This window comes from Runella sp. CRIBMP, assembly GCF_009905605.1.
Taxonomy (GTDB): domain Bacteria; phylum Bacteroidota; class Bacteroidia; order Cytophagales; family Spirosomataceae; genus Runella.
The window spans coordinates 288,358-346,028 of record NZ_JAAAKZ010000003.1 but is presented as its reverse complement, the minus strand read 5'-3'; the positions used below and the strand labels follow the sequence as shown (position 1 = coordinate 346,028).

Genomic DNA, 57,671 nt, shown 5'->3' with positions numbered 1-57,671 from the left:
CTCAATGTATACGCGCTGATTCATGTCGGAATAGGCACGTATCGTCAACAACGCATTGGCATGTCCCTGCAAAGCTTCGATGGCGTTTTTGATGAGATTAATCAACACCTGTTCGATTTGGTCCGCGTCGGCCGTGATGACAAGGCTCTCAGGCACAATCGTTAAGGTCGTTTTGATAAATGCTTCCTGCAAACTTTTTTGAAACAATTGCAGCACCCCGCTGAGTAGCTCGCGGGCGGGGATTTCCACAAAGGTAGGTTTTGGTAAGGTAGTAAAATCACGGTAGGCATTCACAAACTGGATGATTCCCGCGCTGCGTTTTTCCAGCGTTTGCAGCGCCTCCGTCAAGTCCTGCACCCCTTCATTGTCGGGCGCAACGGGCGCGATGTCGAGTTGCACAATTTCCTTCATTGTTCCTACCAACGACAATATGGGAGTGAGCGAATTCATGATTTCGTGACGCAACACCCGTGTCAGATTTTGCCAAGCTTCAATCTCCTTCTGTTGCAATTCTGACTGAATATTTTGCAAAACCAAAATCCGTAATACCTTACCTCTCAGCTGAATCTGCGTAGCCTGCACCGACAACGACTCATCGTCGGAGGTCTGATAAAGTTGGCGTACACCCGTACGAAGCGTGGCTATCAACGTAAAAAGCTGCGGGTGGGGCTCCTGTAAATCTTCCAACTGACGCAGCCGATAAATTCCCAACATCTTGAGTGCGGCGCTGTTGACCAGCTCTACGCGCCCATCGCTGCCAAAGCTAATCAGGCCCGTACTGATATGCTGAACGATGGTATTCAGATACTGAAGATTGGCTTCTTTTTCGGCCCGGGCCACACGAAATGCCTCCAAAACTTCATTGAACTGCTGATTGATTTCTCGAAAACTTTCACCCATTTTATCATCTGAGCGAAACTTTACGGCAAAATCTGAATAGCGAACGGACTCAAAAAAACGCGCCAGTTTTCGGTTTGTACTTGTGGCATAATAATACAACTGAAATACCGCAATGGCACTCATAAACGCCATCAATGCCGACAATATCCACTGCTCATCAGGAACAAAGTAAAACAACCCTCCCAAACTAAGCGTCAGCCAAAACACCCGCCACAAAATGCCGATTGAGAAGTGTTTCATAGCCCGTATTTTTCCATTCTACGGTACAATGCCTGCCGCGAAAGACCCAACTCCTTGGCCACTTCGGTGATGTTGCCGTTGTATTTTTTCATTGCTTTTACAATCAACTGTTTTTCCATTTCTTCCAGCTGGTAGGTTTCGGTAAACTGTGAGGTTTCGGTAAACGCATTCTGGAAAAAATCTTCGGGTTGCAATGTGTTTTGTTGGGTCAAAATAACGGCTCGCTCCACCGCACTGCGGAGTTCGCGCACGTTGCCAGGCCAATGATAACGTTGCAATTGCTTGATCAGAGCCGCACTCAGGGCTGTCACCACGCGTTTGTATTGATGACGGTACTGTTTCAGGAAAAGCTCCGTCAGCGGCACAATGTCTTCAGGACGCTCCCGCAAGGGCGGAATACGCAACTCAATGGTATTGATTCGGTAAAGCAAATCCTGACGGAAGGTCCGCTCAGCCACCATTTGGCCGATGGGTTGATTGGTAGCGCAAATGATCCGGACGTCTATTTGTTTGGTTTTGTTAGAACCCACCCTCGTCACCGTTCGGTTTTGCAGCACGGTCAGGAGCTTGGCCTGCATGGGCAAGGATAAATTGCCGATTTCATCTAAGAACAGCGTTCCTCCGTGGGCCTCTTCAAACCGCCCTGCGCGGTCTTCTTTGGCATCGGTAAAAGCCCCTTTGACGTGACCAAATAGCTCGCTTTCAAACAAACTTTCAGGAATTGCCCCTAAATCTACGATAACGAAAGGTTTATCGGCGCGATTGGATTTTTGGTGGATAAGTTGGGCCAAGTCGCTTTTTCCAGTTCCGTTTTCTCCCAACACCAGTACCGTCGCGTCCGTCACCGCGACGCGCTCGGCGGTGGCGTACAGCTGCTGCATAACCGCGCTGGAAGCCACAAAATTTGGTTGGGACAACGGCTTTCCAGGCGTTGGTTTATTGGCCAACGCCACTGAGCTACCACCCACTTTTGCTTTATTTTCCTCCCTTTTGTACACGGCCGCCTGCATAGTAGCCAGCAGCTTATCGTTTTCCCAGGGTTTCAGTACAAAGTCCATGGCTCCCGCTTTCATGGCCCGAACGGCCATTTCTACATCACCAAACGCAGTAAATAGGACCACAACCGCCAAAGGGTCAATGTCTAAAATACGGTCCAACCAATCAAAACCTTCTTTGCCGCTGATGACGTCACGGGTGAAGTTCATATCCAACAAAATAGCGTCGTAATTGCCGTTGGTGACTAAGAAGGGAATACGTTGGGGATTTTTTTCAATATCCACTTGACTGAAATGCCGTTTGAGGAGCAATTTAGCAGCACTCAAAACGTCGACATCATCGTCAACAATTAATACTTTGGCGGTGAGCATTTGAAATATTTGTAAATGAGCTAATTAGTAATTTTGGTAAAATACAACTCTTTTGACGGTATGTATAAATTTACCCAATAAGAGTGCCAAAATACAAAATACCTCATTATCAACCATTAAGATAAAGTACACTTTTTATTCTTGTCCAATGGCGTACAACCCATGTCCGTTTTCGGACAATTTTAAAATTCGCAGGCAATACCAATTCATTCATAACCAATAACTTATGTTTCCGGCACGGGTATTGGCAGAATACTAAACAGACACATACAGCCATTAAAATATGAAGCAGTAAGGAGTCGAAAAGCAATCAACTCCTTGCTGCATTTTAAGAAAGTACTCATTCATCAATCAGCATAGTAACAATGGAAGTTAAGAATCCGATCATCGGCCAAAACAACAACCCTCAGGGCACCATGGACCGCGTACGTAAAAAGAAATTTTGGAATACCCAGCGCATTGCCATTTTTGCAGGGAGCAGTGCTTTGATTGCCTTTATTGTGTATCAATTATTTTTCTCCGATAAACGCTCCAAACTCAATGTAGAAGCTGAAAAACTCACCGTATCCAGTGTTTCGACGGGCTCTTTTGATGAGTTTATTGTAGTGACTGGCGTAGTGCAACCCCTCAAAATCATTCGTTTGGACGCCATCGTGGGCGGGTATGTTCGTGAAAAAATCGTGGAAGGCGGCAGCATGGTGACCCAAGGCCAAGTGCTATTGAAACTAGAAAACCAAAACCTCAAACTCAACTTCCTACAATCAGAAACCGAGGCCAGCCGATTGGTGAATGACCTCCAAAATACCCGTCAACAATTGAAAGTAGCGCGTTTTAATATCCGTCGGACGTTAAACGAACTGGAATTTAAAATTGACCAAGCCAAAGATATTTACGAACGTAATCAGAAATTATTCAAAGACAAAGTGATTCCTGAATCTGATTTTCTGCGTTCAAAACGTGATTACGAACTGTTGGTAAAACAAAAAGAAATCGAAACTGAATCACAAATCTATCAGGAAGAAAACGCCAAAATGCAGATTGGCCAATTGGAAGGAACGCTTTTGCGGACCCAACGCAACGTAGACCTGTGGCGCCAAACCCTCGATAACCTCGTGGTGAAAGCGCCCGTTGGTGGTTTGCTTTCTTCAATAGACGTAGAAGTAGGTTCAAACATCAGTCAAGGCCAAAACATCGGGCAGATTGACGACCTCAACGGTTTCAAAATGCGCGTTGCAATTGATGAACACTATGTATCGCGGATTTTTGTCGGATTGGGCGGAAGTTTTGAATTTAATGGAAAAGAAAACCCGCTGACCATTACGCGCATTTATCCTGAAGTAAAAAACGGACGTTTTGAAGTAGATATGAGTTTTCCGAAAGGTACACCCGAAGGCATCAAACGCGGACAATCCACACCGATTCGCCTAGAATTAGGCAAGGCCGAAAAAGCGGTACTCTTGCCAGTAGGCGGGTTTTTCTCCGATACGGGCGGCAACTGGGTGTATGTGCTAGACAACAGCGGCAAACGCGCCATCAAGCGCAACATCACGCTGGGACGCAAAAACCCTGAATATTATGAAGTACTAGAAGGGCTACAAACGGGTGAAAAAGTAATCACCAGCAGCTACGCAAACTTTGGCGACAAAGAAGTGCTTGAATTGAAATAACAGAATATTAAAAATTCACGCTGAGAACGCAAAAACGTTGAGAAATTGAATCATACAGCATACACTCCAGAATCCATAATTTTGACTTAACAATGATAAAAACAGCTAACCTCCAGAAAATCTTCACCACCGAAGAAGTGGAAACAACAGCCTTGAACGGAATTGATTTGGAAGTAAAAGACGGCGAATTTGTCGCCATCATGGGTCCATCTGGTTGCGGCAAATCTACGTTGCTCAACATCCTGGGCCTCTTAGACAACCCCAGCGAAGGCAGCTATGACTTCCACGGGACCGAGGTGGCAAAACTGTCGGAACGTCAACGGGCACAATTGCGTAAAGGAAACATCGGGTTTGTGTTCCAGAGCTTTAACCTCATCGACGAGCTGACCGTGTATGAAAACGTGGAGCTTCCGCTGCTTTACCTCAAAGTACCCGCCGACCAACGCAAAGAAATGGTTGAAACGGTATTGACCCGCATGAACATCATGCACCGCCGCAATCACTTTCCGCAACAACTATCGGGGGGACAGCAACAACGTACCGCCATTGCCCGCGCGGTGGTAGCCAAGCCCAAATTAATCCTTGCGGATGAGCCCACGGGAAACTTAGACTCCGCCAACGGCGAAGAAGTAATGAAGCTGCTCTCCCAACTCAACGACGAAGGCACGAGTATCATCATGGTAACTCACTCGCCGTATGACGCAGGTTTTGCCCACCGAATCGTCAATCTTTTTGACGGCAAAGTGGTAACTGAGAAAATGCGCGTATAAACACATATTCACCCATATAAGTAGTGCGTGAAGGCATTGGGCAATGGTCCTCTGCCTTTTCCGCTATGCCCAAACCCATACAGCCATGTTAAGCAATTACCTCACCATCGCCTTCCGCAATTTGTGGAAAAACAAAGTTTACAGTTTTATCAACATTATGGGGCTAGCGCTAGGCATGGCCTGCAGTCTGATGATTATGTTGTGGGTACAAGACGAAACGGCTATGGACGCCTTTCATGAAAACGGCACGCGTCTTTATCGGGTAATGGAAAACCAGTATTATTCGGGCAAAATCGAGACCTACCCTTCAACGCCAGGGCTTCTGGCCGAAAACATTGTAAAAGACATTCCCGAAATCGAAAAGGCCAGCCAAATGCTGTGGGAAGAGCAGCCGCTTTTTACCGTAGGCACTACTTTCGACAAAGAAAAGGGCCGCTATGTACAAGGGGATTTTCTGACGATGTTCAGTTTCAAACTGGAGCAAGGCGATGCCCGAACCGCCCTAAAACGCCCCGATGGAGTAGTTATATCCAAAAAACTCGCCCAAAAGTATTTTCCTAATCAAAACCCTCTGGGCAAATCTATCCGTATTGACGGTAAAGAAGACGTGATGGTTACGGGGATTTTGAAAGATATCCCTAAAAACTCATCGCTGAAATTTGACTTTTTGATGAGCTTCGACCGCTGGCTCAAAAACAATCCATGGGCCAAAGAATGGGGCAATAACGGGCCGCGCTGTTACGTGATGTTGGCCAAAAACGCATCATTAGACAAAGTAAATGCCAAAATCAAGGGCTACATCAAGACCAAAAACAAAGACAGCAACGTCGAAATATTCTTGCAATCGTATCAGGAATCGTACCTTTATTCCAACTGGGATTCGGGCAAACAAAACGGCGGACGGATTGATTATGTGCGTATTTTTTCCATCGTTGCCATCGTAATTTTATTGATTGCGTGCATCAATTTCATGAATTTGGCCACGGCTCGCTCCGTCAAACGCGCCAAAGAAGTGGGCGTTCGCAAGGTGATTGGCGCGGTCAAGGGCATTCTGATTGGGCAATTTATGGGCGAAGCCATACTGATTGCATTTTGTGCGCTACTCTTTTCTATTTTGTTGGTTTTTTTGCTCCTGCCCACTTTTAACCTTCTGACCGAAAAAGAGCTGTCGCTCAACTTTACCGACCCAAGTTTTCTAGTGGTTTTGGTGAGTCTAACGTTGATAACGGGCTTAGTGGCGGGCAGCTACCCTGCGTTGTTTATGTCATCGCTCAATCCCGTTGTGGTGTTGAAAGGCTCCCTGAAATTTAAGCCGAGCGCCACTTATTTTCGAAAAGGACTGGTGGTTTTTCAGTTTGCCTTGTCGATTACGCTCATTTTGGGCATGATTATCGTTCACGAACAAATTAATTATTTACGAACCAAAAACGCTGGTTATGACCGCGAAAACCTTCTTTATATGCCATTGGAAGGAAATTTGCAGAAAAACTTCGCCTCGTTCAAACAAGAACTTCAACATCAGCCTGGCATCAAATCAGTCACCTGCTCCCAATCAGACCCGCTGGAAGTAGGCTCATCGACACAAGGCGTAAAATGGCCCGGAAAAGACACAACCCAGTTATTGCTTTTTGCCAACAACGCCATCTCGTACGACTACATCAAAACGATGGGTATTCAACTGATTGGCGGGCGGGATTTCAGCGACCAATACGGAACCGACACCACCAACTACATCATCAACGAAGCCAGCGCCAAAAAAATGGGCTACAAAGACCCCGTCGGCAAAGAAATGACCATGTGGGACCGTAAGGGAACCATTGTCGGACTGATGAAAGATTTTCATTACAACACGCTTCACTCAGCCATCGAGCCGTTGATTTTGCGCTTACAGCCCAAAACCGAGAATTGGGGGGTCGTCATCATCCGCGCCGAAGGCGGCAAAACCCCTGATGCCATTGCCAATACCGAAAAAGTGTTCAAGAAATTTAACCCTAATTTTCCATTCAAATACTTTTTTGCCGACCAAGAATACGCCAATCAGTACAAAAGTGAAAATGTGGTCAATAAGCTATCCAATTACTTTGCGTTTTTGGCCATTTTTATTTCGTGTCTTGGGCTATTTGGACTGGCGTCGTTTACGGCGGAGCAACGCACCAAAGAAATAGGCGTGCGTAAAGTGCTGGGCGCAAGTGTATCCAATCTGGTAGGAATGTTGTCGCAGGATTTTATCAAATTGGTGCTGCTTGCTACGCTCATCGCGTTTCCAGTGGCGTGGTATTTCCTCAAAAATTGGCTCGAAAAATACGCTTATCGTATCGACATAGAATGGTGGTATTTTGCCATTGCGGCGCTTTCGGCAATAGCGATTGCCCTGCTGACCGTCAGTTACCAAGCCATCCGGGCGTCATTGATGAACCCCGTAAAATCGCTAAAAACGGAATAAAAACTACAATCAACTGTTCAGTTCCGTAAAATAGGCGTACGATTTCGGACAGACCAACTTACAGAAAACAGCTTTTTGAACTTTATTGGAACTGGCGAACAATTTGTCGAACTAAAGCTTAATACGCCTTTGCAACCCCCAATACAGCCCGATTATGATACGCAATTATCTAAAAATCGCTTTCAGAAATCTACAACGAAATAAGATTTATTCGGCCATCAACATCGGTGGACTCGCTATTGGTATGGCTACTTGTTTGTTGATTACGCTTTATGTCTTAGACGAAATCAGCTACGACCGCTATCATCAAAAAGCCGACAGAATTTATCGGATTGATTTTGATGTCAAGTTTGGTGGGCAAGATAGGGAATTTGCCACTGTTTCGGATGGAATGGGGGATGCTTTAAAAAACGACTATCCCTTCATCGAAACCTTTACCCGATTCAGGCCCATTGATATTTTAGTCAAAAAAGGGAATCAGAGTATCCGTGAGTCTATGTCTATGTTTGTTGACAATTCAGTTTTTGAAGTTTTTGATATTCCATTGATTGAAGGTGACGCCAAAACGGCGTTGCAAGAACCATTTACGATAGTTTTGGATGAACAGACTGCTCAAAAATATTTTGGAAAAACACAGGTTTTGGGCATTACAATGACCATTGATGAAAAAGCCTACAAAGTAACTGGTGTAATGAAAAAAATCCCCGAAAACTCGCATTTCAGGGGCAGAAATATGTTTCTTTCGATGGCAAGCTCGGCAGATAGCAGGGCAAATAACTGGTTGAACAATAATTTTTTTACCTATTTAGTATTCAAAGAAGGTACAAAACCTGAGCAGTTAAAATCGCAGTTCGATAAGGTCATCCACAAATACATGATGCCCCAATTCAAGAGTGTAATGGGTATCAAGAGCATAGAAGAATTAGAAAAAGCGGGCAATCGCGTAGCTTTGGGATTGACGTCATTGACAGATATTCATCTCCATTCTAACAAATTCTATGAACTTTCGCCTAATAGTAGTATTCAGTATGTTTACATTTTTTCGGCGATTGCTCTTTTTATTTTGTTGATAGCGTGTGTCAATTTTATGAATCTCAGCACGGCCCGTTCGGTCAATCGGGCAAAAGAGGTGGGTGTACGTAAAGTCATGGGGTCGGTACGTACGATGCTCATGAATCAGTTTTTGTCAGAATCCATCCTGATGAGCTTAATAGCATTCATATTGGCGCTTGGAATTGCTACTTTGGTTTTACCATTTTTCAATGATATATCAGCCAAAAATCTAAACCTATCATTCGTCAAAAAACCACTTTTACTATCCATATTGTTTAGTTTTGCTGTTTTTGTAGGCTTGTTAGCTGGTATTTATCCCGCTCTATTTTTGTCTTCATTCAAACCAATTAGCATACTAAAAGGCAAACTAAGTGCCACTACCAAAGGTGGTTATTTCCGAAGTAGCTTGGTTGTTTTTCAGTTTTTTGCCTCAATATTTCTTATCATTTCTACCATAGTTATTTATTGTCAGTTAGATTTTATTCAGAAACAAAACATTGGCTTCAATCGTGAACAAGTCATCGTTATCAACGATACAAATCTATTAGAAAAAGGCTTAGAATCGTTTAAAAACGAATTGTTACAAATTTCAGGCATAAAATCGGCTACCATAAGTGCTTTTTTACCGACACCTTCTTACCGAAATAATACTGTTTTTTGGACAGAAGGCCAGCTCAGTGCCGATAATGGTATTACGATGCAATTCTGGGAAGTAGGCTATGACTACACCGAAACACTCAAAATGCAATTTGTTGCTGGGCGTGACTTTGATAAAACAATGTCAACAGATTCGTTGGCTATCATCATCAACGAAACCACGGCGAAACAAACAGGCTATAAAAATCCAATCGGACAGAAATTATACGCTTATGGCGGCAATTTAAAAGATTTGATTCCTTATACGATTATCGGAGTGGTCAAAAACTTCAATTACGCATCTCTACGAGAAAATGTAGCAAGCCTCTCAATGTGCCTTGCTAAAAAACCTTATGGAATGATTTCGGTGCGGGTGCAATCCGATGATTTTAAGCAGAGCATCGCCCAAATCGAAGAAAAATGGAAGGCAAGAGCGGGCGGAACTCCCCTCAATTATCAATTCTTAGACGAAGCATTCGACAATATGTATCGTACCGAACAACGCATTGGAAAAGTCTTTATCAGTTTTGCAGTTTTAGCGATTCTTATAGCTTGTTTGGGCTTATTTGGTTTAGCCACTTTCACAGCCGAGCAACGTACCAAAGAAATTGGCGTGAGAAAAGTGCTTGGGGCAAGTATTTGGAGCATTGTTCAGTTGCTTTCAAAAGACTTTCTAAAATTGGTTTGCCTAGCCTTTGTGATAGCTTCGCCCTTGGCGTACTATGCCATGAGTACGTGGCTGAAAAACTTTGCATTTAGAACCGATATTCCGTTGTGGGTTTTTATCGGATCAGGCACTTCCGCCTTGGCAATAACCTTACTAACAGTGAGTTATCAATCCATAAAAACAGCATTAATGAATCCAGTAAAGAGTTTGAAAACGGAGTAAATTCAAGGATTTAGGGGTTAGGCTTTAGAAAAAAAACAAGAATAGCCCAATTCCTAAAACCTTAAAATTATGAAAAAGCTATGTTACGTAACTACCTAAAAATCGCTATCCGAAATCTTGTCAAAAACAAGGTGTATTCTTTCATCAACATTGTGGGATTATCGGCTGGGATGGCCGTGGCAATACTTATCGGGCTTTGGATGTGGGATGAATTATCGTACAACAAATATCACCAAAACTACGAAAAAATTGTGCGGGTCATGCAACACGTGACCAACAACGGTGAAGTGCAAACGTGGCCTAATACACCGCTTCCTTTGGCCGAAGAACTCCGTAAAAGTTACGGGAGCGATTTTAAGCACGTGACCGTGGCGAAAGATGCATACAGTATTTTGTCTTACGGCGAGAAAAAATTCAGTAAGAAAGGTGCTTATTTCGAACCTCAAGTTACCGAAATGTTAACGTTGAAAATGCTGAAAGGGACGAGAAACGGCCTCAAAAACCCCAACGCTATTCTACTGTCTGAATCTGTAGCCAAGGCATTTTTTGGGGAAGCCGACCCTTTGGATAAAATCATGAAAATGGATAACCAAACGGATGTGAAAGTAACGGGTGTTTATGAAGATTTGCCTCATAATTCTGAATTTCATGACATAACATTTATAGCTCCGTGGCAATTATATTATAACAACAATGAGTGGGTTAGAACAATGGCCGACCCATGGCGGCCCAATGCGTTTCATATTTATGCTCAACTCATTCCAAACGCAGATATAACCACCGTTTCTCACAAAATTAAAGACGCCAAACTCAACAAAGTCAGCAAAGAATTGGCCAAGAAGAAACCAGAGGTTTTTCTGCATCCCATGAGCAAATGGCATTTGTATTCTGACTTTAAGAATGGCATAAATGTTGGCGGGAAAATCCAATATGTGTGGTTGTTTGGCATCAGTGGGCTATTCGTGCTGTTGTTAGCCTGCATCAACTTCATGAATTTGAGTACGGCACGCTCCGAAAAACGAGCCAAAGAAGTAGGCATTCGAAAAGCAGTAGGCTCGGTTCGTGCCCAAATTGTCTACCAGTTCTTTTTTGAATCCCTCTTAATGGTGTTCTTTTCCTTTGGGTTTGCCTTGCTTTTCGCGCAGCTCATGCTACCTTTTTTCAACAATGTGGCCGACAAAACCATGGCGCTCCCATGGAATAATCTGTCATTCTGGATGGTAGGCTTAGGTTTCAGTTTGCTCTGCGGACTGGTGTCGGGTAGCTATCCCGCTTTTTATCTGTCTTCGTTTCAGCCCCTAAAAATCTTAAAGGGTACCTTCCGCGCAGGCCGTTGGGCAGCTTTACCACGTCAGGTGCTAGTAACGATACAATTTACGGTTTCGGTGACGTTGATTATCGGTACCATCATTGTTTTTCGTCAGGTAAAATTTGCCCAAAATCGTCCGATGGGTTATAACAGCAATGGTTTAGTGACTTTGCCCATGTACACTTCCGAAATTCATACCCATTTTGACGCCGTAAAAAAAGAATTGACAAAATCAGGGGCAATTATCGACATGGCCGAAGCGGGAAGCCCCCCCACGGAGAATTATTCAAGCACCAGTACGATTGAATGGAAAGACAAAGACCCGAATCTATCTGTTGATTTTCAGACAATAGCCATTTCGTTTGACTATGGCAAAACCATCGGCTGGTCGTTTAAAGAAGGGCGTGATTTCTCCAAAGAATTTTCTACCGACTCCTCGGGGTTGATTTTGAACGAAGCGGCCGTAAAATTTATGGGTTTGAAGAATCCAGTAGGCGAGACCATTAAGTGGTACGGAACTCCCAACAAAGTAATCGGCGTGGTGAAAGACATGATTGTACAATCTCCTTTTCAACAAGTAAAACCCTCAATTTATCATTTGACCACGGAGCCTGGCGGGGTTATGATTGCCAAAATCAACCCTTTGACAAATGCTGGCAAAGCCTTGAGCGAGGTAGAAACGGTTTTCAAAAAGTTTAATCCTTCCCAACCTTTTGAATATCAGTTTGTGGATGAAGAATATGCCAAAAAATTCGACAATGAAGAACGTATTGGCCAATTAGTCACTTTTTTTGCCATTCTTGCCATTTTTATCAGTTGCTTGGGAATCTTTGGACTGGCCTCGTTTATCGCCGAACAACGTACCAAAGAAATCGGCATTCGCAAAGTATTGGGTGCATCGGTGACCAATCTGTGGCAAATGCTCTCCAAAGATTTTGTCATTTTGGTCATCATTTCTTGCGTTATTTCCGCACCCATTGCCTATTATTTTTTACAAGAATGGTTACAAAAATACACCTATCGCACTGAGATTTCAGGATGGATTTTTGCAGTGGCAGGTTTTGGGGCGTTAGTCATTACACTCCTAACCGTCAGTTTTCAAGCCATTAAGGCGGCGTTGATGAATCCAGTAAAGAGTTTAAAAACGGAGTAAAAAAGAGTGTAGAGGAGATAGTTAGACGGGGTCTGACTATCTATCGTCAGACCTTTTGCTCTTTGTCCACTGCGGGACAATGTTTGTCCGTAAACGGACAGATTAGACTTGATAAAATTTACAAAAAACGCCTTCAGAACCGATTGAAGGCGTTTTTTATGTCTTGGCAAACTATTTGTACGATAAAATAGAAACTAATCATTGTAGGTATGCGCCGCACTTATTTAGGTGAATTTGAAGAAGTGGTTTTGCTCATGGTAGCCATCCTTGACGGCGAAGCCTACGGCGTTACGGTCAGTCAGGCGTTGGAGGAGCATACAGGTCGGGTTGTAACTTTTGGCACGGTACACAATACGCTTATTCGACTGGAAGAAAAAGGGTTTGTGAGTTCTCAACTCGGCGGGGCCACCAACGAGCGCGGCGGAAGGCGCAAACGTATATTCCAGGCAACCGCTTTAGGAAATCGTGCTTTGCAAGAAATTCAACAACTCCGCCACGAACTCTGGCAAATGATGCCTCCCACCAAACTTAGGCTTACTGGAATATGAAAGCAAATAAACTCCATCCTCCACAGTGGCCCCGACGCGTTTTGCGGTGGTTTCATCCCGCCGAAACCCTCGAAGAAGTCGAAGGTGATTTGGATGAACTATACGCCTATTGGTATCGGCGAGCAGGAAAACGACAGGCAACTTGGCGCTATGTGCTCAATGTCGTCTCGGTGCTTCCCCCTTTTGTAAAACAACGTCAACCCAAAAATGAATACCATCAGCCATCCCTAATTCAGCCCTCTATGTTTCGTAATTATCTAACCATCACCCTGCGCACCTTGGCCCACAACAAGGTGTATTCAGCCATCAATGTTATTGGTTTGAGTATAGGCTTGGCCGCCGCCATGCTGATCATGCTATACACCAAAGATGAGGTCAGTTTTGACCAATTTCACGCCAATAACCCTCACATTTATCGGGTAACGAGCAAATCCATTACGCCCGAGGGCGTAGAAAGTCTTACTGGAAATACTGGGCACTTTCAAGGCCCTAAGTTCGGCGCTGGTGTTCCCGAAATACGCGCTTTTGTACGTTATAAAGGCGAACGCAGCGATATTAAGAAAGGAACGGAAATCAAAAGCTATGAATCTTTTGTGGCTGACAGCAGTTTCTTCTCCATTTTCTCGTTCCCTCTGCTAAGTGGCAATCCCACCACAGCACTCAAAGCGCCTAAATCAGTGGTGATTTCGGAAAAAATGGCCGAACAACATTTCGGAACAACGGATGCTTTAGGAAAAACCCTCCTCGTAAAGAATTCTTATGGCGACGGAAGTGAATTTATACCTTATACCGTGACCGGTGTTTCTAAAAATTGCCCCCAAAACTCTTCTATCAAGTTTGATATGCTTTTCCCTAACGTGGTGAGTAAGGAAGAAATAGAGAGTAACGAAAACTGGTTCAATATTTTCCAGAACACCTTTGTTGTGCTTCAACCCAATGCCGACCTAAAAAAGGTTGAAGCAACCATGAACCGGATTTATCAGGCCGACGCCAAGGAAGCCATTAAGATGATTGCCGAGAAGTACGGGGATAAAAACAAAGTTGTTTATGCCCTTCAGCCTTTTACAGATATGCACTTGAGCAAAGACTTACCAGCTCAAAACGGTTTGCAAGACAGCAGCAATCCCATGTTTTCGTACATCCTGAGCGGCATTGCGCTTTTCATTTTATTGATTGCCTGCATTAATTTCGTGAATTTGACCGTGGCACGTTCGCTGAAACGTGCCAAAGAAATTGGCGTCCGTAAAGTAGTGGGCGGCGGCCGAGGGCAGTTGATTATGCAATTTTTAGGTGAGTCGTTCATTCTGTGTTTTGCCGCTTTTGCCTTTGCCCTGGCCTTGCTGCAACTGGTACTACCAATCTTCAACGAGCTTTCCAACAAAGCACTTTCGTTTTCGTATCTGTTTGATTTCGAATTGGTATTGGGTTATATCGGCCTATTTATCGCCACGGGTTTATTGGCTGGTTTTTATCCCGCGTTGGTTTTATCCAATTATAGTCCCGTGCAAACCCTCTACAGCCGCTTTAATCTTTCAGGCAAAAACTACCTTCAAAAGGGGTTGGTCGTTTTGCAATTTTCACTGGCTTCGTTTCTGATTATTGCCACTTTGACGATTTATTCCCAATTTAACTATCTGACCAACAAAGACTTGGGCTATAACGACAAAAACGTAATCACCATTGAGAAATCCCAAATGAGCCGCAACGAGGCAAAACTATTAAAAGAAGAATTATTAAAAAGCCCGCATATTGTGGATGTAGCGCCAAAAAACGGCGGTAGTTGGGGAACCGTGGCAAAAGTAAACGGAGAAACTCAGCAGAGTTTTGCCTATGAAACTGTCGATGCTACCTATTTTCCACTGTTACAAATTCCCATCATCAAAGGGCGCAATTTCTCGGCTAATTTTCCTTCAGACTCTACCCAATCCATTTTGATTAATGAAACGTTTGCCAAAAAAGTCGGTTGGAAAAATCCGTTGGGACAAGTTGTCAATTTTTGGTACAACGATGACGAAAAATATACCGTTATCGGGGTCGTAAAAGACCATCATTTTGAACCATTGAACTATGAAATCAAACCGCAATTGTTTACTATGAAACCCGGCAATCTATATGGCAAGGTATTCATCAAGATTAAACCTGGTACCGAGACCGCCAGTTTGGGACACGTAGAAAAAACCTATAAAAAGCTGTTCCCCATCAACCCTTATGAATATAAATTCATGGATGAAGAAAACATCAAACGGTACGAAGCGGAAGCCAAATGGAAGCAAATCATGCTTTTCGGGGCGATTCTGACCATTTTTATTTCCTGCATCGGTCTGTTTGGACTGGCTACGCTTTCGGCCGAGCGGCGCACCAAAGAAATCGGAATTCGTAAAGTACTGGGCGCTTCGGTGGCGAGCATCACAACATTGCTTTCGGCCGACTTTCTGAAACTCGTTAGTTTCTCCTTTATTTTCGCTTTTCCTGCGGCTTATTATGCCATCAAAGAATGGTTGCAAAATTATCCTTACCGCATTGACATCAGCGCGTGGACGTTTGCGATAGCTGCCGCCTTATCCATTCTGATTGCTTTTTTCACCGTTAGTTTTCAATCCATTAGAGCCGCATTGGGTAATCCGGTGAAATCGTTGAAGACGGAGTAAAATTAGAGAAAGGGGTAAAAGGAGAATGGAATACGGATTTCTTTCTCCTTTTTCATTTATCGGGAATGGGTAAGGTAGCTTTTAGAAGTGTTCATCTCCGAACAGTCAATGTCCGAAAATGGACATTGACTCCCTCAAAAAAACCGTAATCCACTCAAAATCAAGCCTATTTTTGCGTGGCATGAAGTGTGAGGTAAAGAAAGTACGTATTATCAACCTTTCGATTTATGCTACGTAATTACCTAAAAATCGCGCTACGCACGCTTTGGAAAAATCTCCTCTTTACGGGCATCAACATCGTGGGAATGTCGGTGGGCATGGCTTGTGTGGTGGTTTTGGTGCTTTTTGCCCAAAAATGCCTCACGTTTGATACATTTCACGAAAAAAGTGATCGTATTTATTACGTTCAAACCGAATCTTCCAACGGCCAAAAATACGGGCAAACCGTCTACCCGATTTTGGAGCAATTGCTGAAGGATTATCCCGAAATCGAAACAGGCACGCACGTTCAGACGTGGTACCGGCCGTGGATTCATTACGGCACCAAAGATGTACAAGAGAGCACTGTTTTTGTAGACTCGACTTTCTTTCAGGTGTTTAGCTTTCCGCTCAAATACGGCAACGCCGCCACCGCGCTCAAAGACCCAAACGCCCTGATAGTAAGCGAAAAGATAGCCCAAAATCTATTTGGAGATAGCGACCCCGTAGGCAAAACAGTTACCCTCGACGATACCGTTCAATTCAAGATTTCGGGTGTACTGGCCAAACTCCCCGCCAATTCTTCGCAGCAGTTTGATGTATTGATGCCCGCAAGCACGCTTACTTCTCTCCCCGGATTTAAGAGCAATGCCGACTGGTACAATACTTTTGCGCCCGTGTTTGTGCTGCTCAGAAAAGGAGCCAACAAAGACGCGCTAGAGGCTAAGTTGCCCCAATTGGTAAAAACCCATTTTGCACCCGAATCCCGAAACCAAGTCTTACGACTAAGCGCGTTCAAAAATTTTATTCATGATCAAAACCCTACGTTCAAAGGGCTGATTTATGGAGCCATTGCTATTGCAATTTTTCTGTTGTTAATCATCAGCATTAACCTCATCAACCTCACGATGGCATCAGCATTGCCCCGTATCAAAGAGGTGGCCGTAAAGCAGGTGGCAGGAGCGAGCAAACGCATCATTTTCAATCAATTCTGGACCGAATCGGGCATTGTGATGTTGATTTCCTCGTTTTTGGCCATGCTTTTTGCCATTTATTTTCTGATCCCGTCTTTCAATCAGCTCCGCGACGGGCGTATGCAATTGGATATTTCGTTCGGCAATGATTACCCCACCATTTTAACCGTTTTCGGCATTTCAATGTTGATTGCCTTCATTGCTGGCACGTATCCGGCTTATTACCTCATGGCCCTGAAAACGGCCGAGGCCGTAAAAGGAAAAATTTCCGCTGACCCGCGCCGGGGCCGCCTGCGCCAAAACAGCCTCATTGTCTTGCAATTTGCCCTAGCCGTCGTGCTCATTGTGGCAACCATTGGGCTGCGGCAGCAAATCAATTTCATGAAAACCGCCGATGTTGGTTACGACAAAAACAACGTGCTGGTTTTTAACACCGATTTGGCCTATCGCAACGAAAATGCCGCGCTTTCGGAAGGAAGGGCGTTATTGGACGCACTGCGCCAAAACCCTCACGTGGTGTCGTTTACGGCTTCCGAACTTACGCCCGTGCAGTATTGGCAAAACTTCAATAACTATTTCCCCGAAGGCAACGAGGCAAAAAAGGTCATCTTACGTCACGTAAGCGGTACCGCTGGCTACTTCGAAACGTTTAAGATTCCGTTTATTGAAGGTCGTGGATTTTTGGACAATTCGGCCGACTCCGTCAATCACTCCGTTGTCATCAACGAAGCGGCCATGAAAGCATTCGGTTGGACGAGCGCCGTAGGCAAACGCTTGCGTCAAAACAACAACGACCAAATTTATACGGTGATTGGTGTGACCAAAAATTTTCATTACCAAAGTCTCAAAGATGACGTTGAGCCGCTCCTACATTGGTACGCGGGCAAACAGCAACTCAGTAGCTTTTTAAGTGTACGCCTCACCGACGAATCCAAAGGCAAAGACCTAATAAGCCATCTTGAAGCGCGTTTTAAAAAGATTCCAGCCAGACGAACATTGAATCATTTTTACCTCAGCGATGAAGTGGCCAAATCTTACCAAGCCATCGACAACATCTGGCGCATGACCAGTTTTGTAACGATTCTTGCCATTTTGATTGCGTGTGCGGGGATTTTTGGGTTGATTTCGCTCGTGGCCAAACAGCGCACCAAAGAAATTGGGGTCCGGAAAGTACTGGGCGCGAGCATCAGTAGCATTGCCACCATGCTTTCGGGAGATTTCTTAAAACTCGTTGGTCTTGCGCTACTTATCGGGCTACCCATTTCCTACTGGCTAGGACATAAATTACTCCAGACCTTTGCTTATCGTACCGAAATCAAGTGGTGGTATCTGGCATTGGCGGCCATTGTCGCGTTGGGGATTGCGCTATTTTCGGTCAGTTTTCAAGCCATCAAAGCCGCCTTGAACAATCCTGTGGAAAGTTTAAAAACCGAATAAAATTTAGTTAAGAAATGTACGCTACGTTTTTCTTTCCCATTTCAGTTATAATGTATTTCAACAAAACACACAGCCATGATACGTAACTATTTTAAAATTGCCTGGCGAAACATCGCCCACAACCGCACTTTTTCGGCCATCAACATTCTCGGTCTTGCGCTTGGGATGGCCTGTAGTCTACTCATACTGCTTTGGGTGCAGGACGAACTGAAAATGGATGCCTTCCATGCCAATGGACTGCAGTTGTACCACGTAATGGAACGCCAATACTACGACGGCAAAGTTGATGCCGCCCCTAGTACTCCTGCCTTACTGGCCGACGAACTCAAGAAACAGTTTCCCGAAATCGTCTATGCAGCGGGTTTATCATGGGAAAGTATCCATACTTTTTCGGTCGGTGAAAAACTCAACAAAGAAAAGGGTCGTTTTGCAGGGGCAGATTGGTTTAAAATGTTTAGTATACCACTGCTTGAAGGTTCGGTCCAAACCGCCCTCACTGGACCCGCAAACATTGCTATTTCGCAAAAAATGGCGCAGAATTATTTCGGAAGCCCGCAAGCAGCCGTCGGCAAGAGTATTCGTATTGATAACAAAGCCGATTATTTGGTCACGGCCGTATTTGAAGATTTGCCCCAACATAGCTCCGAAAAATATGATTTCCTGCTCACATGGGATGATTTTATCAGGCGAAACGAATGGATGAAAGACTGGGGCAACAATGCCACCGCCACCCGAATCCAGCTACGCCCCGATGCCAAAGCCGAAGTAGTAGAGGCCAAAATGAAGTCATTTCTGAAGAAATACAACCCCCATTTAGGCAAACAAAACGTTGATATTCAATTGTTTCTTCAGCCTTACCAAGACGCCTATCTCTATTCAAACTTCAAAGATGGATATCAGGATGGAGGGCGTATTGAGTACGTTCGGTTGTTTGGCATTGTGGCCGTTTTTATCCTGTTGATTGCCTGTATCAATTTTATGAACCTTGCCACGGCCCGGTCACTCAAACGCGCCCGCGAAGTAGGCGTACGCAAAGTAGTGGGAGCCGTACGGGGGATATTGATTGGTCAGTTTGTGGGCGAAGCATTACTCCTGACGGCCATGGCGCTGATTGTCGGGGTCACTTTATCGGGCCTCCTATTACCTACTTTTAATACATTGACCGAAAAAAATATTCAGTTGCCTTTTCACCAACTCTCATTTTGGGGAACACTGCTGGGCATGATTTTCCTGACTGGAATCGTGGCAGGAAGCTATCCAGCGCTGTTTTTATCATCGCTGAATCCCATCCGAGTACTCAAAGGCTCCGTCACCTTCGGGGCGGGGGCCCGGTTATTCCGTCAAGGGTTGGTGGTGTTTCAGTTTGTGCTATCAATGTTGCTCATCATCGGAACCATTGTTGTGTATCGGCAACTCGACTTCATTCAAACCAAAAATTTAGGCTACAACCGGGAGAATTTGATTTATTTATCGTCGGAGGGAGACTTACCTAAAAAGTATGACACATTTAAACAGCAACTCCTACAAAGCCAAGGTATTCAGAGCATTACCTTCATGGATGGTACCCCTACTAATACCTTTGGCAGTACTAGTAATGTAAAATGGCCCACCAAAGACCCCAATTCCAGCGTCAGTTTTCAGTTTTCTACCGTTGATTATGATTTTTCCAAAACCTTGAATGTAAAGTTGAAAGGGCGCGATTTTGGGAAAGACTTTGGTATGGATTCCGTGAGTTATTTGATTAACGAGGCTGCTGCCCGCCGGATTGGCTATAAAGACCCCATCGGGAAGCCACTGACGTTGTGGAACAAACCAGGAATCATCGTGGGTGTCTTGGAAGATTTTCATCAAAATTCAATGCACGTAGCCATCGAACCAATGATTGTGAAACTCAGCCGTGATGCATCCAACAAAAATATCATTATCCGAACTCAGCCAGGCCAGACCAAACAAGCGCTGGCAAGCATTGAAAAAACGTGGCGTGAACTGAATCCAAAATTTCCGTTTACGTATCAGTTTGCCGATCAGCAGTTTCAGAATCTATACCGCAGCGAAATGACCATCGGCTCATTGACAAATTACTTTGCCTTTTTGGCCATTTTTATTTCTTGCCTCGGGCTGTTTGGCCTCGCTACCTTTACGGCCGAACAACGCACCAAAGAAATCGGGGTTCGTAAAGTATTGGGGGCATCGGTGTTGAGTGTTACGGCGCTATTGTCAAGAGATTTTCTCAAATTAGTACTCATTTCCATCGTCATTGCTTCGCCGTTGGCTTCATGGCTCATGGATAAGTGGCTGCAAAATTTTGCGTATAAAACCACGGTAGAATGGTGGGTTTACGCACTCTCTGGCGCCTTAGCCATCTTAATTGCCCTCCTGACGGTGAGTTTTCAAAGCATCAAAGCCGCCTTGATGAATCCCGTGAAGAGTTTGAAAGTAGAATAAACTCGCTGGTCGTCCACTAAATAAATCTTAACATTTTTTAACCGTCAATTCTTTTCTTTCTTCTGTACCTTGTAGCCGCAATTCATTACAAATCAGAGGAATGCTAAAGAACTACCTTGAAACAACCCTGCGAAATCTCCGCGCCAAGCGGGTATATACAACGCTGAACATCCTTGGTCTGTCGGTTGGTATGGCAAGTGGTTTACTTATTTTTTTGTTTATAAGTCACCATCTGAGTACCGACCGACACCATCAAAAATTTAACCGTATCTATCGAATCGTCACCGACTTGCATCTGGAAGATGGTTCGGTAGAATACTATCCCGAGGCACCATTGCCTATGGCCAGGGCCTTTCGGGCTGATTTTCCACAAATAGAGCAGGCCGCCTACTTAAAAATGAACCGTGAACTGACGGTCAGCGTACTACTCCCCAATCAATCGGCCCCAAAACGCTTTTTGGAACTCAATACCACCGCCCTTGTTGAAAGCGAATTGTTTGATATTTTGGATTATCAATGGCTCAAAGGCAACCAAAAAACCGCGCTTCGCAAACCCAACACGGTGGTGATTACGCAATCGTTGGCAAAAAAATATTTCGGCACCTTAGACCCTCTAGGTCGGACCATCAATTTAGACAATTTGACCGAAGCCAAAATAACCGGCGTTTTGGCTGACCCTCCCAAAACAACCAACACCGATATTCAACTGTTTATTTCCGCAGCTACGTTGCCGCGCCTTATTCCCGATTTTGACGTCAATGATTGGTGGTCGTTGAATTCAACTGACCGAGTTTATCTTACCCTCAAAAATCCGCTTTCTGCCGCAAGACTGGAAGCCGCACTTCCTGCACTTTCCAAAAAACATTTTGCCGAAAATGCCTCCGTTTTTCAATTCCATATACAACCATTGGCCGATGTTCATTTTGATGTACAACGCATCGGAGGGAGCCCAACCGTCAGGCCTTCTTTGCTTTGGTCATTGGGCGCTGTTGGCTTGTTTTTGGTTTTGATTGCCTGTATCAATTTTATCAATCTGGCCACGGCTCAAGCGCTTAGCCGTGGCAAAGAAATCGGAATTCGTAAAACGCTGGGTAGTACCAAACGTCAGATTAGAGGACAATTTTTACTCGAAACAGCCCTCATTGTGCTAATCTCGGCTGTATTTGCGGTCATTTTTGCCTTGATTTGTATTCCAATATTCAATCAATGGCTACCCAATGGCCCGATGTTTCAATTTACTCCCCAAGCCATTGGTTTTTTGCTGTTGCTGGTGGTGCTTGTTACGGTATTGGCGGGCGGCTATCCTGCTTTTGTTTTGTCGGGTTTTAGTCCGTGGGCAGCGCTAAAAGGCCCGTTGGTTAAGTCGCGCAAAAATTTATCGTTGCGAAAACTCCTAATTATGTTTCAGTTCGGAATTTGTCAGGCACTTTTGGTGGGAACCCTCGTCGTCACCCACCAAGTTCGTTATTTGCAGGACTCTGATTTAGGTTTTAGTAAAAATAATATTGTAATTATCAATTTGCCCAACCCGTCCAAAACAGCCTTGTCAGCATTCAAAAATGACCTGCGCCAATCGCCTTATGTACAATCTATAAGCGCCTGTTACCGACCACCCGCGGCGGCCGTCATGAACGGCGGTTCGTTCAAATTTGGGGGAAAGAGCACTTGGGAGACATTCCCAATTCGGGAACGATTGGCTGATTCTGACTATCTGAGCACTTTTGATTTGCACTTGGCTGCGGGTCGAAATATCACCGAGAGCGATACCATTCGGGAATATTTGGTCAATGAAGCACTACTCAAAAAGCTGAATATCAAAGACTCGAAGCAGATTCTGGGACGCAAACTCGAAACTTATCTCTCGCCAGTGGCTTTACCCATCGTTGGCGTAGTCAAAGATTTTCACCTGCGCTCGCTCCACGAAACAATTCAGCCCTGTTTTATTGCCACTCAAACGGCCCGGTACAAAAAAGTTGGTGTTCAGATTGTGGGGCAGCATCCCGAACAAACACTGCGGTTTATTGAGCAATCGTGGCAAAAACGCTATCCGAATGAGGTATTTACCTACGAATACTTAGACGAGCAATTGGCTAAATTCTACCAAACCGAAACGTTGATTTTTCGGGTTTCCGTCGTTTTTGCGGGCATCGCCATTTTGATCAGTTGCCTTGGCCTGTACGGATTAGTGTTGTTTACCATGACACAACGCACTCAAGAAATAGGTATTCGTAAAGTTCTCGGTGCTTCGGTGGCGGGTATTATTTCACTGCTTTCCAAGGACTTTCTCAAATTGGTAGCCGCTGCCATCGTAGTTGCGTCGCCCTTGGCTTGGTATGCTATGAACCAATGGTTGCAGGATTTTGCGTATCATATTCAAATGGAGTGGTGGATGATTGGGCTAGCAGGCACCTTATCTATCTTTATCACCCTCCTAACGGTGAGTTTCCACAGCATCAAAGCCGCGCTAATGAATCCCGTGAAGAGTTTGAAGGTGAAGTAAAAAAGTAATGGGCAAATAAGGATAAATTAGCTATTTCCTTTCGCCCATTTTCAATATTATTTTCTCTTCTGTCGGCTCATTTCTTTTTCAAGGTCTCCACATCTTTCATCAATTGTGCATAGGATTGTACCAATTCTTCATTTTGTTTTTGGAGTTTTTGGATGAGCTCTTGTTGCTCTTGAATGGCCTTAATGGCTACAACCGACAAGTGAGAATAATCTACCCCGTGTAAGTCAGCAATTTCACCCGCAGCCCCATTTTTTATCGGTACTGTCATTATGTCTACCATTTCGGGAAATACCTCCTTTAGTTCTTGGGCAATAAATCCAATGGATTCTGTAGCATTTGGGCTGCTGTCTATCATCTGGTACCGTGCAGGCCGAAGTCGCATTATTTGACCCAACACGCTTTCTAAATTTTGAATATTCTTTTTCAATCTGCGGTCGCTTGTATCCGACCACCCACCGTCAGTAGGCCGCATCCATCCTTTAGTTGAACCATTGTATTTTGCCATCAGACAGTCAGTTCCGTTATCTGTACTATACACATCTGACTTTAGCTCCCAATTGTTAAAATTCGTATTGTTGATAAGCACCAATCCTGTATTATTAGCGGCCTGTTTTATTTCTAGCGTATATTGGGGGTTACCTGAATTTATACCGAATTTTCCGTTTCCAGCCCCCATAACAACATTGCCCCCGGGGATGTCATTCAGCACGACCCGTCCGTTGTTTTTACCCGCCCGTATGTACGTCTCCTCTCCTACATCGTAATGAAAATGTGAATTGTGGGTAGTCCCAGATACTACTAATGAGCCGTTTGCGTTGGTAGCGCCGCGTGTTATCCACATACCAGTAGTGGAACTGCCCCCGTTTCTCACTCCTATATTGCCATTGCTGAGTAATGTAAAAACCCCCGTAGGAATACTGAAAGAAGAAGTGGAGTTGGATGAACCATAATTAAATGTATTGATAAACATCGCTCCCGTGTTGGGGTCAAAAAACTGCGTAGCGGCATAGCCTTCTCCAATACGTCGTTGTACATTGCTGCCATCGCGGTATTGATTGAAGCCAATTGTAGGCCAATTGCGTTGCAAAGAGAGCCCTGTCCCGTCGGAGCCAAATACCGCCGACGTAGGGCCGTTGCCCAATGCACCAAACACCTCAAATTTCCCACGCGTAGGTACTGAAATACCCACGCCCACGTTACCAGTGTTGGTGGTACTCAAATCATTTCCTATCAATTGCCAGCCCGTTCCCGAAGCAGCGGTACTGCCAAAGTTAGCCCAAAGCGTACCCGTCCAATAGCTGAATTGCTTCAAGTCAGAATCATACACCATCATGCCTTCCGTTTTGTTGGGCAAAGCATTTTTTGTTACGGTGCTCATTTTGGGTATCGTCACTCGGTCTGGAAAAATACCCTGAGCAAAAGTGGAGGAATATACCATAACCCCCAACCACACAGCTGCGATTTTTTTCATAGTGAGAAATGAGTTTTTATCAAATTTAGTGTAAACCCATCAATAAAAATCACACTACTTCCTAAACTTAGTATTCGGCAACGCCAGAGCCCGTAAGGCACTGACTATCTGAATCCTAAATCACTTTCCTCTCCAATAAAACTCGAAAATATAAATGATAAGGGCTGAAAATATCTATCGGAAGAAGTAAGTCACTACACTATAAAAAAGGCAGGCGAAGGCAGGGGGCAGACGCAAGGCCTGCCCTACGGAGTTTATTTCGTTCGGCTATAGATTGCCCGGAAATTCTTCACACTTTCGGCGATTTCGGGGCCGTTGTTTTCCCAGTGATATTCGTATTCAACCGAAATAGGGCCTTTAAAGTTTTGGCGTTTCATTTCAGCAATCACCGCTTCTACTTTACAGTCGCCTGTGCCCCAAACTACGTCGTGATAGCGACCTTCGGGCGTGTCTTTTTTCACGTCTTTAAAGTGCATTCCCAATACATGCCCGTTCAGTTTCTTAAGACATTCGACGGGGTCAAGACCAGAGCGTACCCAGTGGCCAATGTCGGAACAGGAGCCTACATATTTGCTGCCGCCAATCGCGGCCAAGACGGTATCAGGATGCCAATAACGTGAAGGCTTGGGGTGGTTGTGCAAGGCCACATTTATCTTGTATTGGTCAGCCAATTTCCGCACCAACGGCATTTGGGCGGGCGAAGGCTCGGTGTTGATGTTCAAAACACCCATGTCTTTGGCAAATTCAAACAAAGTAGTCCATTCGGCATCGGTTTTGGGGTTGACCACCCCGTATGCTACAATCGTCAATCCTTTGTCTTTTACCAGTTTCTTCACCGCCGTACGCGTAGCAGCATCCATGCTGAAATCCATTTTTCCTTCCAACCCGCCGCCGATGGTTTGCCCTGGGAATGCTTCTACGTATTTGAGACCGCAGCTGTCTATTTTGCGAATGGCTTCGGCAAACGTAAACAACCGAAACGAGTAGGCCTGAGAGCCGAGTTTCCAGCCTGCCTTGTCTTCGGGAGTTTTTTGAGCCTGTACAGATAAAGCCCCCATAGAAAGCAGCAATCCGCATAGGAGGTATTGTGTGATTTGTTTCATAGAATCAATGATTTGTTTTTTTAAAAAGTGTTTGGTTATCTACCTTTACCTATACGTCGATTTTTTTAACCACAAAGAACACTAAGAATTCACAAAGAGCACAAAGTCTCTTTGTCCTAAAGCGTACAAAGTTGTCCGATTATGGACAATCAGCACAATTGCTTCTTTTCAATAAATCCCTAACAATCAATTATTTAACAACAAAACTTTTCAATGGCAAACTATTTGCTCAGCAAAAATAGAAATAATACAAACCGATGAAACGGACGTATCTAGGAGAATTTGAAGAAATCGTTTTACTGACCGTTGCCGTGCTAGATGGCCAAGCCTACGGCGTAGTACTGATGCACGAAATCATTGAACAAACGGGCCGGAGTGTTCGACTGAATCAGGTGCATTCGGCCTTGCAACGTCTGGAAGAAAAAGGGATGGTCAGCTCAGAGATGGGCGAACCTACCAACGAGCGCGGCGGACGCCGCAAACGCCTGTTTTCAGTTACGGCCTACGGGCACCGCACCTTGCAAGAAATTCAGGAAGTGCGGGTCAGTTTTTGGAGCAGATTAACGAGCCCCTTGAAATTATCTGTTTAATCCCGCCTTTACCGATGAAAACTCAACCGCCCATCTTAGCCAATAAACTACTCAAATGGTTTTGCGCCCCGCATTTGTTGGAAGACATTCAAGGCGACCTCCACGAAGAGTTTGCTTTTCAAGTCAAACGCATCGGCCTACGAGGTGCGCAGTGGCTTTACTGGCGGGAAGTGCTGGGATTTATGAAGCCGCGCTACCTCAAGCGGCTCCCTCAAAAATATCCAATAACCTATTCATACAGCCCCGATATGTTACAAAACTATTTCAAAATTGCGGTTCGAAATCTCTTTAAAAACCGTACGTTTTCAATCATCAATATTTCTGGATTGGCCATGGGGCTGGTCTGTTGTTTGGCCATTGGGCTGTACGTATGGGACGAATACCAATACGACCGCGCCGTGCCGCAATTTGAACAGACATATCGGGTGACGGAAAAGCAAAAACAAGCCACGGGGCTTTATGACATTGCCGTAACTCCCGGCCCGCTGGCTCCGGCGCTCAAAAATGATTTTCCCGAAATTACCGAAACGGTTCGCGTCGGAGCGTGGTCGGGATTGCTTCAATATCAACAAACTGCGGTGGAACCCGAAGCCATGCGAGTGGTTGACCCTTCTTTTTGGTCGTTTTTTGGGTTCAAACTCTTAAAAGGGAATCCGCAAACGGTGTTAACCTCCCCCGACGAAATCGTTATCAGTGAAGCCGTGGCCGAGCGTTTTTTTGGCAAAGACTGGCGAGCTCAATCCGTTTTAGGAAAAACCATCCATTATAATCAAGAACGTCCGCTTCGATTGTCGGGCATTGTTGAAAACGCTCCTGCGCGTTCGCATCTTCAATTTGATGTATTGTTGCCCTTTAAATATTTTGAATTAAATGATAAATGGAGCTACAATTGGGACAGCAATAATTACCATACCTACCTCAAAATCAGACCAGATGCCAACATCGCTACTTTCAGTCAGAAGCTGGTAGGCCAACTAAAAAAATACAATAAAGGCAACGAAACACCGCTTTTGCTGCAACCCCTGCGCGACATTCATTTGTATTCCGACTTCGATTTTGGCACCGATTGGGGCAAGCACGGTGACATCCGCTACGTCCGAATCTTCATCATTGTGGGGTTGATTGTACTGCTCATTGCTCTATTCAATTTCATCAATTTATCTACCGCACGGGCCACGCAACGGGCACGGGAAGTAGGAGTTCGCAAAAGTGTGGGCGCGTTACGCTCCAGCCTGATTGCGCAGTTTTGGGGCGAGTCTTTGTTAATGACCTCATTGGCGTTGGGCATTGGATTGGTACTGCTTCACTCATTAATGCCTTTTTTCAACGAGTTGTCTGGTAAGGTAATGACGGTACCTTTCCAACAACCGCTGTTTTGGGTTTCCATGGTGGGCGTGTTACTATTTATCAGCTTTTTGACTGGACTGTATCCCGCTTTTTATCTTTCTTCTTTTCGTCCAGTCAGTGTGTTGAAAGGCGTTTTCGATAAAAAATCAGGTGTCGGCTTTCGGAAAACATTGGTCGTGACCCAATTTGTGATGTCAATCGTGTTGATTATTGGCACGGTGGGATTGTATCAGCAATTGCAGTTCATGCAAAACAAAAAATTAGGTTTTGACAAAGAACAGTTACTCTATGTACGCCTCAAAGGAGATGTACGTCAAAAAGCATTCACACTGAAAGAGTTACTGACAAAACAGAGCAGTATTGCATCGGTTTCGGCTACCACGAGTACGTTGGTCAATATGCAAAACACTTCGTATATCGAATGGGACGGAAAGACGCCCAAAAATGAATTTTTGATCACCCAAATGAATGTGGACGCTGATTTTCTAAAAACAACTGGCATGACATTGGCCGCGGGGCGCAACTTCTCTGCCTCCATAGCAAGCGACAGAAGTAACAAGTTTGGCACCTATCTCATCAACGAAACCGCCGCTCGCCGCATGGGGTGGACACCACAAAAAGCATTGGGTAAAAAAGTAAATTTTTGGGGCTTAGACGGAGAAATTGTAGGGGTATTACGCGACTTCCATTTCCGCCCGATGAATGTTAAAATCGAACCATTCATCGTCCGCTTTCGCCCTAAAGAATCCTATTTCAATCTATTAATTAAAACTCGTCCCACTCATACCCAACAAGCCTTGGCCGACATTGCCCGAATCTATAAAAAATTTGAGCCAAATCAACCGTTCAGTTACGGGTTTGTCAATGATGATTTGGAACGCCAATATGCCCTTGAGCAACGCACTGGACAGCTGCTCTTATGCTTTTCTCTCCTCACGATTTTGATTGCCTGCTTGGGTTTGTTTGGTTTGGCCACTTTCACCGCCGAGCAACGCATCAAAGAAATCGGTATTCGAAAAGTAATGGGAGCCTCCATTGCAAATATCACTGGTTTACTATCCAAAGACTTTATCAAATTGGTGTTGATTGCCAACGGCATTGCATTTCCGTTGGCCCACTACGGTCTGAACCACTGGCTACACGATTTTGAGTATCGTATTGGTATTGAATGTTGGATTTTTGGCGTGGCTGGTATCTCGGCCATTGGAATTTCCTTGCTAACGGTGAGTTTTCAGGCTATTAAAGCCGCATTGATGAATCCGGTGAAGAGTTTGAAAACGGAATAAAGTTTAAAAAAAGAAAAACGGAGCCCAGAGAAAATAGAAAAAGTGAAGCTTGCCGATAAAATTGGTATAAGGAATTTCACATCATGAAAGACCCTAAACACATTGTACAACAAGGCTATGACCGCCTAGGCAGTCGCTACCGCGAACACTATGAAAATACAAACCCAGAACGGTATCTTGATTGGCTAACAAAATTAGCTCAACTTTTGCCATCCAATGCCAACCTCCTTGAGCTGGGCTGTGCCGATGGGATTCCAACGGCCCGTTTTCTAAGCCCAGGTTTCAAGTACTTAGGAATAGACATTTCTCCTGTACAAATCGAACTGGCCCGCAACAACGTTCCTAATGCTCACTTTGAGGTCGTCGATATGTCTATCCTAAACTTTCCCGCCTCTTCGTTTGATGGGATTATTGCACTGTATTCGCTTATTCATGTTCCTCTGGCCGAGCAACCTACACTAATAAACGCTGTCTATCAATGGCTTAAGCCCAACGGCTATTTTCTCTGTGTGGTGGGGGCTGATGAGTGGACAGGTACAGAAGCAAACTGGATTGAATCTGGTACGCTTATGTACTGGAGCCAAGCGGATGCGGCCACGTATCAATCATGGTTTATTGAAAGTGGATTTAAGATTGTTGAACATTGCTTTGTGCCCGAAGGAACCAGCGGACACACATTCTTTTTCGCACAAAAGATGGCGTATATTTAACAAAAATTGTCTAATGGCTCACCCCCCTTTATAATTTCGTGTTTTTTTAGGTCATTAGCGCTTTGCCAATCATGCCAAAATTTGTATTTTTACCATAACATTCTCTATTTTGATTCGGTGTGCAAACAATAATTACCGACGATTCTCAACGTGCTAAACCCAACGACAAATGGTTTCGACTCATCGGAGTTCCCGTGTCAGTTTTGCCATTTGTATTCTTTTACATACGAGAATATGGTTTTGAGTGGTCATTGGTGTGGCTGACCTTTGGTTGGGGATTGATAACAACAGGCCTAAGTTGGGAATTGCTACGCTGGTGGGTATTTCAGGCACGGGCCAAGTATTTCCAAATTGATAATACTGGTCGACGCGTTCTACTTACGTTTATCGGTTACGCGGTATTAACCTCCTTGATACAGCCCCTCGAAACTTGGGGGCTCAGCCAGATTGACCCTACGGGTCTAATTGCTGATCCAACTCCCCGCGTGTATCTGACCCATATTGCGATGGCCATTTCGTTTGCTTTCATTGTGGGGGGCGTCTATGAGGTCATTTACTATCTGAAATTGTACCGATTAGCCCTGACGGATGCCGAAGCCCTCAAGAAGGCAAAGATGCAAACCGAGTTAGATGCGCTACGCCAGCAAGTCAATCCACACTTTTTGTTCAATAGCCTTAATTCGTTAACCGCCCTAATCGGCGAAGACCCGCAGAAAGCCGAAACCTTTAGTGAGGAGCTGAGTTCGGTATATCGATATCTACTCCGCTGCAACGACGCAACATTGGTGCCACTGTCGGCAGAACTAGACTTTCTTAACTCCTACTACCACTTACTCAAAACTCGCCATGGAGATTCACTTATATTAAGCGCAAATGTTTTGCCCAACGGTGAGGAACGGCAACTTCCCCCCTTAACGCTGCAACTATTGATTGAGAACGCCGTTAAGCACAACATCATATTGCCCGAACAGCCACTAAACATCAATTTGTATCTTGACGAATCAAATTGGCTTGTGGTCAGCAATAACATACAACGTAAATCTACTCGGGTGTTGAGCAACGGCGTGGGCTTGAGTAATATATTAACCAAGTATCGAATGCTAGGACAACCCGCGCCCATCATTGAGGATGACGGGCGCGAATTTCGCGTAACGCTACCACTGGTGTGATTTTCTATGCCATACCCCTTAATAGATTTTAGTATTGAGCAAGTTGTGGGGGTGTTTTAGAGGTGTTTTATTGGTTCGGGGGCATCTTTAAAATGCTCGTATTTATTAAGTAGTTTACCGATTCGATACACGACGGGCAGAATAACTTTCCTGACAAAAACGGGCATTTCGTTCATCTCATATTCGCTGGCATAACGGATGATGAGATAAGCCGCATCAAAAACTTCAGGTTGGGCTTTGCCTGATTTTTTCTGAGCAGCAAAAATGCTACTCAGAAAAAAAATACTGGTGTTGGCAGGCTTCAACCACCCTTCACAGTGCAACACATCAGGGCCAGCGTTCCAAAAACGGTGCGGGGTACCTCGTTTGAACACAATCGACTCTCCCGCATTTGCGTATTGCTCCGGCTGTCCAGCCACCTGATACCCAATTCGCCCTTTCAAGACTGTAAAACCTTCATCTTGTAGCCAATGTGTATGCATGGGTGGGCCGCTGCCAGGCTGCACAAAATTCTCGGCGACCAAAACATCCCCGTCTGGTTCGTGCAATAAACGCCTGAAAATCAACTTTTCACCAAGGAGATTATCGATGGTATGTGGCAATAAATAGTTCATAGCTGTAATAGATTTATTGTTTATTTGAAATTTATCATTGATGCATCTTATACAGGAATACACCGTTAAGGACTGTTTATAATAAAAACTTTCAATGGCATACTTGACTACTGTACCATGAAGTATGGGTGCAAAGATGGACCTTGGGTTAAGCGTGGCCAATAGTGAATGAAATAGAACGGAAAAAGTTGTCATTAAAGCGACCTAATAGGGACATAAAACGACTCCCATTAATAATCAACAAATGATATGCAGCGCTTGAAGCAGCCCAATGAAGCCCAAAAAAATAGGTATTTGTTGTAGGTATTCTAATGAGAGACAGAACTTTATAGAATAAGTCCCACTAAGTCATGAAAAATCAGTTTAAGCTACTTTATCTATCCATTCTCTCGTTGGCGCTGTATTTACTGTATAGTTGTGTTCAACCCTATATGCCTCCAGAAATCACTCATGCAGGCAACTTTCTGGTAGTGGATGGCTCGTTGAATGTCGGTCCTTTGGCTAATAGCGAAATCAAGCTGAGCCATACCCAAAATATAAATGAGAAGGAGCCACCCAAGGTGGAGCGCGAGGCCACGGTCATTGTAGAAGGTGACAAAGGCAGCAATTTTAGATTTGTAGAAGTGCAACCCGGAACTTATACATTGGGGGCCATTGCTTATGTAACTAACGAAGAATTCCGACTTCATATCCGCACAAAAAATGGCAAAGAATACATCTCTCAGTATGTGCCAGCCATGCAAACTCCTCCCATTGATAGTGTCACTTACCAGGTAAGTCCAGAAAATACAGGCGTACAAATTAATGTTAATACGCACGACCCATTAAATAAGACGCGCTTCTACCGGTGGAATTTTGAAGAAACTTGGGAGTATCAAATGCCGCTGTATACAGGCTATGAAGTTATCGGCAAACAAATTAAGGGGCGAACAGAAGATGTTAATAGGTGTTGGGATAATCGTAAATCATCGCTGATTACGGTTGCCTCTTCCATTAAACTCAGTGAGGATGTTATTCGAGATATGCCGATTACGTTTGTCCCTGTCCTCGGCGACAAGTTGCGGATTAAATACAGTATTCTGGTAAGACAGTATGGAATTTCGCAGCAGGAATTTGAGTACTGGAACGCGCTATCTCGAACCAACGAAGTGACGGGTGGGCTGTTTGATTCTCAGCCATCGCAGGTAACGGGCAATATTTCTTGTGTCAATGATCCTAATGAAATTGTTTTTGGTTTTTTTAGTGCCTCCTCATTAGAAGAAAAGCGGCTGTTTATTACAGAAAATCTGGGCGGACTTACTTTTTTGGACAAATCCTGCGAGCCCCTTGATACGTTGCCCGCATCTGAGGCTGTAAGGATGTTTGAGATGTTGTCTCATCTGATATTGGTAGAATTCCCCGTCCCTGGTTCTCAAGAACTTTGGTATACCACTGGCAGTGCGGCCTGTAGTGATTGCCGAGAACTGGGGGGAACAAACAAAAAACCAACTTTTTGGAAATAGTCAGTCAATGGTACGACCCAGTTAGGAATGAGTTTTCTGAGGCTAATTTGCTAATCAAACAAGGAATCATTAAAGCCTCTTCTCCCCAAAATGGCGATACAGTATTGGGGCTGAAGAAAAAATATATTTCCATTCATCGGTGTGTTTTTTGAGCCCATCTACTAGAGCAATTAATTGGTAGATTAGACTAAAAGTGCGTTAAACGTTGGGTTTCCATTTCGTTCTAACCTTCGTAAACCAACAAAAAACAAGCAATTAAAATAACAGCAACCATGAAAAAGACCATCTTAGCCATCGCCGCTTTGGCTCTTTTGAGCATCGCAACTGTCAATGCCCAACGCGGCCAATATCCAAGCCAACGTCCTAATCACGCACCCCAATTCAACAATCCTCGGATTGACAATGCCTACCAAGAACTAAAAATCAACCGATTGGATAACATCGTCAAACTGACGCGCAAGCAGGAGAATGAGTTAAAAAGAATTGAGAACCATTATGACCGCATCCTGAGAGGAAGACGCCTCAGTGGCCGAGATATTCAGCGTTTGGAAAATGAAAAACAACGCGAAATTTGGTCCGTTTTGACACCCGTACAGCGTCAACGTTTAGCGGCCCACCAGCACAATCAAAAATTTGACCGCCCCTATCGCAGAGGTTAGTCATAAGAGAGTAAGCCATGAAAATAACCTGTTGAATAACCCCTAAATGCACAAAGCCGCCCCTTTCGGAGCGGCTTTGTGTTCAACACTTCACTTCTTACTTCGTTGGCTTCTTAAAAATAGCTTCGTCTACCTTGGCATTGACCGTCACTTTGTTGGTGATAAAAGTCAAAGCACCCATCTGACTGGTCATATCCATGGTATTGGCCATCTTGATGCCTTCTACCTCTTTATAATCTGAAAACATAATTTCGCCATCTTGACCATTTATCGTTGTTTTCAGCTTAGTCAACATAAAGGTGTTAGCATCAATGTATTGCTCCATCACCTGACCGTCTTTCGTCGTAACTTTGAGGTGATAAGCATCGTCTTTTTCTACTTTTTCTTTGCCTACCAGCTCTACTTTGTTGCCTTTTTCTTTGTAATTATACAACTCGCCAAATGGGTCTAATTGGCCCGCTTGCTGCTTCACCATTTCAGCAGGCATGTCTTCTGGGTCGCCCGTTCCACCCATCATGGCTGGGCGTATCATCCAACCCGTAGCACCCTCTACCACCTGCACCATAGAATTACCCATTACCGACGATTCTGTACGTAAGGCCTTGCCAACCACCACCGTCGTTTTGTTAGGGATTTCCATGTTTTGAACCGCGAGTGTGCGCTCAATCACTATTGTACTTACCCCTTTTAATTTATCTGCGCCGCCCATTGCTGCAATATGTTTATCCACGATTTCATCCACCGTTTGGGCGTACGAACTGATTGAAACGAAGGCGGCCAAGGTCGCAACCAAGAGTTTGTTAGTTTTCATTTTGTCAGGATTTTTAAGTTATAATGCGTTAATTATGAATAGGTTAAAGATACTCCACTAAGGTCTTGAGGCACCGCCTGCGGGAGCTGAGCCAGGCGCCGCTTGGCCGTTTCCTTCCGTCTTTACATCGTCATTGTTGACCGAGCGGGCTTTCTTTTTGGGAGCCTCCATGGTCATTTTTCCAATTTTGTAGGTGAATGTCATACGTACCCCTCGGTTGTAAAGGTACACATCACTTACCTGATTGAATTGAGCAGAATTGAGCTCGGTATGGATGTTAAAACGACGGCTCAGGAAGTTTTCTCCCGCCAATCCGATGCTACCTTTTTTGTTTTTAAACTCTTTCTTGATTCCTACGGTATAAAAACCGAATCCTCCCTGCATTCCTTGCAACTGCACCTGCGAACCTTGCAAAAACCCAAATGCCTGTGCCCCCCAACCATTCTTAAATTGCGCCTGCGAAAACATCCCACCACTTACGTTAAAACCATCGTTGGTTAGATTTTGCGAGACCCCGTTTTCTCCCATTGCTTGTCCGCTCAGGGTAGTGTAGAATACATTGGAGAAAATGCCCACATTGATTTTGGAGGTAACGGCAATGTTGGCAAAAATGTTGGTCCCGTAAGCGTGTTGACGGCCAATGTTTTCAAACGTAGTCACAATCGCACCTGCAAGGGTATCGGAAGGGCGTCGTACCTGCGAAATGGCGTTATTGGTCACGCGCCCGAAAAAGGTAGCATTTACAAATACTTTTTTGATGGTTTTGCTCAATCCTAATTCAAAATTATTGGTCAATTCAGGCCGCAAACTTGGGTTACCAATCGTGATATTTTGGGGGTTGGCGGCGTTGAAGTTAGGGTTCAACTGCTGCAATCCCGGGCGCTGAATCCGTCGGTTGTAGCCCAATTTTAAGGTCGTACCTTTAATGGTTTTAGAAGCATTGACGCTCGGCACCAAGACGCCATAATCACCGATTCCGATAGGACCACCTTCGCGGGTGCTGGCGTCGATAAATGTGTGCTCGTAGCGCAATCCTCCTTTGAAGGTGTAGCGTTTTTTAGTGGTGTAGGTGTAAGATGTGTAGCCCGCCGCTATGTTTTGGTGATAAATCAGCTCGCCAGAGGGTTGATTGATTTCTTTGGTAAATTCACCCGTTGGGCCCGCCAATAAATAGCGGTAATCGCTGGTCACTTCCCGAAAAATCCCTTTCGCGCCAAACTCCAGCAACTGGTTTTTCTTTATCGGTGTTTGATAATCCGTTTGCAACGTAAATTCCTGATTTACGTTAGCGTTAAGGTTCCGTTGCCGGCTTGTCAAACTGCCTTCGCTATTCAATAAATTGGCGTCAAAATCATTGGTCAAGCCATTGCGGCTGTAGAGCGTCGAAATGCTCCATTCTTGCTGAGGTTTTTTGTAAGTATGGAGGTAATCCACGTTGATATCAATCGTTCCTGACAGGTTTTTAGCATCTACATTGCGGCTTGAGGCCAACCCCGCCACCCCATTGGTAAATAGTCTTGTTACCAAATCTTGTTGGTTCACCATGTTTCGAACCCCATAACGTACCCCAGCCGTAATGCTTTGGTTTTTGGCCAAGTCGTAGTCAAAACCAAGGTTGTATTGCCCAAACAACATATTGCTACTGCCATCGCCCGTTTGTCGGGTCAGCGTGGTGATACCATTGACGATGCCCGTTTGTTCCAAACTCGTTTTGGTAATTATGTTATAGTTGGCGCGGCCAAATCCACCGAGTGTAAATCCTGCTTTCCCCTTTCGGTAACTTCCGTTGAGCGCCAACGAAGAGCCACGGTTGCCCACGCCACCATCTATGTTCAGGTTCATACCCTGAAGGCTGTTTTTCTTGGTAATGATGTTGATAATCCCTGCCGAGCCTTCAGCATCGTATTTTGCCGACGGGCTGGTAATCACTTCCACGGTTTTGATTTGGTCGGCGGGAATTTGTTTCAACGCGTCGGATACACTGCTGGCTATAATGGTACTAGGTTTATTGTTAATCAACACCCTAATATTTTGACTACCCCGCAGCGATACGTTACCGTCTAAATCTACCGTGAGCAAGGGCACTTTGCGCAATACATCGGCCGCGTCTCCCCCTTTGGCGGAGATGTCTTTGTCGGCATTGTACACCAAACGGTCCACTTTTTCTTCAATCAAAGCGGCTTGCCCAGTTACGACTACTTCACTGAGAGTCTGCACATTAGCCCCAAGTTTTATCACCCCAAGATCTAGTTCTTGGCCTTTGGCGAGCGTTATGTTTTCAATCGTTTTGTTCTTAAACCCCAGAAAAGAAATGAGCAAACGATACTCTCCTTCCACGATTTTGTTCAAAACAAATCTCCCTTTTTCGTCAGCAACAGTCCCATCTACTGCTTTGCCAGTACTTTTGTTGTAGAGCGCAATATTGGCAAATTCGACGGCTTTAGTAACCGATGAATCCACCACAAAACCCGTGATTTTAGAGCTACCTTTCGGCGTTTGGTCACCCGCCGTTCCAGGTAGAGCTTTGGTCGGAGCGGCTCCCCCCATTGGAAACTGCGCCATTGCGGGCGTCAGGAGGGCAGAGGCAAGAAGTGTAATAGCGAGAAGAAAATAAATTTTTTTCATGGTTGCGTGATTGATGCAACAAAGGTGAGTCGGAATTAATCACGCAGAAAGCAAAATAGGATAAAGCCCGGAATCGAAAGGATAGACAGGCCATATTGACTGATGGAAAGCAAACCCGATTATTATATCTACCCCCAAGACTCGGGCTTCTCCAAAGCAAAAAAAGGAGACCTGAACAAACGTTCAAATCTCCTTAATACTGATAACAATTAACGGATAACCGACAACTCCTTAATTCACGTCCTTCATCAATCCCCGACGGCGCAGGAGCGGTTTAATGTCTGGCTCGGCACCACGGAAGTTGAGGTAAAGTGACATCGGTTCGTCGGTTCCGCCTTTTTCGAGTACATTTTTACGGAAAGATTGAGCCGATTTGGGGTCAAAAAGGCCTTTTTGCTTAAAAACTTCAAACGCATCGGCATCCAACACCGCCGACCAAATGTAGCTGTAATAGCCTGCCGAATACCCGCCCGAGAAAATATGCTGGAAATAAGTAGTGCGATAACGCGGCGGAATTTGAGAAATCAGGCCGATTTTATCCATCGCTTCTTTTTCAAACGTCAGCACATCCGTTGGCGTTTGACCAGGTTTTAAAGTGTGGTAACTCATGTCAAGCAACGATGCCGCCAAGTATTCCGACGTTTCAAAGCCCTGATTGAACAAACTGCTTTTTTTCATTTTTTCAATAAGTGCCTCAGGGATCACCGCGCCTGTTTGGTAATGTTTGGCGTACAATTTCAACATTTCTGGCTCGGTTGCCCAGTTTTCCATGATTTGTGAAGGCAACTCTACAAAATCACGCGGCACCGACGTACCCGACAGGCTTCCGTAATTGACGTTGGACAGTAGGCCGTGCAACGCGTGCCCAAACTCATGAAAGAACGTCTGCACTTCATCCATGCTGAGCAAGGCGGGAGCACTTCCCGAAGGGCGGGAAAAATTACAAACGATAGAAACTACTGGAGCTATCCGCTTGCCGTTTTCCATTTCTTGCTTACGGTAACTCGTCATCCAGGCACCGCCGCGCTTGCTCGCGCGCGGATGAAAATCCATGTATATGACGCCCAAGTGTTGCCCATTGGCCTCTTTTACTTCATAGGCTGTGGCCTCTTCGTGGTACACGGGAATATCGGCACGCGACTCAAATTTCAGGCCGTAGAGTCGTTCGCAAAGCGTAAAAATACCCTTACGCACGTTTTCCAACGAAAAATAAGGACGTAATTCCTCTTCGTTGAGGTCATATTTTTGCTTACGCAATTTTTCGGCATAGTAGCGCCAATCCCAACTTTCTAGTTTTTCGTTTTTGCCGTCTTTGTCCATCAAGGTCTGCAACTCAGTCGCTTCCTGTTTGGTCACGGGCACGGTGGCAGTCCACAATTGGTTCAACAACTCGCTCACTTTGGTGGATGTTTTCGACATGCTCTCTTCCAACACGTAGGCCGCATGGTTTTCGTAACCAAGCAAGGCCGCTTTTTCGGCCCGCAACGCCACGATGTTTGTCATGATGGCTTTGTTGTCGTAAGCGTCGTTGTGGTTTCCGCGTTCGAGGTAGGCTTTCAAAATCTTTTCCCGTAATGAACGATTATCGGCATATTGCAAAAAAGGCATAATGCTGGGGTTTTGTAACGTAAACACCCATTTACCTTCCATTTTTCGCTTTTTGGCATCATCGGCAGCGGCGGCAACCAGCGACTCTGGCAAGCCACTCAAGTCTTCTTTTTTATCAATCACCAACGTATAATTGTTGTTTTCGGCCAACAGATTCTGACCGAATTTTAAAGTTAGCAGCGACATTTCGGCGTTGATTTTACGCATCCGTTCTTGCTTCTCGGCCGAGAGGGCCGCACCGCTACGCACAAAGCTTTTGTAGGTTTTTTCGAGCAACATCAGCTGTTCTCGCGTTAATTTTGCGGTACTACGTTGGTCATAAACGGTTTTTACCCGCTTAAACAATTCTGTATTCAGTTGAATATCGTCGCGGTGCTTAGACATTTTTGGCGACAGCGTCTGGGCAATTTTCTGAATACCTTCGTTGGTATTGGCGCTGTTAAAATTAAAAAACACGCTTCCGACGCGGTCTAGCAAATCCCCGCTGTTTTCCAGCGCCAAAATCGTATTGGTAAAGGTTGGCGCTTCTTTTTGGGCGGTAATGGCCGCAATCTCCGCCGCCTGTTGTTTCATGCCTTCGATAAAAGCGGGTTCAAAATGCTCATTTTTGATTTGAGCAAAGGGCGGCACGCCAAAAGGCGTGTTGTAGTTACTAAAAAAAGGGTTTTGAGAAGCAACATCCATCGATACAAGCGCAGTCAAGTAAATTACTGATAATAAAATGGTTACGGTCTTTTTCATCGCAGTACGTTAATGAAGTTTAAAACAAAAGGCCAAAGGTAGAGGCAGATTGGCAAATATCAAACGATGGTTATTTTTAAAAAACTCATAAAAAAACTCGTCGGATATTATCCGACGAGTAAAGCAATATTGACAGTGGTGATTTCTAATAACGATATTCATACAAAACATCTGACAATGCATCTCGTTTAATCAGCATTCTAGAAACACGGCCTTTAATGTCAAAAGTATATTCAAAATCAAGCACAAAAGTACTGCCACTTAAGGAAGGGACACTAATCACTGCCTTTTTCAACAATTTACTGCTGTATTTCCCTAAAAAATCACCTCTGAAAGATAAATGGTTAGTCGTCCAATAGGTAACTTCCTGGCGAATGGTATTGGGGTAATCAGTGTATTCATATGAGATATTCACTCTTTCCCCTTGATGGGTTGTACCTTTCCACTCCAATAAATCTCCGTTTCCACTGTATTTTAAGGTTGTCAGGTAAAGTTTATCCGTCATGGCCACCAAATAGCCATTTTTATAAAAATATTGATTATTAGCCTCCTTCCCACTTGGAAAAAAACCCACGGCACTTTCAGCTAAGCCGTTCTGATCGAGTTGAAAGTTGAGTTCCTGCTTACCAAATCTACCAGTAGCTTTGCGAGCCGTTTGGTCAAGGGTAATATCAAGTACCGGACCTCTATCCGTAGAGATTTGCACTAATTGCTCCTGTGCATTGTAACCAAACTTAAAAGTATCAACGAATACACTACCCAGCGCAACATTTACCGATTTAGGAAGGGCATTAACTATCAAGGGAGACTGAATATCTGGATGTTCATCGGTATATTTTTTCGCTTTTTCGGCAAGCGTCAGTTCTGGTACAGTAGGGATTGGGGGTTCTTCGGAGTCTATTTTTTCACAAGCCAACAATCCCATTGCCAACACAAGAATAGAAATTAGAACGGCGAATTTCATAAGTTATTGAATTATAACACATTACATTAAAGTAATATAACGTCTGTCACTCTATTTTAGTACGTTTTTCAAACATTTTCGACGGCTAACTACCTCGGAATATCATCGTTTTCTTTAACCACATAATCCAACGAGTATGGCAAATAAAAAAACACCCCTCCGGCATCGCCAAAAGGGTGTAAGTCTATTATCTATCTACTTAAATAAATTAAGCAACTTTAAAACTACTATTCTGCGTCAATAACTACAATAAAACTCAGCCAGAGAGGATGAATTTATCGACAGATGCACTCTCTAACCAGAGAAATAAGTTCGGGCAAACAAGCCCCATTTGTCTCCTGTATAAGCCTAAATTCTTCTATACGCCCATTAATTCCTTAAAAGTATCCTTGTACAAATCGCCCACCGAAAGTGTTGTTTTTCCGATAGAAACGGCATTTCTGCTGATTGAATCCACTTTATGAATGGCGACAATAAATGAGCGGTGTATCCGGAGAAACCTTGAGGGAGGTAGCTTATCTTCGATGGCTTTCAGGCGACTCAGCGTAATGATGGGGGCGGCAGGCGCGGTGAGATGAATCTTGACGTAATCCTTGAACGATTCGATGTACAAAATAGAATCAAAATCTACCCGAATCAGTTTGTAGTCAGATTTCACAAACATGCAGTTGTCTTGAAAGTTATTTTCAGCCAACTCAAAATGGTTTTTTCCCTTGGTGGCGGCCCTTAAAAACTCTTCGTAACTGAATGGTTTCATCAGATAATCAAGCGCATCTACTTTGTAGCCTTCGACCGCAAACTGGTTGTAGGCCGTGGTAAACACAATGCGGGTTTGCACCAATGAATTTGTTTGGCTGATAATCCGCGCCAGCTCCATTCCGTTTAAATCCGGCATCTGAATATCCAAAAAAACAAGGTGTATTGGCTGGTTATGAATGGCTTGTAGCGCTTCCACCCCGTTGGCATACTGGCCCGTTAAATTCAAAAAGGGAGTTTGCTCCACAAAAGTATTGAGCAGCCCGAGTGCAGGTGGTTCATCATCTACGGTAATACAATTTAATTTCATGGCTTTTTTGGTGGGAATGGCGGTATCTACAATTCTACTTTCAACTCAACTTGGTAGGTTTTGTTTTCAAAATCTTCATCAATGATAAGCGAATGTCGACCAGGATAGAGTAAATCAAGCCTTCGTTTGGTATTAACTAGCCCAATGCCTCCGTTGGTATCCCCAACGGCATCCTTATTGGCGTGTATTTGATTCTTTACTTTTAGGGTTAGGAAGCCATTTTGGGCGTTGAGTGCAATCAAAATGGCCGTTTTGTTCAGCGAACTGGTTCCGTGTTTGAAAGCATTTTCAATAAATGGCAACAGAAGCATTGGCGCTACCGAATATTCATGATCCGCCTTAAATTCCTGAACCTCCAAGGTTGTACAGGCATGAAGGCGTAATTTCATCAATTCAATATAGTCATTCATGAAAGAAATCTCCTGACTCAACAACGCCCTCTCCAACGGGGTTTCGTACAATAGATAACGCATCATGCGGGAAAGTTTCAAAATAGCCTCTCTCGACACTGGAATATCTGAATAGGTCAGGGCATAAATATTGTTGAGGGTATTGAAAAAAAAATGAGGGTTTATCTGCGCTTTCAACAACGCCAATTCAGAAGCAATGTGCTGTTTCTCAATCATTTCATGCTTTTTGGCTTCTGCCTGCCACCGTTGAGCGGCGGCAAAACCTGTACTGACCACCATAACCAAAATAGCAACCATAAACAGGTGCACATCAAGTGTATATTTACTCTTAACGCTTTTACTGCCTTTTAAGGCCGCCATTTGCTCGTTTACATGAAGATTAATTTCTATGATTCGGGCCAGTATCAAAAAACAAACGATGGCCCCCACAAACCACCCAATAAACACCGTTTTTTTTTCATTGACTAAAAACGCGGGGACCATGTAAAGTGCGTTGAAATAAAACATCCCTGCCAACATAAAAAAATTCAGAATCTGCTTGACCCAGAAGGCCGTAGGAACGGTCATATCCCAAGTAAGGGGTGGATAAAAAAGGACAATAAATCCAAGCAGCAACCACACCATTAGGTGCACAAAAACGGTTAAACTGCTGATTGATTTTCCTAATTCCATTACATTAAGTTTGCTACAAGATTAGAACGAATTAGGGGAAAGCTCAAACTTAATCGACAGAAAGACCATTTTTACGGGCGTATCTTAAAACTTTATCGGGGAAAATATAGAGGGGAAAACCCGCTTCAATGCAGTTTAGCAGTATTAAATCAGGCAAAAAATCAATCGTTGGCATGTCCGCAAACGAAGCTAAACCTGTCCGTTTGCGGACATTTTTTTTAGAAACTAAAAACACAAATCTTTATTTATCAACTACTTACTCTTCTGGTACATCATTTGAACAATTCTCAACAGGCCTTTTCTTCTTCTTTTGTTATGATACGGAATTATCTCAAAACCACATTGCGCAACTTGTGGAAACACAAGGCATTTACATTCATCAATGTATTTGGTTTGGCGGCGGGCCTGACGGCCTGTCTGCTGATTGGCTTGTATATCCAACACGAACTGAGTTTTGACCAATTTCACCAAAACGGTTTCCGCATTGCACGGGCGGTGATGCATTACAGCATTGAAGGAACCTCCAACAAAACCGTTATGACGGGCACCAAAGTCGGGCCAGCGTTTCGGCGCGACTTTCCCGAGGTAGAAGGCTTCGTTCGGGTCTCCGACCCTGCCCACTCTCAAAGTACCGTCGTGGTCAAACAAGGTGACTTGTTGTTTAATGAGCCTCGCTTTTGCTGGGCCGACTCATCTTTCTTTGATTTCTTTTCGTTCAAATTATTGAAAGGAAACCCCAAAACAGTACTCAACGCTCCAAATCAGGTGGTTTTGACGGCCTCAACCGCCCAAAAATACTTTGGAACAGAAGAACCCGTGGGCAAAATCATTCGGTTAGAAGACAAAGTGGACTATTTAGTGACAGGCATTGCCGAAGATGCTCCCTCCAATTCTCAATTACAATTTGACTTTGTGGCGTCTCTCCACTCACTTTCGGCCGCTAAAACCGAGACGTGGTGGAACGCCAATTACGTCACTTATTTACTGCTACGCCCTTCTACTTCGATAGCTGCGCTTCAGTCAAAAATCGCCTCGTACATGCGCCAACAGTCGGCCGAAACCGAAATGACTGGCAACAATTTTGTAACTTATCTGCTCGAACCGCTCGCCGATGTTCACCTCTATTCTGAAGCCCAAGGCGGCATGAGCGCCGCTGGCGACATCACCTACGTCTATATTTTTCTGGTTATTGCCTTGCTTATTTTGGTCATTGCCGCCACCAACTACATGAACCTCACCACCGCCCGCGCCACCGAGCGCGCCAAGGAAGTGGGCATGAGAAAAGTACTGGGAGCCTTGCGCGGGCAGTTATTTTGGCAGTTTTTGAGCGAGTCGTTGGTGCTTACCTTGATTGCGTTGGCGCTGAGTTTAGCGGCGGCAGCGACGTTTTTGCCGTTGTTTAATCAACTTTCTCAACGCCAACTTTCATTCAACGTTCTCTTTCAACCCGTTGGAATCCTGTCATTGACGGGCATTTGGTTATTGGTCAGTTTTGTAGCGGGAAGTTATCCTGCTTTGGCTTTATCCTACTTCCAACCCATCAAAGTACTGAAAGGCGCGTTTAAAAATACGGCTTCGGGGTTGTTGTTGCGTAAATCCTTGATTGTGTTACAGTTCATCATTTCCGTTTTTCTGATTGTGAGTACACTCGTGGTCAACAATCAGATGAATTATATCCAAAACAAAAAACTAGGCTACGATAAACAGCACATTATTGCTCTACCCACGGATGGGCGCATCAACAAAAATCTGAAGGCGCTGAAAAATGAATTTACGCAAAACCCCAACGTCAAAAATATAGCACTGGCGTACGAAACACCCACGTTCATTCAATGGGGCGACGGTGTGGAAACCGTAGGCACGTCCAATCCCGTTCAGAAGATGATTACGGCATTTCCTGGCGATGAGGATTTGGCCAAAACCTTAGATATAAAGATCATTGCGGGCAGCGACCTTACCGAGACCGACATGCAACTGCTCAACGCCGAAGATGATTCCAAGAGCGATTATCGCTTTTTAATCAACGAAACGCTGGCCAAACAACTAGGCTGGAAGCCGCAGGAAGCCGTTGCAAAAAAAATCAAATTGGGCGGTCGTTTGGGAGAAATCAAGGGCGTTTTTCGCGATTTTCACTTTGCTTCGATGAAACAACCCATCGGTTCTTTGGGTATTTTTCCAGTCACTTGGGGCAACGTATTGTTGGTTAAAATGACGGGAAATAATATTGCGCAAACGCTGTCTTTTCTGGAAAGCAAATGGAAAACGCTTGCGCCTCATCGTCCATTCAGCTACACCTTCCTTGATGAAGAATACCGCCAAATGTACGCCAACGAAAACCGCATCAGCCGCGTGTTTACGGTGTTTGCGGGCTTGGCTATTTTATTGGCCTGTTTGGGATTGTTCGGTTTGGTGGCATACACTACCGCCCAACGCACCAAGGAAATCGGCATTCGGAAAGTGTTGGGCGCTTCGGTGTTGGGAATCACGGCGTTGTTGTCAAAAGATTTCTTAAAACTCGTGTTGATTGCCATCGTCATCGCATCGCCTATCGCGTGGTATGCCATGAACGAGTGGCTCAAAGACTTTGTCTACCGCATGGACATCCAATGGTGGGTATTTGGATTGGCGGGAGTTGTTGCCGTCGGTATTGCTTTATTAACGGTCAGTGCGCAATCCATCCGAGCCGCCCTGATGAATCCCGTAAAATCTTTGAAATCGGAGTAGGGGCACGTTTGCCTGGATACAACGAAAATGCTGATCTGGGCAAACACATATTAACTTTGATTAGGCTCAAATTTCTCATAGTCGGTGGCAGTGGATAGGGCAGACGCGAGGCCTGCCCCTACGGTTTAAACTTAAAATATCATGATACGCAACTATCTCAAAATCGCCATCCGTAACCTTGTCAACAACAAGGTTCTTTCCTTTATCAATATCGCTGGGTTGGCAGTAGGAATGGCGGTGTGTCTTTTGATTGTACTGTTTATCAAGGACGAACTACATTTTGATACTTTTTTCAAGAAAACACCGCAAATCTATCAGGTCAATATTGACGGAAATTTTGGCGGCTCAGAGTTGCTGGGAGGTTATACGCCACCGCCGGCGGGCAAAACGTTGATGGCCGAATTTCCGGAAATAGAAACTTACACGCGCACCTTTCAAATCATGGATTTGGTGGTGAGCCACGAGCAAAATGGCAAAAAAGACCATTTCTTCGACGAGAAAAACATCATGGCCGTTGACTCCAACTTTCTGGAAATCTTCGACTTTGCGCTCCAAAAAGGAAATGCGGCTACCTGCCTGCAAAACACGGACGATGTGGTGATTACTGAAACAATGGCTAAAAAATACTTTGGCGACAGCGACCCTATCAATAAGGTGCTTTTATTTGGCGAACGCCCTCGGAAAGTCACGGCGGTATTGAAGGATATTCCGAGTCAGTCTTCGATGCAATTCGATTTTTTGGTTCCTATCCGCAGTGTTCAGGTTGTCAGTTATTTTGACTGGAGTTGGGTATGGCTCAACGTGAGTACGTTTGTGGTGCTCAATGATAAGATTGCTCAAAACCCCGAGCGGATTCGGCAATTGGAAGCCAAATTTCCCGCCATGATTCGCAAACACGCCCAGTATGCATTCAATCGAATTGGACAACCGTATGACGAATTCATTAAAAAAGGCGGCAAATGGGAGTTTATTCTACAGCCTTTTCAAGATGTTCATCTTCATTCGGGCAAAATAAGCGTGTTTTATGAAAACACAGGCGACATTAAACAGGTCTATATGTTTGGCATTATTGCCATCTTTATCATTTTGCTGGCCTGCGTCAATTTTATGAATCTATCGACGGCCCGCTCGCTCAAGCGTGCCAAAGAAGTGGGCGTACGAAAGACGCTCGGTTCTTTTCAGAGTAGCCTTATCAAACAATTTTTATCCGAATCGCTGCTGTATAGCTTTTTAGCTACGGTCTTGGCATTGGTAATTATCTCTGTATCATTGCCGTGGTTCAATCAAATTTCAGGCAAGGCCATTGCTTTTAACGCTCTTTTTGAAGGTGGTTTTGGCCTATTTATTGTGTTGCTCATGCTCACTACGGGCATGCTGGCGGGAAGTTATCCTGCCTTTTATCTTACTTCGTTCAAACCCATCGAAGTATTAAAAACGAATTCCATTAAAACGAACATTGCTCATTTGTTGGTTCGAAATGGCTTAGTCGTTTTTCAATTTGCGGTCTCTACGGCGTTGATTATCTGCACGATTGTAGTCTTTCAACAACTGCGTTTTACACAAAATAAAGATTTGGGACTCACGAAAGAAAACGTCATTGTCATTCCTAATGCACAGCGTCTGGAACAAAGTCAGGAAGCATTCCGACAGGAAATTGCTCGTATTCCCGATATTATTCACACTTCCATCAGTACCAACGTGCCGTTGAGTGGCCGTTTTGGTGATTTCTATCTCCCTGAGCAACATACGGGCGACAAGCAGATTGCCAAAGATCTGACGCTTTTCTCGTTTATGACGGACGACGAGTTTATCAAAACTCTTGATATTAAACTCACGAAAGGCCGCGGTTTCTCTAAAGAATTCAACGATTCGACTTCGGTGATTTTGAACGAAGCGGCAGTGAAGAAAATTGGCTGGAAAGACCCAATAGGTAAATACATAGATTATCCTGGCGGGGATATGCAGCGCTTTAAAGTCATTGGCGTTGTGAAAGATTTTGATGTTCAAACGGTTCATAACGTGAAGTCGCCTTTTGCGTTGTTTCACCATTCCTCCAAAACGTATCAAGAATCCAACTCTTACGTATTGGCCCGTATCAGCGGCGAAAATGTGGACAAAGTGTTGACAACCATCGAGAAACAGTGGAAAAGCTACGCACCCGGTACTCCGTTTACTTATACTTTCTTAGATGAATCATTTGCCAAAGCATATCAACGCGAACAGCGCACGGGCGTTGTCTTCGGCATTTTTACGGGATTGGCCATTTTGATTGCCTGTTTAGGTTTGTTTGGATTGATTGCGTACATGGCCGAAACCAAAACCAAAGAAATAGGCATTCGCAAAGTGATGGGAGCTTCTGTCAGTCAAATCATTATGCTCCTGTCGAAGGGCTTTCTCAAATTAGTTATCGTTTCTTTTGTGATTGCCGCGCCTGCCGCGTGGTGGGCTATGAATCAGTGGCTTACAGGCTTTGCGTATCCCATTGACATCAGTTGGTGGATGTACGCCATGGCAGGCTCAATGGCGTTATTGATTGCGATTTTCACAGTAAGTTTTCAGGCAGTTAAAGCCGCCTTAATGAATCCCGTAACCTCTTTGAAATCGGAGTGAAATTTCGGAGAACGGGAGCAAGAAAAACAGAATAAGTATATTTTCCATAACTCCGTTTTCCATGTTCCAAACAAAAAACCATGTTACGCAATTACATTAGCATTGCTTTTCGGCAAATTCGTAAAAATAAACTCTTTTCCTTCGTCAATTTTGCAGGATTGACATTGGGGCTGACGTTTTGTTTTTTGACGTTCATCTGGTACCGTTTTGAACACTCTTACGACCGCCACTATCCTACAACCGACCGGCTGTATCGCCTGAATTATGAGCTTAATTTTACGGGAAGTGCTTTCACCATCACGCGCTCACCAGCGCCTTTTGCGCCAATGCTCCCGAATTATTTCCCCGAAATTGAGCAAACTACGCGATTTTATCCCCGTAGCATCAGCGTACGAGTCCCGGGCCAAGACCAGGGCTTTGAGGTAGAAAATGCTTTTTTTGCCGATTCAACCACCATGCAGGTCTTTGGCTTTGAAACCCTCCAAGGCGACCCTGACCGCGCACTACACACTCCATTTTCGATTGTATTGACCGACAAAACGGCCCTGCGCTTTTTTGGCAAAGAAGATTGTATGGGCAAACAGTTAATGCTCGCCAATCAGGGACCTTTCACGGTGGGCGGCGTGATACGCGCCCTGCCCGAAAACGCTCACTTTACCTTTGATTTTCTGGCTCCTTTTCGCAATATCGCCGATGTGGAGCCTGATTTTGCCCGTGAAGGCATCCTAGACGTTATCCAAAACAACAAATTGGCCTCTTATGCCACTACCTACGTATTACTAAAAAAAGGGGCAAAAGCCTCCTCTGTCAACGCACGCTTCAAGGATTTTGTCCTTAAAAACGGTATGAAAGAAGTACGGGACAAACAAAACTTCGCCCTCTTTCCCGTACGCGACATCCACTTACAATCAACGGCGGAGGGCGAAGTTGTTCCTACTGCCAACCCCGATTTCTTACAAATATTCTCCCTGATTGGAGTACTCATTCTGGCCATTGCGGTGGTTAATTTCATCAATCTCAGCACCGCCGCCCAGCTGAGTCGCGCCAAAGAGGTGGGCGTGCGAAAAGTACTTGGCTCCCAGTCGTGGCAAATCGTCCGTCAATTATTGACGGAAACTTTTTTATTGGGTCTTCCTGCTTTTTTGCTGGCCCTACTGCTCACAAAACAGTTTTTGGGCCAAATGGAAACCTTTTTTGGTCGCAAACCCGACTTTTCTTTCGTCCAAAATGCAGAAATGCTTTTGCTGTTTTTTGGCGTATTTACAACGGCTTGTTTATTAGCAGGGGTATACCCAGCCGTTTTTGCTTCGCACTTCAAAGCCACCGACATTTTTCGTGGCAAAGCCAGCGGCAAAGGCCAAGGGGGCAATTGGCTCACCCAAGGTCTCATTACCCTGCAATTCACGGTAGCGGTCGCCCTGCTTGCAGGTGCCGGAATTGTCTTGCGGCAGATTGACTATTTGAAAAACCGCCCCTTGGGATTCAACCGTGACATGACGCTGGCGGTGCCGCTATTCAGTCAAAATATGAACAACCTGTTTTCGCCTGGTGACCAACAACTACGCAATCGGACCAATGCGTTTGAGGAAAAATTACTGCAAAACCCTTCCATTAGAGCCGTTACCTTGGCTTCAAACCTACCGGGAATGGGCGGTGCGCGTCACCCCATAGCGACCGAAAAAATCAGAATTGAAGACGGCGTGGTTCTTCCGGGTATCTCGGTAGACTATGACTTCATTAAAACCTTCGACCTGAAAATAGTAGCAGGTCGCGATTTTGACAAAACCTACGGCACTGATCATTTAGAGGGTTTTATTATCAACAACGAAGCGGTAAAAGCCCTTCATTTTGGGTCACCGCAGGCGGCTATTGGCCAGAATATCCAACGCGGTGGCAAAAAAGGCCGAGTGGTAGGAGTGGTCAATGATTTCCACTCCGAAAACCTTCGTACGGGCCTAAGCCCCTTATTTATGGAGGTAAGTCCAGGAACATTTTCTCAATTTGGCATTAAAATTTCATCGACCAATATACCCGCGACATTGGCTTATGTAGAAAAAACGTGGAAAGAATTTTTCCCAGAAAAAGTTTTTGAACACCGCTTTTTGGATGAGTCGCTCGCTGATAGCTACCTGGAAGAAAGTCGATTTGCCTCGCTCATTGGGTTGTTTGCGGGGGTGGCTATTTTCTTATCCTGTTTTGGTTTATTTGGCATGATTGCGTTTGTGGTGCGGCAGCGTACCAAAGAAATCGGCATCCGAAAAGTGCTGGGCGCAAGCGTAGGGAGTGTCGTAACGCTCTTGTCGGCCGATTTTATCAAACTCATCTTCGTCGCCATTCTCATTGCCAGTCCGATTGCTTATTTTTTCTTAAATAAATGGCTGGCCAATTTTGCATATCGTATCACTATTCAATGGTGGATTTTTGCGGTGGCTGGACTGGTCGCGATAATCGTTGCCCTATTTACCATCAGTTTTCACAGTATCAAAGCCGCATTGGCCAATCCCGTGAAGTCATTAAAAACGGAGTAGGGGCAGGCCTCGCGTCTGCCTTTACCCTATTCTTTTCAAAACCAAAAACCATGTTACGCAACTACCTCAAAATCGCTTTTCGTAGCCTTTTAAAACACAAAGGTTTTACGTTTATCAACATTGCAGGTCTCAGTTTGGGACTGACGAGTTTTTTGGTCATTGCACTCTACGTGCAGGATGAGTTGGGTTACGACCGTTTTCACCAAAAAGCCGACCGTATTTACCGCGTTTCGCGGTATTTCAAGTCGACCGATGGCCAAATCAGTCTGCGACTGGGGACGGTAGCGCCCGCTTTTTTCCCGCATTTCAAGAATGATTTTCCCGAAGTAGAACAAATAACACGCCTGTTAGAATACGAGGGAACAATGAGATTGCCCGATAATTTGGAGAAAAAATACACCGAAGACAAACTGTTTTTTGCCGAAGACAATATCTTTAAAGTCTTTGATTTCAAGTTGTTGGAAGGAAATCCTGACAAAGCGCTTTCAGACCCATTTACGGTAGTTTTATCAAAACCGATGGCTGAAAAATACTTTGGGAACGTCAGCCCCATTGGAAAACTCATCAAGTTTGATAGCCAATATGACTTTCGTATTACGGGGGTTTTTGAACCTCTTCCCGCCCAGTCGCACATTCACCCCAACGTTTTGTTTTCGGCGGCTTCACTCAACGATGAACGCCTATATGGTGCCGAAGGTTTACGCAGCGACTGGGGCGGCAACAACTTTGCTACCTATTTTTTACTCCCTATCAACTACGACCCCGCCAAACTAGAAAAAGCCTTTCCAGCGTTTCAGGACAAGCACCTGCCCGAGCACAACGGTACCAAGGGCTCTAAATACTCTGAACTTCATCTGACCAAAGTCCCTGATATTCACCTTTATTCACACTTAGACTACGAAATTGAGCCGGGCGGTGACATCAAATACGTCTACATTTTCTCGGCCATTGCGTTGTTCATTTTGCTGATTGCCTGCATCAATTACATGAATCTGGCCACGGCCCGCTCGGCCAGCCGCGCCAAGGAAGTAGGAATGCGAAAAGCAGTGGGTGCTTTTCGTCAACAGCTCATCGGGCAGTTTTTGAGCGAATCTGTTTTGGTGACGTTTTTTGCGTTAATATTGGCATTGATTGCCACGGCGGCGTTGCTTCCTACACTCAATGATTTTACCAACAAAAGCCTCTCTTTCACGCAATTATTCAGCGGACAGTTTCTATTGACGGCCACCTTAGCGGTGTTAGTCACGGGTTTGGCGGCGGGAAGTTACCCCGCTTTTTTCCTGACGGCCTACCAGCCTATTCAAGTACTGAAAGGCAGTATTGTGAATGCCCTCAAAAACGGAAAACTGCGACAAGTACTCGTGATTACGCAGTTTGCCATTGCCTGCGCCTTAATTATTTGCACGAGCGTGGTCTACAATCAACTTGATTTTATGATGAACCAAAAGACAGGCTATAAAAAAGAGCAGATTTTGGTCATGTCGGGCGTGGGAAGTTCGGCGGCTGATTTTGAAACGCTGAAACAACAACTCAAACAACATTCAGGCATCACCAACGTGACGCATTCTTCACGCGTACCCACGATTCGGCTGTTGGATTCGATGGGTGCTTCCGTTGCCAAAGGTGATACCACCACGCCCGTCAGCACCGAAATCAAGGGACTTTCGACCGATTATGATTTTATCAACACTTACGAAATACAACTCGCTGCTGGCCGTGATTTTTCACAGACTTTTGGAGCCGATACCACCAATTTTATTCTCAACGAAGCGGCCATAAAAGCAATCGGATGGAAAAACAACGAAGCAGCCATTGGGCAACGCTTCAAATATGGCAACCTCGACGGACAAATCGTGGGCGTAGTCAAAGATTTTCATTTTGAGTCGTTGCACCAGAAAATTGCTCCGATGGTGATGTTTATGCGTCCAAGCTGGCGCAGCCGGCTGTCGGTGAGTGCCAAAACGGGTGATTTGCCCGCGGCCATTGCTCACGTTGAAAAGGTGTGGAAACAGTTTTTCCCAAACAATCCGTTTGAATATACCTTCCTGGATGAACGCTTCAACGACCAGTACCAAGCCGAACAAAAGCAGCGCACGCTCTTTTTGATTTTTGCGGCTATTTCGATTTTCATTTCCTGTTTGGGCCTGTTTGCTTTGGCCACCTACACCGCCGAGCAACGTGCCAAAGAAATCGGCATCCGGAAAGTGCTGGGTGCCAGCGTGGGCAGTGTCGTAACGCTCCTTTCAACTGATTTTATCAAACTCGTTGTTATCGCTCTCCTCATCGCTTCGCCAGTCGCTTGGTATGCCATGCACCTGTGGCTCAAGGACTTTGCGTACCGGATTGACTTCCCATGGTGGGTTTTGGGCGTTACTGCCTTTCTGGCGGTTGGCATCGCATTTCTGACGGTCAGTTTTCAGAGTATCAAAGCCGCATTAATGAATCCAGTAAAATCGTTGAAATCAGAATAATACAATCCCAAAAAGCCATGTTAAAAAATTATGTCACAACTGCCCTCCGCGCCCTCAAGCGCGACTGGAATTACTCGCTCATCAACATTGCCGGACTCACCTTCGCGCTAGCCTGCTGCCTCATGTTGTTTTTAGCCATTCGCTACGAATTAAGCTACGACCGACACAACGCCAATGCCGACCGCACGTACCGGCTCATTACCTACAATAAAACCTCCGAAGGCGATGGCCGCAACACGGGCATTCCATTGCCTGCTTTGGCAGCCCTCCGCAATGATTTTCCCGAAATGAAACACCAAGTGACGATGGTTTATGACCTCTACGGCGCATTGGTTAGGGTCAATGACCAAAAAGCCAATAAGTTTCAGGAAGAAGGCAGCGTTATCGCTTTTATAGAGCCAGAGTATTTTCAATTATTTGACTATCAATGGAAAGCGGGAAATGAAAAAGCCGCCTTGAAGAATCCAAATACGGTTGTATTGACGGAACGCATTGCAAAGAAATATTTCGGCGATGTTGACCCGATGGGTAAATCCATCAAAATTGAAAATAAAATGGATTTCGTCGTGACTGGCATTGTAAAAGACCCGCCAGCTACGACCAGTTTGCCATTTGAGGTTCTGCTATCGTTTGCTTCACTCAAACAATACGGTGCCAACGGAGACTGGGATTCTTGGGGCTCCACCTACAGTGGTGCTCAAATTTATCTGGCTTTACCCGAAAAAGTAGCCGCCGCCCAAATGCAACAGCGGTTGGTGCCGTTTGTAAACAAATACCTAGAGCCAGACGATGCCAAAGAGATTCAATACGAATTACAGCCCCTGACTGACCTCCATTTTGACACTCGTACCGAGAACTCTGCGGGCCGTACCGTCAGCAAACAGATGATTTGGGCCATGGCGCTGATTGGGTTGTTTATCCTGATTACAGCCTGCGTCAATTTTATCAATCTGGCTACCGCCCAAGCCCTGCGCCGCGCCAAAGAAGTGGGGGTACGTAAAGTATTGGGCAGCTCCAGATTTCAGTTGGTGCGTCAATTTTTGAGCGAAACGGGCCTGATGACGGGCTTCGCCATTGTATTGGCCTTCTTAGTGGCGTATTTATCCATGTCGCACGTAGCCGAATTGCTTGACATCAAAGCCGCCGCACTTGTGCTGTTTGACCCCATCGTTGTGGGTTTTGTATTGTTGTTGGCTTTGGTCACAACCGTGCTGGCGGGTTTTTATCCCGCATTGGTTTTATCTGGTTATCAACCTATTCTGGCACTAAAAGGCAAAATGCGCATGACAGGGGGCAACCAGTTATCACTTCGCCGAGGGCTGATTATATTTCAGTTTGCCATTTCACAGATGCTCGTTATTGGTACCATCATCGCTTACAATCAAATGACTCACCTTCGTTCGGCGGATTTAGGCTACAACAAAGAAGCGGTGCTGACAATCAATGTCCCCGAACACAAGCTGGGCCAACTCGAAACACTACGGGCCCAATTGGCCGCCTTGCCCAACGTTAAGTCGTTGAGTTATGGTATTTCGGTTCCCTCTTCAGACGGCAACTGGTGGTCGAGTTTCCGATTTGAAAACGCTGAAAAGCCAGCTGATTTCAGCATCGTGATGCGCATGGCAGACACCTCTTATATCAACACATACGGCCTACACCTGATTGCGGGGCGAATGTACCTACCCGCCGATACCATTCGAGAAATCATTGTTAATGAATCATTTGTAAAAAAAATGGGCTTTCAAAACCCGAACGAGATTATCGGCAAGTACTTAACAATCGGCGGACGCAGCAGGGTTAAAAAACCGATTGTTGGGGTGGTCAGAGATTTCAATACTTTTTCGCTCCACCAAGAGACCAATCCGTGTATACTAACCACCCGGCGCGATTCGTACCAATCACTCGGCATTAAACTTTCGACGCAACAGGGCGGCACTGAGGCCATCAGTCAATTAATCGGCCAAGTAGAAACTACTTGGAATGCCACTTTCCCTGATTTTGCGTTTAAGTACGAGTTTTTGGACGAAAAACTCAATAACTTTTATAAAAAAGAAGAACGCATGTATGCGCTCTTCCGTTTGTTGGCAAGCATTGCCATTTTTATTGGTTGCTTGGGGCTATATGGCGTCGTGGCCTTCATGGCCGAATCAAGAACCAAAGAGGTGGGAATCCGCAAAGTATTGGGCGCTTCTACGGGTCAAATTGTGAGCCTATTTTCCGTCGAGTTCATCGGTCTTGTATTAATTGCGTTGATTGTTGCGTCGCCCGTTGCTTGGTACGTGATGAACAAGTGGTTGGCTGATTTTCCGTATAAAATCGACATTGAGTGGTGGGTTTTTGCGGCTACGGCGCTCCTTGCGGTAAGTGTTGCCTTTCTCACGGTTAGTTTTCAGAGTATCAAAGCCGCGTTGATGAACCCGGTTCAGTCCTTAAAATCGGAATAACTATTCGGAACACGGAGTGCTGGAGAACAGAACACGGAATGGGTACATTCTCCGTGTTCTGTTCTCCGTGTTTTATGTTTACAAATCTCTTTGTCCATAAACGAACTAAATTTGTCCGTTTATGGACATTTTTTTACACTTACTATTTTTTTAATCGCTGATTATCAAATATTTATATTTTTGGTACGGATTTGGAAATAAGATTAGAAAGCATTTAAAAGAGGTTACTAACAGCCAATTACTACCTCTCACTCGTTATAAAGCATTTTCCGTTTCATACAGCCATGAACGAATTTTGTATTTTAATCAACCCATGCACGCCATCGTGTAATCTGTAAACAAAAGCCTGTGAAGGAAAGAATGAATCTTTGTTCTTTCCTTCTTTTTTTCTCGCCCAAACTCCCGAAACCATGCTCCAAAACTACCTCAAAATAGCATTTCGTAACCTGCTTCGTCACAAGGTGTACAGCTTCATCAACATCGCCGGGCTGGCCATGGGTATTTCGGCTTTTTTGTTGATACTCCAATACGTTAGCCATGAAAAAAGCTTCAATCAGTTTCATGCCAATCTGCCAGATATGTACCGGCTGCTCAATGAAGACCCCAAAGGAGTAACTTGGGGCGAAGTGGAGCCCGGTTGGGCTTCGCGGGCCAAGCAGCGCTTTCCCGATATTCATTCCTACTGCCGTTTTGCCGACGGCATGGCGCAAGGAATTGTCAAAAAAGAAGGCCCCGCCAACGAATCATTTCGTGAAACAAACATTTCTTACGCCGAGGGCAATTTCTTCTCCTTTTTTAGCTTTCCGCTCAAATCTGGGTTGCCTGCTGCACTGGCCAAACCCAACGTAGTTTTTGTGTCGGAAACAAGCGCAAAAAAATACTTCGGAACTGAAAACCCAATGGGCAAAGTGCTGACGTTGTCTAATCAATTTGGGACGATGTCCTTTACTGTCGAGGGCATTTATGCCGATATGCCTACCAACTCCGACATTCGGTACGACTTGGTATTTTCTTTAGAAACCTTAAAAATTCCCGCCAACTTGATCGGCAACGACTGGGCCGACACCGAAAACATTGATTCTCAATACATAAATATGTTTTTTTTGCTCAATAAAGGTGTAAACCCTAGCGCGTTTGAAGCCAAATTGACGGCCATGCGTAACGAATTGAGCAAAGAAAACGACGGGGTTCGTTTTCGGTTGCAAGCCTTCAAAAACACCCATTTATCGGCATCGCTCAATGATACCCTTCAAACCTTGGGCAATCTCAAATACGTATACATGCTCGGCGGAATCGCCTTTTTGATTTTAATCATCGGGTGGTTCAACTACGTTAATCTTTCGACCGCCAATTCGCTCAAACGCGCCAATGAAGTAGGCGTGCGGAAAGTTATCGGAGCCACCCAGTGGCATTTGGTAAAGCAGTTTTTGGGCGAGTCCATGTTGGTCAATCTATTGGGTTTTGTCTTGGCGCTTGTGCTGGTATCGGCGCTACAACCTTTCTTCAATGAGCTACTTGACAAATCACTGTCTCTCAAAACATTAGGCTATACTCCCGTTTGGATATGGGGATTGGCCGTTGTATTGTTTGGGTCGTTGGCATCGGGGGCGTATACCGCCTTTGCACTCTCCAATTTCAATCCCATCAAAACAATGAAAGGACAGCTGAACAAAACCTCCAAAGGGGTTTTTCTCCGCAAATCGCTGGTGGTCGTACAGTTTTCTATTTCAATTACGCTGGTGTTGGCAACGATAGTGATTTACAACCAGTTGAACTTTATGCAAAGTCAAAATCTGGGCATGAACACGCAGCAGTTATTGGTTATTCGCGGGCCCGAAATCGGCAAAGACAGCACCTACGCCGCGCGTAAAAACGCTTTTTGGAACGAATTGACGCAGCAGAGCTTCATAAAAGACTATTGCACATCGGGAACGATCCCCAGCGGTTGGTACAATTTTTCTACGGCTGGCTTTACGCAGCCCAATTCAAAATCGGGCGATGAGTTCAAAACTTATTCGTTTGCCATCATCGGCGAGCGTTTTCTGAAAACCTACGAAATTGGCCTCAAAGCGGGTCGGAATTTCACCGCTGAAGAATGTAGGGTGGAGTGGAATCAAAACAGTAAGGTTCTGATGAACGAGCGCGCCATTCAGCAACTAGGATTCACCTCTGCCGAGCAGGCAATTCGCACCAAAATCAAATGGGATGAGCGCTACCTCGAAATCATCGGCGTGGTCAAAGACTATCACCATACGAGCTTGCAAAAAGCCATTGAGCCCATTGTTTTTTATCCCCAAAACAACAACGCCTACTTCACCATCCGCTTAACTGCCGACCGGATGCCCGAAAAAATAGCGTCG

Annotated in this window: 33 protein-coding genes (2 of these 33 only partly in view); 22 read left to right on the top strand and 11 right to left on the bottom strand. The window is 44.8% G+C overall.

Translation table 11 applies throughout. The features are described from left to right. Nucleotides 1–1,140, bottom strand: the 5' portion of a protein-coding gene (locus tag GVN20_RS11305) for a PAS domain-containing sensor histidine kinase (RefSeq protein WP_166558426.1). Its footprint begins 189 nt before the window's first position; 1,140 of the gene's 1,329 nt are visible here — the first part of the coding sequence; it begins with the start codon at nucleotides 1,138–1,140; the stop codon falls past the left edge of the window. Next, complete coding sequence (locus GVN20_RS11300) at nucleotides 1,137–2,507, bottom strand: sigma-54 dependent transcriptional regulator (RefSeq protein WP_166558425.1); 1,371 nt, start codon at nucleotides 2,505–2,507, stop codon at nucleotides 1,137–1,139. Before GVN20_RS11300 ends, GVN20_RS11305 begins: the two co-directional genes overlap by 4 nt. 416 nt (nucleotides 2,508–2,923) lie before the next feature. On the opposite strand from GVN20_RS11300, the gene GVN20_RS11295 reads away from it, so the two are divergent. The 10 genes from GVN20_RS11295 (at nucleotide 2,924) to GVN20_RS11250 (ending at nucleotide 23,177) form a co-directional block, all read left to right on the top strand. Then, entirely contained in the window at nucleotides 2,924–4,174 is a 1,251-nt protein-coding gene (locus tag GVN20_RS11295) for an efflux RND transporter periplasmic adaptor subunit (protein WP_166558810.1), read from the top strand. A 92-nt stretch (nucleotides 4,175–4,266) separates the two neighbouring features. Continuing rightward, a complete protein-coding gene (locus GVN20_RS11290) occupies nucleotides 4,267–4,944 on the top strand; it encodes an ABC transporter ATP-binding protein (RefSeq protein ID WP_013927702.1) in 678 nt (225 codons plus the stop codon). 85 nt (nucleotides 4,945–5,029) lie between these two features. Beyond that, nucleotides 5,030–7,387, top strand: coding sequence for an ABC transporter permease (locus GVN20_RS11285; RefSeq protein ID WP_166558424.1), 2,358 nt, complete (start codon nucleotides 5,030–5,032; stop codon nucleotides 7,385–7,387). Nucleotides 7,388–7,541: 154 nt separating this feature from the next. After that, nucleotides 7,542–9,965, top strand: coding sequence for an ABC transporter permease (locus GVN20_RS11280; protein WP_166558423.1), 2,424 nt, complete (start codon nucleotides 7,542–7,544; stop codon nucleotides 9,963–9,965). An 80-nt stretch (nucleotides 9,966–10,045) separates the two neighbouring features. Continuing rightward, on the top strand, nucleotides 10,046–12,427 hold the full coding sequence (locus GVN20_RS11275; RefSeq protein WP_166558422.1) for an ABC transporter permease: 2,382 nt from the start codon (nucleotides 10,046–10,048) through the stop codon (nucleotides 12,425–12,427). A gap of 209 nt (nucleotides 12,428–12,636) precedes the next feature. Next, nucleotides 12,637–12,975 (top strand): PadR family transcriptional regulator, encoded by a 339-nt coding sequence (locus tag GVN20_RS11270; RefSeq protein ID WP_166558421.1) that lies wholly within the window; start codon nucleotides 12,637–12,639, stop codon nucleotides 12,973–12,975. Continuing rightward, nucleotides 12,972–15,623 (top strand): ABC transporter permease, encoded by a 2,652-nt coding sequence (locus tag GVN20_RS11265; protein ID WP_229599039.1) that lies wholly within the window; start codon nucleotides 12,972–12,974, stop codon nucleotides 15,621–15,623. The genes GVN20_RS11270 and GVN20_RS11265 overlap by 4 nt, the downstream gene beginning before the upstream one ends. Nucleotides 15,624–15,850: 227 nt before the next feature. Then, nucleotides 15,851–18,232, top strand: a complete 2,382-nt coding sequence (locus GVN20_RS11260) for an ABC transporter permease (RefSeq protein WP_166558420.1) — start codon at nucleotides 15,851–15,853, stop codon at nucleotides 18,230–18,232. A 75-nt stretch (nucleotides 18,233–18,307) separates the two neighbouring features. Beyond that, the gene (locus GVN20_RS11255; protein ID WP_166558419.1) at nucleotides 18,308–20,677 is read left to right on the top strand and encodes an ABC transporter permease; all 2,370 of its coding nucleotides are present in this window, start codon (nucleotides 18,308–18,310) and stop codon (nucleotides 20,675–20,677) included. 100 nt (nucleotides 20,678–20,777) lie between these two features. Beyond that, nucleotides 20,778–23,177, top strand: a complete 2,400-nt coding sequence (locus GVN20_RS11250) for an ABC transporter permease (RefSeq protein ID WP_166558418.1) — start codon at nucleotides 20,778–20,780, stop codon at nucleotides 23,175–23,177. A gap of 76 nt (nucleotides 23,178–23,253) precedes the next feature. On the opposite strand, the gene GVN20_RS11245 is transcribed toward GVN20_RS11250, so the two are convergent. Together GVN20_RS11245 and GVN20_RS11240 are read right to left on the bottom strand one after the other, a co-directional pair. Next, entirely contained in the window at nucleotides 23,254–24,657 is a 1,404-nt protein-coding gene (locus GVN20_RS11245; protein WP_166558417.1) for a tail fiber domain-containing protein, read from the bottom strand. A gap of 254 nt (nucleotides 24,658–24,911) precedes the next feature. Beyond that, nucleotides 24,912–25,760, bottom strand: a complete 849-nt coding sequence (locus GVN20_RS11240) for a sugar phosphate isomerase/epimerase (RefSeq protein ID WP_166558416.1) — start codon at nucleotides 25,758–25,760, stop codon at nucleotides 24,912–24,914. 257 nt (nucleotides 25,761–26,017) lie between these two features. Between GVN20_RS11240 and GVN20_RS11235 the strand changes: the two genes are divergently transcribed. The 4 genes from GVN20_RS11235 (at nucleotide 26,018) to GVN20_RS11220 (ending at nucleotide 30,862) form a co-directional block, all read left to right on the top strand. Continuing rightward, nucleotides 26,018–26,350 carry a PadR family transcriptional regulator gene (locus GVN20_RS11235; protein WP_166558415.1) on the top strand — a complete coding sequence of 111 codons (333 nt, stop codon included), beginning with the start codon at nucleotides 26,018–26,020 and terminating at the stop codon, nucleotides 26,348–26,350. 14 nt (nucleotides 26,351–26,364) lie between these two features. Further along, nucleotides 26,365–28,983 (top strand): ABC transporter permease, encoded by a 2,619-nt coding sequence (locus tag GVN20_RS11230; RefSeq protein ID WP_166558414.1) that lies wholly within the window; start codon nucleotides 26,365–26,367, stop codon nucleotides 28,981–28,983. Nucleotides 28,984–29,066: 83 nt separating this feature from the next. Beyond that, a complete protein-coding gene (locus GVN20_RS11225; protein ID WP_166558413.1) occupies nucleotides 29,067–29,693 on the top strand; it encodes a bifunctional 2-polyprenyl-6-hydroxyphenol methylase/3-demethylubiquinol 3-O-methyltransferase UbiG in 627 nt (208 codons plus the stop codon). 119 nt (nucleotides 29,694–29,812) lie between these two features. Beyond that, nucleotides 29,813–30,862 carry a histidine kinase gene (locus GVN20_RS11220; protein WP_310586817.1) on the top strand — a complete coding sequence of 350 codons (1,050 nt, stop codon included), beginning with the start codon at nucleotides 29,813–29,815 and terminating at the stop codon, nucleotides 30,860–30,862. Between the two features lie 56 nt (nucleotides 30,863–30,918). Here the strand turns inward: GVN20_RS11220 and GVN20_RS11215 are convergent, their stop codons facing one another. Next, nucleotides 30,919–31,476, bottom strand: coding sequence for a cupin domain-containing protein (locus GVN20_RS11215; protein ID WP_166558412.1), 558 nt, complete (start codon nucleotides 31,474–31,476; stop codon nucleotides 30,919–30,921). Between the two features lie 350 nt (nucleotides 31,477–31,826). On the opposite strand from GVN20_RS11215, the gene GVN20_RS11210 reads away from it, so the two are divergent. Next, entirely contained in the window at nucleotides 31,827–32,978 is a 1,152-nt protein-coding gene (locus tag GVN20_RS11210) for a DUF4249 domain-containing protein (RefSeq protein ID WP_166558411.1), read from the top strand. A gap of 272 nt (nucleotides 32,979–33,250) precedes the next feature. Continuing rightward, nucleotides 33,251–33,637, top strand: coding sequence for a hypothetical protein (locus tag GVN20_RS11205; RefSeq protein ID WP_166558410.1), 387 nt, complete (start codon nucleotides 33,251–33,253; stop codon nucleotides 33,635–33,637). Between the two features lie 97 nt (nucleotides 33,638–33,734). On the opposite strand, the gene GVN20_RS11200 is transcribed toward GVN20_RS11205, so the two are convergent. The 6 genes from GVN20_RS11200 to GVN20_RS11175 all read right to left on the bottom strand — a co-directional run bounded on the left by GVN20_RS11200 (nucleotide 33,735) and on the right by GVN20_RS11175 (nucleotide 42,534). After that, a complete protein-coding gene (locus GVN20_RS11200; RefSeq protein WP_166558409.1) occupies nucleotides 33,735–34,448 on the bottom strand; it encodes an outer membrane lipoprotein-sorting protein in 714 nt (237 codons plus the stop codon). Between the two features lie 57 nt (nucleotides 34,449–34,505). Continuing rightward, nucleotides 34,506–37,073 carry a TonB-dependent receptor domain-containing protein gene (locus GVN20_RS11195; RefSeq protein WP_166558408.1) on the bottom strand — a complete coding sequence of 856 codons (2,568 nt, stop codon included), beginning with the start codon at nucleotides 37,071–37,073 and terminating at the stop codon, nucleotides 34,506–34,508. A 231-nt stretch (nucleotides 37,074–37,304) separates the two neighbouring features. Continuing rightward, complete coding sequence (locus tag GVN20_RS11190) at nucleotides 37,305–39,422, bottom strand: M3 family metallopeptidase (RefSeq protein ID WP_166558407.1); 2,118 nt, start codon at nucleotides 39,420–39,422, stop codon at nucleotides 37,305–37,307. Nucleotides 39,423–39,567: 145 nt separating this feature from the next. After that, nucleotides 39,568–40,386 (bottom strand): hypothetical protein, encoded by an 819-nt coding sequence (locus tag GVN20_RS11185; RefSeq protein ID WP_166558406.1) that lies wholly within the window; start codon nucleotides 40,384–40,386, stop codon nucleotides 39,568–39,570. A 358-nt stretch (nucleotides 40,387–40,744) separates the two neighbouring features. Continuing rightward, complete coding sequence (locus tag GVN20_RS11180; RefSeq protein WP_166558405.1) at nucleotides 40,745–41,452, bottom strand: LytTR family DNA-binding domain-containing protein; 708 nt, start codon at nucleotides 41,450–41,452, stop codon at nucleotides 40,745–40,747. A 26-nt stretch (nucleotides 41,453–41,478) separates the two neighbouring features. Then, on the bottom strand, nucleotides 41,479–42,534 hold the full coding sequence (locus GVN20_RS11175) for a sensor histidine kinase (protein ID WP_166558404.1): 1,056 nt from the start codon (nucleotides 42,532–42,534) through the stop codon (nucleotides 41,479–41,481). Between the two features lie 315 nt (nucleotides 42,535–42,849). Between GVN20_RS11175 and GVN20_RS11170 the strand changes: the two genes are divergently transcribed. From GVN20_RS11170 to GVN20_RS11145, 6 genes are all read left to right on the top strand, one after another. Beyond that, nucleotides 42,850–45,258: an ABC transporter permease gene (locus GVN20_RS11170; protein ID WP_166558403.1), complete on the top strand. Its 2,409-nt coding sequence runs from the start codon at nucleotides 42,850–42,852 to the stop codon at nucleotides 45,256–45,258. Nucleotides 45,259–45,399: 141 nt separating this feature from the next. Then, a complete protein-coding gene (locus tag GVN20_RS11165; RefSeq protein ID WP_166558402.1) occupies nucleotides 45,400–47,868 on the top strand; it encodes an ABC transporter permease in 2,469 nt (822 codons plus the stop codon). An 80-nt stretch (nucleotides 47,869–47,948) separates the two neighbouring features. Further along, complete coding sequence (locus GVN20_RS11160; protein ID WP_166558401.1) at nucleotides 47,949–50,396, top strand: FtsX-like permease family protein; 2,448 nt, start codon at nucleotides 47,949–47,951, stop codon at nucleotides 50,394–50,396. Nucleotides 50,397–50,446: 50 nt separating this feature from the next. After that, nucleotides 50,447–52,867 (top strand): ABC transporter permease, encoded by a 2,421-nt coding sequence (locus GVN20_RS11155; protein WP_166558400.1) that lies wholly within the window; start codon nucleotides 50,447–50,449, stop codon nucleotides 52,865–52,867. A gap of 17 nt (nucleotides 52,868–52,884) precedes the next feature. Then, nucleotides 52,885–55,311: an ABC transporter permease gene (locus tag GVN20_RS11150; RefSeq protein WP_166558399.1), complete on the top strand. Its 2,427-nt coding sequence runs from the start codon at nucleotides 52,885–52,887 to the stop codon at nucleotides 55,309–55,311. A gap of 410 nt (nucleotides 55,312–55,721) precedes the next feature. Next, nucleotides 55,722–57,671, top strand: partial view of an ABC transporter permease gene (locus GVN20_RS11145; protein WP_166558398.1) — the 5' portion only. It continues 480 nt past the right edge of the window; 1,950 of the gene's 2,430 nt are visible here — the first part of the coding sequence; it begins with the start codon at nucleotides 55,722–55,724; its stop codon lies beyond the right edge, outside the window.

Excerpts from the sequence above, each read along its gene's own strand:
- GVN20_RS11300 (WP_166558425.1), bottom strand. The coding sequence starts at position 2,507 with ATGCTCACCGCCAAAGTATTAATTGTTGACGATGATGTCGACGTTTTG.
- GVN20_RS11295 (WP_166558810.1), top strand. The coding sequence starts at position 2,924 with ATGGACCGCGTACGTAAAAAGAAATTTTGGAATACCCAGCGCATTGCC.
- GVN20_RS11290 (WP_013927702.1), top strand. The coding sequence starts at position 4,267 with ATGATAAAAACAGCTAACCTCCAGAAAATCTTCACCACCGAAGAAGTG.
- GVN20_RS11285 (WP_166558424.1), top strand. The coding sequence starts at position 5,030 with ATGTTAAGCAATTACCTCACCATCGCCTTCCGCAATTTGTGGAAAAAC.
- GVN20_RS11280 (WP_166558423.1), top strand. The coding sequence starts at position 7,542 with ATGATACGCAATTATCTAAAAATCGCTTTCAGAAATCTACAACGAAAT.
- GVN20_RS11275 (WP_166558422.1), top strand. The coding sequence starts at position 10,046 with ATGTTACGTAACTACCTAAAAATCGCTATCCGAAATCTTGTCAAAAAC.
- GVN20_RS11270 (WP_166558421.1), top strand. The coding sequence starts at position 12,637 with ATGCGCCGCACTTATTTAGGTGAATTTGAAGAAGTGGTTTTGCTCATG.
- GVN20_RS11265 (WP_229599039.1), top strand. The coding sequence starts at position 12,972 with ATGAAAGCAAATAAACTCCATCCTCCACAGTGGCCCCGACGCGTTTTG.
- GVN20_RS11260 (WP_166558420.1), top strand. The coding sequence starts at position 15,851 with ATGCTACGTAATTACCTAAAAATCGCGCTACGCACGCTTTGGAAAAAT.
- GVN20_RS11255 (WP_166558419.1), top strand. The coding sequence starts at position 18,308 with ATGATACGTAACTATTTTAAAATTGCCTGGCGAAACATCGCCCACAAC.
- GVN20_RS11250 (WP_166558418.1), top strand. The coding sequence starts at position 20,778 with ATGCTAAAGAACTACCTTGAAACAACCCTGCGAAATCTCCGCGCCAAG.
- GVN20_RS11245 (WP_166558417.1), bottom strand. The coding sequence starts at position 24,657 with ATGAAAAAAATCGCAGCTGTGTGGTTGGGGGTTATGGTATATTCCTCC.
- GVN20_RS11240 (WP_166558416.1), bottom strand. The coding sequence starts at position 25,760 with ATGAAACAAATCACACAATACCTCCTATGCGGATTGCTGCTTTCTATG.
- GVN20_RS11235 (WP_166558415.1), top strand. The coding sequence starts at position 26,018 with ATGAAACGGACGTATCTAGGAGAATTTGAAGAAATCGTTTTACTGACC.
- GVN20_RS11230 (WP_166558414.1), top strand. The coding sequence starts at position 26,365 with ATGAAAACTCAACCGCCCATCTTAGCCAATAAACTACTCAAATGGTTT.
- GVN20_RS11225 (WP_166558413.1), top strand. The coding sequence starts at position 29,067 with ATGAAAGACCCTAAACACATTGTACAACAAGGCTATGACCGCCTAGGC.
- GVN20_RS11215 (WP_166558412.1), bottom strand. The coding sequence starts at position 31,476 with ATGAACTATTTATTGCCACATACCATCGATAATCTCCTTGGTGAAAAG.
- GVN20_RS11210 (WP_166558411.1), top strand. The coding sequence starts at position 31,827 with ATGAAAAATCAGTTTAAGCTACTTTATCTATCCATTCTCTCGTTGGCG.
- GVN20_RS11205 (WP_166558410.1), top strand. The coding sequence starts at position 33,251 with ATGAAAAAGACCATCTTAGCCATCGCCGCTTTGGCTCTTTTGAGCATC.
- GVN20_RS11200 (WP_166558409.1), bottom strand. The coding sequence starts at position 34,448 with ATGAAAACTAACAAACTCTTGGTTGCGACCTTGGCCGCCTTCGTTTCA.
- GVN20_RS11195 (WP_166558408.1), bottom strand. The coding sequence starts at position 37,073 with ATGAAAAAAATTTATTTTCTTCTCGCTATTACACTTCTTGCCTCTGCC.
- GVN20_RS11190 (WP_166558407.1), bottom strand. The coding sequence starts at position 39,422 with ATGAAAAAGACCGTAACCATTTTATTATCAGTAATTTACTTGACTGCG.
- GVN20_RS11185 (WP_166558406.1), bottom strand. The coding sequence starts at position 40,386 with ATGAAATTCGCCGTTCTAATTTCTATTCTTGTGTTGGCAATGGGATTG.
- GVN20_RS11180 (WP_166558405.1), bottom strand. The coding sequence starts at position 41,452 with ATGAAATTAAATTGTATTACCGTAGATGATGAACCACCTGCACTCGGG.
- GVN20_RS11175 (WP_166558404.1), bottom strand. The coding sequence starts at position 42,534 with ATGGAATTAGGAAAATCAATCAGCAGTTTAACCGTTTTTGTGCACCTA.
- GVN20_RS11170 (WP_166558403.1), top strand. The coding sequence starts at position 42,850 with ATGATACGGAATTATCTCAAAACCACATTGCGCAACTTGTGGAAACAC.
- GVN20_RS11165 (WP_166558402.1), top strand. The coding sequence starts at position 45,400 with ATGATACGCAACTATCTCAAAATCGCCATCCGTAACCTTGTCAACAAC.
- GVN20_RS11160 (WP_166558401.1), top strand. The coding sequence starts at position 47,949 with ATGTTACGCAATTACATTAGCATTGCTTTTCGGCAAATTCGTAAAAAT.
- GVN20_RS11155 (WP_166558400.1), top strand. The coding sequence starts at position 50,447 with ATGTTACGCAACTACCTCAAAATCGCTTTTCGTAGCCTTTTAAAACAC.
- GVN20_RS11150 (WP_166558399.1), top strand. The coding sequence starts at position 52,885 with ATGTTAAAAAATTATGTCACAACTGCCCTCCGCGCCCTCAAGCGCGAC.